This is a genomic window from Cognataquiflexum aquatile (assembly GCF_003316845.1).
GTDB classification, from domain to species: domain Bacteria; phylum Bacteroidota; class Bacteroidia; order Cytophagales; family Cyclobacteriaceae; genus Cognataquiflexum; species Cognataquiflexum aquatile.
Map to the genome: position 1 here is coordinate 1153426 of NZ_QMIK01000001.1, position 57671 is coordinate 1211096.

Sequence of the window (57671 nt, forward strand, 5' to 3'; positions counted from 1 at the left end):
ATAAAATCCGGGATTACCAATTCGAAAAAATCTCTCCCTATTTGGGGAATACCAAGGTGACCGCCACCATCATTCAGGCAGGTTCTCAACACAATGTCATTCCGGATGTCTGTACCTACACCCTCGACGTACGGGTCACGGATAGTTATACTTTGGAGGAGGTATTTGCTGAACTGAAAAATATTCTTCAGGCAGAATTGACCCCGCGATCACTTAGGCTGAATTCCTCAAAAGTACCTGAAGGACATAAAATCCTTGAAGTCGCAAAAACTTTGGGTTTGGAAACCTACGGCAGTCCTACACTTTCTGATCAAGCACTGATTCCCTATCCCTCAGTCAAAATCGGACCCGGCGACTCTGCCCGTTCCCATACTGCTGATGAATTTATTTACCTAAAAGAAATCCAAGAAGGGATCCAAGGATACATTGCTTTACTTGAAAAATACTTTCAATTACCCTAAAATTACTCGAGTACTATTTCTACCTTATTTCAATTCTATTTCTACTGTAATTCAATAACCATAACCCAAATTACCATTCACCGAATAAGACAAGGTTTGAATATCCAATGAAGCAGCAGTGGACTATCGACTATGGACTGTGGACCAATTATCTTCGACCGGACTCATATTTCAATAACCAATAACTCAATAACCATTAACTCAATATCCAACCATGAAACTCTGGCAAAAAAATACAGGATCAAAAATTGAAGTTGAAAAATTTACCATCGGCAGAGATCCTGAATTTGATGCAATCTTGGCCCCATTTGATGTTTTGGGATCGATGGCACATGCCATCATGTTGGAAAAAATCGGTCTTTTGGATGCTGATGACCTGATCTTGCTAAAAACAGGTCTGAAAGAAATTTACTTGGAAATAGAAAAAGGCCAATTCAAAATCGAGAAAGGCGTGGAGGATGTCCACTCACAAGTGGAATTTCTTTTGACTCACCGGTATGGTGATGTGGGGAAAAAACTACACAGCGGCCGTTCCAGAAATGATCAGGTCTTGGTAGACCTGAAGCTGTATTACAGGGCCGCGATCAGAGAAATCGTCGAAGCCACTGAAGAACTTTTTGGCTTATTGATCCATCTATCTGAAAAACACAAGAATGACCTGATGCCGGGGTATACACATACCCAATTAGCGATGCCATCTTCCTTCGGGCTTTGGTTTGGTTCTTTTGCCGAAGGCCTCACAGAAGACTTGGATTTGTTGCAGGCAGCATACAAACTTTCTAATAAAAATCCTCTTGGCTCGGCTGCCGGCTATGGTTCTTCATTTCCCTTGGACAGGACATTGACGACCAAATTACTGGGTTTCGAAGACCTTCACCACAATGTCATCAATGCACAGAACAGCCGTGGAAAAACAGAAAAAACAATTGCTTTTGCCATTGCCGGCATATCCGGAACATTGAACAAACTGGCAGCGGATGTCTGTATTTTTATGAACCAGCACTTTGGGTTCATCTCATTTCCTGATGACCTGACTACCGGAAGCAGCATCATGCCACATAAAAAGAATCCGGATGTATTTGAATTGATCCGGGCCAAAACCAACCAACTTCAGGGAATCCCAAACACCATCACTTTGATGCTGACCAATACGACGACGGGCTATCACCGGGATCTCCAATTGTTGAAGGAAGCAATATTCCCAGGAATTGAAACCTTATTGGATTGTATCAGAATGACCACTTTTATGCTCAATGAAATCAAAGTAAAAGAAAACATCCTCGCGGATCCATTTTTCAAGCATGCCTTCAGCGTGGAAGTAGTCAACGATTTGGTTTTGAATGGAATGCCTTTCCGGGATGCTTACAAAAAAGTCGGATTGGACATTGAAAAAGGAGATTTTCATCCGGACCAAAACAAAGTAGCCCATACCCATGAAGGAAGTATCGGGAACCTATGTACTGCCGAAATCAAAACAAAAATGGAAAAGTCAATCAGTAAATTTGATTTTGAAAAAGTAGACAATGCTCTAATTCAGCTTTTGTCGATATAAATTAGGCAGAAATCTAAAGAACTGAGTAAGCCAAAACTATTTCAAGGTCAAGGTTTTCATCAACTTTGACCATTCCACCCATCTTGCTAGGCGGGGATAATCCCAATTGGGAAAATTGGATATCGACATTTGCTTTGACACCTTCTTTGACCCTTACCAATTCAAGGTCTCTAAATGTAAGCTGCTTGCCTGCCAAAGTCACAAACATGTTGCAATAAAATTTCCCGCTTTTCCTTACCCAATTGGTGACCCTGACTTTGGCGGTCGGGTATTCTTTTGCTTTGATGGTCTTGCGAAAATCCTTGTTAAGTATAAAATTTCCGCAACCGAAATTTTCCACGATTACATTAAGGTCAAGGTCAGGCATTCCATTTTGGGGATGCATTATTAATGATTGGTTCAATCCTTTTTCTACATACCGGCAATTAAATCCGCCCAAAGAAGTTTTTCCTTTAACAGAAATCCTCTTCTCCTTTATCACATAAGTTTCGGAAACCTCAGAAGCAACAAATAGATTAAAAAGCAAAAAGAAAAACGTCACATTCATACTTACCGGTTTTGGGAATCTAAATCTAATCCATTTCTGCCAATCTTTATAAATCTGTTCAGTCCATTCTTCCAATCATCCAATCGATGAATTTTTCATAAGCAAGAATTCCCTTCCCGTAGGTATCGGGAGTTATTTTTTTGGGATTTTTCAACATGGCATATTTTAATAAAATCCATTTGTACTAAGAAATACAAACAACTCTCAAAACAAGGCCCATTGGAAGCGAAAAATGGCTTAAACAATGAAATCAATTGCTTGGCTGAAAACCGGTATTGAAAACAATGCGTGCGTCATCGTGGGTCTTAATCAGCCCCATGAAATTTGTGGGTGTAACAATATTGAAGTCGGAGAATTTAATGGGAATCTCACCCTGAAAATTAATCTGATTACCGCTTTGACTGACTTTGACCGGAAAACTAGTCTTTTTTGTAACCCCGGCAATCGTTAAGTCCCCATTTGCTTCCAAACTGCTGCCACTGCCTGTGACTTCCCGAAGGGTGAATTTTACAATTTGGTACTGACTTGTTTTCAAAGCTTCATAGGCGTGCTTATCCAATCCTTTGGTGCCGCTTTTCAAGCTTTCAGCAGGCATTTCTACTGTGAGACTTTGGATTCCTTGTAATTGGTCTCTTTCCATGGTGAATTTTCCCTGACCTGAAGCCTTCGGGGATGTCATGGTCCAGACCCTGATAGTGGACTTTCCGATGATTTTTAGTTCGCTTGAAGTCAAGGTGTAATCTGTCTGGCCTTGGGCAGGATATATAAATGATGCCATCCAAATAATGACTATTGGAAAAAGCACCAAAGGTTTGATTTTTTTCATAATTGATGTGGAATATTGAAAGCCGAAATCTAAATAACCCAAATGAGGAGATTTTACTTTCAGCTTTCTCTTGAGAAAATTGATGAAGGAAAACCTCTTTTTACTACCAATAATTCAAATCAAAAAGCGAGTAAAGAGGTGGGATAAATCAAAAACCCAAGGTAAAATCCAAGGTAAGCTTCTCTTCTACTTTAATCATTCCACCCATTTTTTTGGGTGCTTCCAAATCCAGGTCATCAAAACTCAGCACCAGATTGGCATGGAGTCCTTCAGGTACCCTTTTCAAAACCAGAGAAGGAAAATCAAGTCTTTTACCTACCAAAGTAACTGAAAGGTCGCAGGTATAATGTCCATAATTGGACTTGAGGTTTTGTACTTTGACCTTGGCAGAAGGATACTTATCTGATTTGACGGTATTTCTGAAATCTCTATTCAGTAAAAAATTACCACATGAAAAATCCTGAACCGGGATGTCAAAAACCATTTCTTTTGTTGGTCCCACAAAGTCAATAAATAACGTATCCTTCAAGCCTTCTTTTGAATAATCGCAACTGAATCCACCGATCGAGGTCTGACCACTTACCGTGATCATTTTTTTGGTGACTATTACCTCTCTCTCTTTTTTTTCAGGATTCAGAAGAATCAAAATTAGGGCTAGAAGGATACGCATCATGCTGTTTTAGAATTAGAATCCAATCACACCTTCGATCATCAGACCATTGAATTTACCGCCGTTTCTGATATCAGTGGCAGCGAAGTCATTGTAATTCTGTTGAACGTATTCCAATTTGGCAAGGACGTTTTTGGTTACAAACCAGCCACCACCGATCTGGATTCTGTCTAGGCTTACATCCAATCCTGAGCCTGCCAATTTACCGTTAACTTCGTTATACCTTCCGGCTACGTAGAATTTTTCACTTCTTCCAAATCTGTAGACTAAGTCAAGACCTGTTTGTTTCCAAGTTCTGTCCACTGTTTCGTTGGCAGCCCTACCTGTTGATTGCTCGAAGTTACCAAAGAGTTCCAATCCGTGGAATTTGATGAAGGGGTTGATCACAAAGGCAGTGATGTTATTTGTTTGACCGGGGTTGATACGTCCTGAGGTGAAGTTAGCAGAAGTAGATGCCAAGGTGTTTTCCATAACCAAGTAGTATCTTGAACCTGCACGGTCACCACCCCACAAAGTGTTTCTTGCTGAACCTGAAGTGGTGTAGATAGAACCTGTCAATCTCACTCTCAAATCGTCAGAAAGTTGTTTGTCGTAACCCAATTTACCGATAAATGAAGGCTTTCTTGCGGCCGGATTGGTTACACCACCCTGGATTTCACCACCTGTGACAGCAGCCATTGCCAGGATACCGTTGGATTGGAAGAACAACTCACCACCAACTTCCGTGGTAAAGGCATCCATGATGTAGTTTCCAACGAAGGCATTGTACATAGCATTACCGTTGTCAGTTCTTCTGAATTGGGCATCACCATAGTTGATTTGCATGTGACCTACACGTAAAGTCAGGTATTTATCAAACCAGTCGGTATTACCCACGTTCAGGAAGGTCAGTTTGTCAACCTGCAAGTAGCCACCTTTTACCCATGTTTCCGGGTGGTGTCTTGAAGACAGGTAAGCAATCAAGTTCAATCTCAAACCATCTGCCAAGGCCACGTCAATGTTAAGGTTGGCGGTGGCGAGGTTGGTTCCTGCACCAATATCAATTAATTGGTTCAAATTCACATTGTTTGCATTCAATACAGGGTTTGCAGTATTTGAATGGCTCAAATTTTGCCACTGTTGAGTGAAATGTCCACCTATACGGACTTTCATTCCTTCATAGTCTACAGTATCAGCTTTTCCGGTTTCGAAAATATTGATACCTCTTTGGTCATAAGGTCTCCAGAATTGTAAGTCTCTCTGTAGTCCTTGGGCAAGTGTGGATAAAGATAATCCCACAAAAGCGATCGCAGCAATAAAATACTTTTTCATGATGTAAAGGTTTTAATTGATAGGTTGAAATGTTGTTTTAAATGAAATTTTTACTTCGTCTCTGGTTTTTACTGTTCCCATCAGAGCAGTTGGCGGGGTGATGGAAAACGTTGTAAGTTTTGTATCAAAGCTTCCTTCAAAAGTGAATTTGTTTCCGCTTTGGGTCACCTTCAGCGGAAAAGATGCCGGCTTGGTCACGCCTGCGATTGTAAAATCGCCTTTTGCCTGAAAGCTGCTTCCGCTGCCTGTGATTTCTCTTAATGTGAACCTGATTTCTTTGTTCTTACCAGTGTCAAGCGCCTTGTAAGCATTGTTGTCCAAACCCTTCGTTCCGCTTTTGAGACTTTCTGCTTGGGCTGATACCGATGCACTTTTCACGCTTTTCAATTGGTTTCCCTCTACTACCAAAAGAGCTTCGCCTTTCGCAGTATTTGTGGTCATGGTCCAATCGTGAAGTGAGGAACCCCCGTCAATCTTTAAAGTGGGAGAAGGAGAAAGTGTGTACTTGGTTTGTGCCTGAAGTGCCGAAATTGCTGATACCAGGATAAAAATCATTATCGCTGATATCTTCTTCATTCTGTTTTTCATAATCAGTTGTGTTTGTTTGATGATGCTAAATTGAGGATATGCATCTCATTAAAACATGATCAAAATCATTTAATAGTATGATTTAAAGCACAACGATATTTTATGGATTAAGTCAAAATAAAAAAACAGAACTTCCTCAAAAAACCAAGAGAAAATTCTGTCTAAGAAGAAAAAAGCGTAATAAAATAAATACTATAATTTACTTAAATAATTTTTCCAAAATTTTGTATGTTATTAAGTAAGTCGGTCGCACCCCTTCCATGCCCAATGCGCCGGATGCCAGCGTGCTTCCGGTCTCCAAAGGATTGTCCGAAGCATAATAGGCATAGAGTACTTTTACATTTTTGGTGATGTTTTGTCTGATCTTACTTTGGGACTGTATGGCCTTTTGATAATGTGCCCCTTCCATTTCCAATCCTATGGCCTGCCAGCTTGACTCCATAAGGTAACTCAGGACATCTTTGTTTTGGAGCGATGTCCCCAAAACCGTAAACATGGTTCCTTCATAGACTCCCAACCCAAATCCTTCAAAGTCCTGCCTCTTCAGCTCGTTTTTGATGGGGTAATTGTCCGCTGTACCTTCAAAAACATGGCTCGTTGGAATCATGATGTCTCCCTTTTTTCCGGTAAGAATCCCTGCTTTGCCCATGATGGAAGCGGAGAGAACATTCAATGGATAGGATTTGCCATTGATATGGTCGTAAGGCTTGAGCAATTCATCAAAGCACTCGTATGCCTGTTCACCAAAAGCATAATCCATAATCAGAATTACCGGCTTTTTCTTGTCGTCCTTGTTGATTTTGACCCCAGGGATGAGGGAATCGTTGGACATTTTGGAGGTATCGATGACCTGCACATTAATATTGGTGCCCGAAGCATCATGGACTTCTATGAGTCCATTATTCAGGGCAAAGCTCCATATTTCCTTTCCTTTGTTGGTTTTGGAACCGGTACTGATATCCATCGCCACATTTTCTATTTCCTCAAATGAATTCAATCCCAATGCCTGATGACCGTAGATGGTATTGGTCACGCTGTGGAGATTGGCCGAGATGATGTGGATAGGTCTTTCTATCAATCCTTGTTCAAACAGCACGGATTTGATGGTATTGGCCCAAAGTTCCCCATATACATGGTGTCCTACCCGCTGTCTCAAGGTGGAGGAAAAGGAGATTTCGCGGTCTTTGCCATTGAAAAACTCATCCATGGCCAGCTTCCCCAAATGATAGACTATTGAAAAAAGACTGCTTGTGTGCGGAGAAGTTTCAAATTTTTGAACTGCCTCATGTGTTTCATCAAAAGTCCTTCCGATGACATGACTGAGATAGGAACAGGCGACTTCCTTATCAAATTCCTCCCCATTGACTTCTTTTTCAACGGTTTTTTCCAACATCTCCCAGTTCAGGTCAAACCTGCCTTTGTGGTCTGTGCTGTTGGTTTTGATTTTTTCTGACTCTATGTACAGAAAAGTAATGTGGGTCAAAATATCGTAGATGTCAGATCTACCCCTGGTCATCTCCACATACATCTGATCCTGATCTACCCGGTAGCAGTTTCTTTTTCGCTTGGCAGGAATAATCGCTGAAAAAGTTGAATTCTCATATCCTTCCCTACTGATCAGCCTGATATAGCGGCATTGTTCGATACCCCTTGGAAGCCGCTCCATGACGTACAACAATCCGTCTAATTCAATTTTTTCCTCATTGCCCAATAGCCCGTAGATCTCCGGACTCAGCACCAAAAGTGAATCTACAAGCGATTCACCTGAAACTCCCATCGGCTTATAAGACCCTCTCATAAAAAGGTGTCTCATTGTAATGTAGAGTTTTTCAATGGCGGCCCGTGATTCTTGTGCGCGTGTTCTTTGCATCATTTTTAAAATATTTTGATTGGATAAATTCGACAAACTTAATCAATTTTACCCAATTGATCAGGTTAAATTTTCATTACCCTTCCTGCCCTATCCTAGTTCAGACGTATTTCTGCTTCAATACATTTATATGATGCTCCGCATGTCCTGCAATGATATGGATCAGTGCCCTGACAGAAACCCGGAAACCATTGGCATTTCCGATATTGGTGTAGGAGGATTCCGGTAGGTTCTTTACAAGCGAAACCAATGCCTTCCTGGAAAATTCAAATTCTTCCAATAAAGCTGAAAGCGGGATATGGTTAAAATCTGCATTTACCACATATTGGTCCTGATCAAATCCAGGAAGGGCAGCTTTTTCTCCCCGTGCAAAGCACAAAGCCCTAAATGTCATGATCCTATCGGTATCGATGATATGTCCCAAAACTTCCTTGCCTGTCCATTTTCCCGTTTCATAGGCGAGCAGGCTTTTTTCTTCTCCCATTTGCTCATAAAATTTCCTGATCTCATTCACTTGTTCAGAGAGCAGGGAGGGAATATCCTTTCCTATGACCCAATTGACATAGCCGGTGTAATAGGATTCGTATTCTCCTTCGCGGGGCACTAATAATTCGTTCATGTAATTCTGGTTTATAATTGAGATTTCTACGGGTAAATTTAGCCCATTCACCTTGAGCATTTCAGATTATGAAAAAAATTTTACTCCTCTTTGCTTGTTTCACTTTCAATTTTGCTTTTGCCCAGACTCAGATTATCCACCGCAATGCTGAGATCGAAAAGATGGTAAAGGAAATTTCGGCCACCAACCTGGAGAAATATGTCCGGGACCTTGCCGGATTCAGAACACGGCATACCCTAAGTCCAAACAATCCAAAAGAAGGAATCTCAGCTTCCCAACAATATGTCTTAAACCATTTCAAATCTTTTGAAGCTGCCTCAGGTGGCAGGCTGACTTCTTTTATCGACACCTATACCATCCCTGCGGACAGCAGAAGGATCCCTACAGACAGTCAATCCGGAAATGTCATGGCCACGCTCAAAGGGACGGATCCAAACGATGACCGGGTTTTTATTATTTCTGCCCATGTCGATAGCAGGGCTTTGGATGTGATGAACACTGAAATCGATGCACCGGGAGCCAATGATGACGGTTCAGGTGTGGCTGCAGTCATCGAATTGGCTAGGATCATGTCCCAAAAATCCTTCCCTTCAACCATTATTTTTGTCGCAGTATCAGGTGAAGAGCAAGGGCTGAAAGGTGCTGCATACCTTGCAGAGAAAGCCAAAAAAGAAAATTGGAACCTCGTCGCCATGCTCAACAATGACATGATCGGCAACAGCAATTCCTCAGAAACCAATATCAATGACAATACCCGGGTCAGGATCTTTTCCGAGGGGGTTCCTGCTGCGGAGACGGAGCAAATGGCTGCCATCAGAAGATACACCAACGGAGAAAATGACAGCAAATCCCGTCAGCTAGCCCGATACATGAAAGAAGTAGGCGAGAGATATGTCGATCAGCTTGAAGTGAAATTGGTATATAGAAACGACCGTTTCCTCAGAGGCGGCGACCACACACCTTTTGCAAGGGAAGGATTTACAGCCATCAGGGTTTGCGAAATGAACGAAAATTACTACCACCAGCATGAAAATGTCAGGGTAGAAAACGGCATCCAATACGGCGATTTACCGGAGTTCGTCGATTTCGAATACATGAGAAAAGTAACAGGAATCAACTTGGCTTCATTGTATTCGATGGCTTCAGCACCTTCCGAACCACAATCCGTCGGCATAGATGTCAGAAAACTGAGCAACACCTCCACACTCAGGTGGGAAGCTCCCGCCAAAGGAAAAGCCAAAGGATATTATGTGCTGATGCGTGAAACGGATTCTTCCAATTGGGAAAAGAAATTTTACACTGAAGCAACTATCCTGACCATTCCTTATTCCAAAGACAATTATTTCTTTGCTGTCCAATCAGTCGGTGAAAATGGCCATGAAAGCATGGCTGTATTTCCTCAGCCGATAACCAGGTGATCTTTATCTTGATTGTTGAAAGTCTTCCAAAAAATGATATTTATGGATACTTGATATTCATTGATATTGCTTCAAAAACAAAGGCCAATCCCTTTATTAAACTTGGGTAACCAAACTACCATTGTTGATAGTTAAGAAAAAAGTCAGTGAAGACACTGACTTAGGCTTAGGCTGAGACAAGCTTTGAAAGTAAAAGGAAATGTTTGAGGGTGGAAAATCTTATATCGCCGAAGGCATTATATCAACATATATCGCACAGCATATATCCATTTATATCGCACAGCATATATCCATATTTTAGAACGGATACCCTATCGCAAAGTTGATGACCATATTTTCTCTTCTCCAAGCCGGATCAAATATGTAAAAAGTATCCAGCCATCTGTCATCTTCCGGAAGCCAAGGTTTACGTACCGGAAAAGCCAAGTCGAAACGCAACACAAAAAGGCTGATGTCAACCCTCAGACCAAACCCTGAACCTACACCAAGCTCTTTGGCCCAATCTTTGGAAAATTTTCCACCGGGAAGCGCTTCGTTTTCATTGAACAACCAGATGTTACCTGCATCGACAAAGAAGGCTCCTTTCAGGTATTTGTTAAAGGGAAATCTCATTTCCACATTACCCTCCAACCTGATATCACCTGCTTGGTCAAAGAATCCGCTTGTACTTCCCCCTTCGGGTAAAAAAGTACCTGGACCCAAGGACCTGATTCTAAATGCCCTCACACTCCTTGGACCTCCAGCGAAAAATTGCTTTACGAATGGCAGTGAAACCGAATTGCCTAGAGGAACACCGACACCGCCATAAAGCCGGGTGACAAGCATAGTTTCTTTGGTGAATTTGTGGTAAAACCTCAGATCCATATCATTTTTGATGTATTGGGCATATTCCAATCCAAATGCAAAACCGGGATTTTCTGTATCAAATAAGGTATTTATTCCTTTCAAAAGATTACCGGCAAGATCAATTGTGGTCGAAAAGAAAATGGCATTCTTCCTATGCGCATCTACCAGCTGGTTATAATTAAAAGTGTAATTCATTCCTAAAATAAACTGTTGTTCAAAACTCCTTCTCAAAAAAGGATTAGATTCCAAAATCTCATCAAATTCCGGAGTAGTACTTCTCAAATTGACTATACTGACACTGATGGGATTGAATTCGTGGTAGACGTATTTGTTGATGTTCCAAAAATAACCAAACGAAGAATTATAGGAGTTGATAAGGTACAAATCTGTCCTGTTTTGATATTCTATACCCGCCGTAATCCTGGTTTTTGGAATGGACAATTTGAAACGGTTCATCACCGGAACAGGAAAAAGTACCCTTGGAAAAACCAAAGATCCTTGAAGTCCAAGCTCGATGGATTGCTGGGCCTCTCTATCGCCTGATTGCAACTGTACTTCATATCCCACTTTCGCTGTCAGGTTGAATGTCTCTCCACCGTTAAAAATGTTCCTGTTTTGGAAATTCAGAATCAGAGCCGGACCCACAAAACTGTTGGACTTGGTGACACCCTGGATTTCCGCCCGCACTGCCCTTGTATTGAGCGGTGACAAGAGAATCCTGGCATTAAGGGGATAGGTTCCGTCCTCATTCCTGACGCTATCTGTTTCTTCAAAAGAAATATTGACAAACCTAAAACTACCTATTGAAGAAAGCCTGTTTGAAGTTTGTCTCGAAATTTGCGGGTCGAATTTAGCTCCTTCTCTAAAAAGGATATAATTTTCAAGTAAATGTGGTTTGAAAACCTCCTCTGCCTGGATGATATCGATGCCGTTGATCGTGACTGTATCTTCATGGGCTACATCTTCACTGATGGAATAATTTGGAAAAACCTTGATGTCCCGGATCGTATAGGGATATTTTGATTTAACAGGTGTATTGGTTTTGAGTCTCAGATAAAGATCAAATCTCCGGTCTTCATATTGATTTGTATCAGCTTCGAACACCAACAAATCCGCATTGAAATTATAATAGCCTTTTGATTTAAGGTCCAGATCCACCCTTTCCCTTTCCTTCTTCATAGCCTCCAAGTCAAGCTTGCTTCCTTTGACCAATTCTGTTTTGTCCAGGGTTTTTTTGATCTCCTGAATGATTTCCAAAGAATCACCGAGCAGCTGGTAAGTCTCGAGTCGATAGGGTTCACCAAATTCCAAGGTATATTCAACATGGGCGAATTTCCCCTTTTCAAAGATTTCGTATTTTTCATTTCCAAAAAAGTACCCCAAATTTTCCAGTCTATTAAACAGAATATTGGTGGTTCGCTCAAGCTGGACATCACTGAGGTAGACGGGTTTTTCTCCAAATCTTTTGCCCAAAAACTTATTTATAAATCCCGGTTTCTCTTTGCTGCTTTTGTAATGTGCCCAGAGTCCAAATCTAACTCCCAATATTTTGCCGTTGGGATCAGGTTTGATAAGAGAATTGAGGTCACTTTGGAGCGAAGATCTTTCGGATTTGGAGAGAGGGGCCTCAAGAATAAGCTCATGTCCAGTGTACAGTTTCTGACCTTCTGGAATAAACTTTTTGACGCCACATGAAAAATTCAGGAGGAGAAAAAACACCAATATGTTTCCCAATTGTCTAATCATTCCCTGTCTTTTTTTCACTTTCCAACTTTTCTTCAGATTCCTCCACCTCATTACTCTCCTCTTTCTTTACAGCTTCCTTGATACTTTTTCTCCAAAGTTCCTTAAAAGCATTAAATTCCCTATTAAAAATAAAAGATACTCCGGTCACCACCAACTGACCATCTATGACGGATTCAAACTGGTTTTTGCGGTATGCTTTTGCCCGCCACTGTCCTCTCTGATCGAGCAGGTATTCCACACCCACATCTCCAAACAGCGCATCACCCTGGTTTATTTCCTGATTTCCACCTTCTACATCTACCTGTCCTCCGACAGAAATTACCAATCGGTCATTCATAAGGGATTGTTTGGCAGCGACATTGAGTTGCGTCCTGTCCTGGGCCGCCCCAGTCTGGAAATCCGTGTAAGAATCCAGGTCAAAATCCAAAGAGAATCCGGAATCACCAAAGAGTTTTCCCGAAAGTGCATTGAGCTGACTGGAAAGGACCTGGCTGACAGACGAGCGGGCAAGATTGACAGAACCTCCGGAAGAACCATCATTACCCACTACCGGGAAAAACTGGTTGAGAACCAACAAAGAAAAGACTTGCTTGGTCAGCTCATCCTCCTGCTCGTTGATCTGCTGGATCATGCCATACACACTTCCCCCAAAAGCTCCCCTTTCCTGCTCTGCGAGATCCAGTTCGAATGAAATTTCAGGCTTCATCAATTCCCCATCAATGTTCAAATAAACCATAAACGGTAGCACCTGCCTGAATTGGCTTGCAGTGCTTTTGTCCGTACCACTGAGCTGCGCCTGCATCAGTTCCGCTGCAGAAGTCCTGATATTGTAGATGGCGGTGAGGTCGAGAGTTGCATCCATGGGATCACCTTTCCAAATCACCGTACTGCCTGGTGCAAGTTCAAATCTCCTGTTGACCAAATTAAACAGGTTCATTTCATAATGTCCGCTTTTCACCTCATACCTTCCCGAAAGGGATATGTCTCCATTTGGGTCCATCAACATATTGAGGTCAGCCTCACCCTGGATTCGCAGGTTGTCATTGGTCCTTTCATCTACAATTAGATTGAAAATTGTCTTTGGGTCAATCTTGAGATTTGCTTTGACATCATAGCCTTTGATCCCCTGTGTCAACGATTCTCCTTCCCTTCTATAAATAATATCGTAAGGATCCTGATGGTTTACAAAAATCACAACTCCCGTCCGCTCCACGAGGTCAATGCGGTCTTCCGGTACGATAAAACTCACTTCCGTGCCCTCATTGACTTTGAGCTGCATGTTCACTACCGGCAAAGAGGCACTTCCTCCAATCTGCAGATCAAGATCCACCGATGCTTTGCCAAAGAAAAGGTCACTGTCTGCCCGGGTGGAATTCATGACCTGAAACCCTTTGGTCTGAAGTTTCAGGTCCAAGCCGACATCAGCAAGATTTTCAGTAAGGACTTTGCCATTGATCACAAAGGCATCTCCCAATGCATCTTTGATTGTAAAATTTTTGAAATAAACCCCACTATTATCCAATTCAATCAACTCATCAGGAAAAGTGAAACTTGTATTCAACAGACTGACCAAAAATCCCGCCTCTTTGAATGCAACTTCCCCTTTATAGACCGGTTCTGCAACAGACCCTTTTACCTCAAATTCCCCTTTGATAAATCCTTTTGGTTGCTTCAAAGCACTATCCGAAACAATTTCCAAAATTGACATTTGCAGTGCATTTAGATCGACTTTAAGGTCCAAGTCTGTCCGTGCTGAATCTGCCAATATGGTCCCGAAAATATCAAGGTCGACTTTGCCTTCCTTCAAAGCCAGATTAAAATCATATTCCTTGATGCTTAATGCCGAAGCTTTCAGATCCAATTTACCAAGGGGAATGTTAACCAGTTCAAAGTCCCTGATAGACAGATCGGCCAAAAAACCAATGGCACCAAAAGGGTTGACTGCGGTTAGGTTTCCATTCACAATACCTTCGGCAAGGGGATTTTCGGGATTCAGAAAACCGAGAATGGAGTGCAGGATAAAGTTTTTGAATTCAATACTGAGTTGGTCTTCACCTTCCTCAATAAGATTATTTTTCAAGCCCAAAGATTGGTCACCGTTGGAGAATACAAAATTTTGGAATTGTAAAGACTTAGGGGAATAAGTGACCAAATTGTCCTCAGGGATATCCCAGTTTTCTTTGTTGAAAATAAGGTCCTCGGTCAAAAACCGTACTTGGATGGTATCTCCCAGATTCGTAACCTCCGACATAAGGTTGATCACCGTATCTTCCTTATACTGGGAATTAAATCCAAAATTTACTATTTGGTCTTTGAAATCAGCATGCATCCTCGTTTTTCCCACATTAAACGGTTCATAAAAAAGGCTGTTAAATCCCAAATCAAAATTAAGGGTCTTAGCATTTCCGTTAAGGTCAAGCAGGAAGGTATCCAGATTGGCATTTAAGTACAGCAAATGAGGCATCCGTACCCGTGAATGGATGCTTTGTTCTGAGGAGTTGAACCCAAACTCAAACAAAAGGGTATCCATTTCGTCTATATCTGCCAACAAAAGCTGGTCAATAAATGGTGTGGGATGAAATTTGAACAATGACTCAGCCACGAGTTCACCGACAAAAAGAGAGTCCGACCTGCCGACAATGACCTGATTAAAATAATCTTCCAATGCCAAAGTGAGATTTGACAAAGAACTGTTGACAGTAAAAAATCCGTCCAAAAAGTCCGATTGGACCTTTAGATCCGACAATATATCTGAAAGTGTGGCGTCCATTTTTATCAACCCAATCGGGAAATCCCTGTTTTCCAAGTGAAAAGTCCCATCAGAAAGCTCTATTGCAGCAGAAATTCCTTCCGGGTTTCCGCTAAGGTTTCCTGAAATTTGGAATTTAGTATCGATATCTTGTTTAGTAGCCCCGATCGATTTGGTATTGAGTCTTTTGACTTCCATCAGGAAATTTAACTCCGGATAGACTGTGTCAATTTTCACTGTGGAATTCAAAGTGAAATCAAGGTATTCTTTGGCAAATCCCATTTGCAAAGTAGCCACGGTATCCTTGGCAGAAAGTGCCAACTCAGTTGCTGAAAGATCGACGTCGGCCCAGGCTAATTGGCTAAAATCCACTTTCATCAGACCTTCCATGTCATATAATCCTGTTCCTTTGCCATCAAGGCTAGACACCAGGCTGATAGGCTTCAGATCAGGCAATTCAAGTATTTTTCCAAGATCTAACTCCACTATTTCCAAATTCGATTTTACAAAATACCTTCCTTGTTCTAAGATTGTTCCATTTAAGGCAACTGTTCCATCGCTTGTTTCCAGTAACAAATCCGTCATGAAATCTGCCATACTCCCATCCGCCATCGCAGTCAATTGAATATTTTCGGGCAGAGAGTAAGATTCCGAATCAAAAAAAGGTTCAAGGACTTTCCCTTTGGTTTTGAACACCATTTCAGGAATATCGACATTCAGCCTATCCAAGTCAGTGGCATTTCTGATCCGTGCAGACCTGATTCTCATGCTGGTATTCTTGCCATAAGCAAGGTCAAAACTTGGGATTTTCAAATTGGTCATTGTGCCGGAAACATTGCCCGAGGCCCTGATCCCATTTTTTCTTAATTCCTTGAAATAAATGTCACTTGCCAATTCCGGTACAAAGTAAAGGGCTTCTGATACATCAGTTTCCAGTTGCTGCAAGCGGATATCAAAACCTGAGTTTTCAGGATTATTGATAAAAGCATCCATGCTTTTGTAAGAAACCAAAAAATCCCCTCTGAAGACAGATTTGGCTGTTTTGGTATCAAATTTTCCAATCTTAATATTTTTGTCATCTGCCTCCAATTTGGCTTGGAGCCTTTCTATAGCCAATCCGCTGCCTTCTTGGAATGACAATAAATCTATGACAGCTTTTGCCTCTTGGTCTTTCAAGAAAATACTGTGGGTTTCAAAGTTGAGTCCGGTGAGGGTGATGGCATCAGGATTGAAAATCCTCTTTTTAATTTCAGATTCCCCCGAAAAATAACTGAGTTCATTATTTTCAAATTTGATGGAACCCACTTCCACCCACCAATCGGGCCAAGAAAACGGAACCTGTTCTTGGCTGACCGTTACACTTGGCGTATTGCTCGTAGGGGTTAACCTGAGGTCGATTTTAGAATCGGACAAGGACAGGGATTTAACCAAAATCTTGTTTTCTTCTAAGTTGGCTTCGGGAAGGGATAGGTAAAAATCCCCGATGTCCATCTTTGCCGAAAGACCATCCGGAATGGATCCGTATTCAATTTTGCTGTTTTGGATTCTTACTTTGTCCAGCGCCAACAATGGCAACGGAGAACTAGAAAGCGTATCCGGATTTTCAGAAGGAGGAAAAGCGTGGGTCTGAAGGTAGTTGATGTCGGCATTGTCAATGAGGATATTTTGGATGCCAAAGTCCATCTTGTTCAGATCGAATTTATCAGAATCGATCGTGATTTCTTTCCATTGGGCCCTGAGGTTGATCCCCAATGTTTGGTCTAAATATTTCAATTTGAAATTTTTCAATTCTACCAAACCAAAAGTAAGGTTTGGAAAAGCGGCAACACTGTCCGGTTGCTGAACAAGTTCTGTAGAATCAACCGGAGTTACGAAAGCATCGATCAAAAAATCAAAATTAAAATTCTCAGTCAACGAATCCCTAGTGACATTGGCCTCCAATCCATCCCACCAGATTTTTGAAACCTTGATTTCTCCGTCCCTGATCAAAGGCATAATAGCCAGGCCGGTTTCCAGATGATGGGAATAAACCAAGGTATCTCCCTCTAAATCTTCAAGGTAAAGCCCATTCAAATAAATATTACCTCCGAAAGTGATAAAGAGTTTTTCTATACTGACCTGGGTTCCTGTTTTTTTGGAGACAAATGAAGTCGCTTTTTGGATGATGATGTTTTGTCCCCAGGGGCTTCTGATAAAAAAGAAAAGACCAACCAGCAAAAGCAATAAAACCGCTGATGTGATGCCTAAAGTCTTTAAAAATATCCTGATAAACTTTTTGATGAACTTTAAATTTAAATGTAATGGCTAATTCAAATATACGTTTTAAACGGTTTTTTACACGAATTTTTCTACCAATTGTATTAGCCGTTAAATCCCCCATGCCAAGTTGATGCCAGTTACATGTTAAGGGAATGTTAAGTTTTTAAAATGGCGTGTTTTTCCTTTTTTGATTTCTTACATTGAATGTAAAACAACCACTTTATGGAAATTTTTTTTAGCATTCTTTTTTTATTGGTGACCTATTTTATGACTACACTCGGTGTGGTTCAGGGTTACATACCGGGAGGGTATAAAACAGTAAAAGAGAAAAACGGCAAAACCCACCAAATCATCAACTACGCAAAAATTTTGGGGATCAGCTTCATCATAGCTTCGGTATTTTCAGGAATGTTCTTTTACTTTTTCATTTACCCCAGCTACCAGTATTAAAAATGATTTTATCGTTCCTTTTTTAGAGATATCAATTTTTTTACCCATTTTAACGCATCGAAAATTCTTTCATTCTAATCCAAAAAAAATCCATGGACTATATTATCAGACCTTGCGAAGAAAAAGATTTAACCGACTTGGTAAAATTATGTGCTGCACATGCCGAGCATGAAAAATCAGACTATTCACCTGAAGGAAAAATCGAAGGACTCAGGGAAGCCATCTTAGGAAAAAACAAAAAACTGAACTGTTGGATTGTAGAAATCGATGGAAAAGCAGAGGGATTTACCACCTTCACGATTGATTTTTCTACTTGGGATGCCGCTCCATTTTTGTACATGGACTGTCTCTTTCTGAATGAAAAATGCAGAAGCACAGGAATAGGCGCAGAAATCATGCGCAGGATCCGGGAAGTAGCCAAAGAAAACAAATGCGTCAATATCCAATGGCAGACACCTGAATTCAATGTCCGGGCAATCAAGTTTTATGTTGGGCTTGGAAGTACCGGAAAGCAAAAAATGCGGTTCTTTTTGAAGCCTTAAAATGGGTTGTTTGGTTAATGGTTATTGGTTATTTGAGAAAGTCTTTAGGCTTATTTTAAATAGAAATTTTATAAAACAGAAAAACCTCCGGAAATCGGAGGTTTTTCTGTTTTATATCAAGAACAATGTTTAATCGAATAGATCAAACTTCACCCCGAAATTGATACGGGCATTGTAATATTCTTCTTGGGCAGTTCTTTCTCTGATTCCCTGATAGTACCTCAAAGGCTGATTGGTCAGGTTGTTTGCCTCTGCAAATACCCTCCAGTTTTTGGTGATGGCATACGATGCATTGACATCAAGGAATGTCTGACGGTCGTAATACAAATCTTCAAAATTGGAACCACCGACCTCGTCTATATAGCCACTTGCATGGTTGACAGATACCCTTAAAACAATTTTTTCAGTTTCAAATGACAAGGAAGCATTGAACATGTTTCTTGCTGTTCCCGGTAGTTTAAGTTCATCATCTTCTCTTCCTTCTATTCCTGATGTTCTTGAATCAGTAAAGGTATAGTTGGCAAAAATCCCTAGTCCTTTCCAGATACCCGGAAGAAAATCAAACTGTCTTTGGATGCTTGTTTCAAAACCATAGACATTAGCTGTTCCGCCGTTTTCAGGCTGCGTGAGTTCAATTAACTGACCAAACTGAGGATCGTTAACGTTCAATTGGGTGCTTTGGTAGATGAAATTATCAACGTCTTTGTAGAAACCACCTGCCGTAAATACACCAACTGACTTATAATAATTTTCAAACATCAAATCAAAATTCATTGATGTAGTCGGTACTAGGTTTGGGTTTCCTCTTTGTAAAGACTGGTTTTCAGGACTGAATATGGCAAAAGGAACCAAGTCAAAATAATTTGGTCTGGCGATGGTATTGGCCCAAGCAAGTCTCAAAATCCTGTTTTCATTGATATCATATTTGAAGTGGGCTCCCGGCATAAAATTGGAATAATTTTGAGTAACGGAAGCTGACTGGGTGAAAGTCTCCTCATCTTCATCAAACTCATAACCTCTGTATTCCAGGTTGGTGTTTTCCAATCTCAATCCAAAAATACCTGAAAGCTTGGAGTTGAACTGGTAATCTGTCATTACATAACCTGCCGTGATGGTCTCAGAGGCTTGATAGTTGCCTGTAATATATTCTGCAACAGCATCTTCATAATCAAACAAAGATTCATTCTTTAGATCTAATCCGCCCAAAAATTCTTTATCTACGAATCTGCCAGGAACATATTGGGGTCCATTTAGAAACACCCTGTCATTTTGAAAGCTATAAGGCAAAGAACCCAGATTATTTCCACCCGCACCCAAATCCACAATCGGATCATAGACATCGTATGAGTCTGTTCTTTCCTTGTATTTTGATCTTACCCTTCCGCCAAATTTCAAAATTCCTTTGTTAGCTGCATACGGCATGGTAAAATCCACCCTGCCGTTGAGGTCTTCTTCGAAAGTATTGTTATTGGATTCATAGATTTCATTGAGACCAAGTCCCAATGCATCATCTTCGTTGACTAGTGTAGTCAAAACTTTAAAAGGATCCCTGATGTCCAAAATAACATCTGCATTTCCCCTGTGAGTGATGTACCGCTCGTTTGGTCTGTCTTCTGAAGCTTTGGCATAAGTTCCGTTCCAGGTCATTTTCAATTTGTTAAAAACATGGCTACCTGAAAGCGTGGTGTTGATTACCCTTTGGTCTTCCAGACGTGCATTCTTAACCCTGTCATTATCAATCCCACCTTTTGTCTGAATGGCAGTTCTTCCACGCATCTGAAAAAGATTTGGAGCCAACGTGGTAAAATCTCCTGATTCAAAAGGCCTGTCAGTACGGTCAACTCTAAATCTGTATCTGTTTTCCCAATCATCCCTCCAATTGTACATGGTATTCAATACAATAGAATGGTTCTTATTGAAATCATAATCCAAAGCCAATGATGCTGACCTTCTTACCCTTTGTACATTATATTTTCGGATATCGAAATTATTTACAACAACAGGATTATTGGGATCATCAGTCTCCGCCCATTGAGCTTCATAATTGTCAGATCCGAAATTATGGTTATTGTAGGACCCTGAAAAAATCACTCCCAATTTGTCATTTGCAATCCTGTCCCCGATTATCAGACCACCTGTCCAGATAGGTTTATTTGTCAATAAATTGATGCCTGATGCTGCTGTACCCGAAACCCTGAGTCCGTTAGGAGCTTTTCTTGTCACAAGATTTACTGCACCGCCGATAGCATCTGCATCCATATCCGGAAGTACACTTTTATTGACCTCTATCGTCTGAATCATATCAGAAGGAATCAAATCCATCTGAATTCTTCTGTTATCACCTTCAGCTGAAGGAACTCTTTCTCCATTGATCATAACAGAATTCAACTCAGGTGCCATCCCACGGATGATGATGTTCCTGGCTTCCCCCTGGTCATTTTGCATGGTGATACCGGGAATCCTTTTTATAGCATCCCCGATATTGGCATCAGGGAATCTACCGATCTGATCTGCAGCGACGATGTTGGTGATGTTTGAATTTGTCTTTTGTTGGTTCAAAGCCCTGGCTTGGCCCTTAAGCCTATCTCCAAACACGATAACCTCACCACCTTCCAAAGCGCCCGGCATCATCTGGAATCGCATATCAAGCGTTTGCCCGTTTTGAATTGTGATTTCTTTTGTCAATGTGATGTAACCCAAATAGGACACAATTACCGTGTAATTTCCTGCCGGAACGCCCTGAATAATAAAGTCCCCAAGTTGATTTGTCACTGAACCTTTATTGGTTCCTTCCAAGATGATATTGGCACCCGGTAATGAGAGGTTTTGGTCATCGATGACCTTTCCCCTGAATGTTGCCTGGGCTAATAATTCACCTGAAAACAGGAGAAAGCCCAGCATCAAAATATATTGTAAACGTTTTTTCATATGATTTTTAGGTTGTTTTATTATTTTCTGAATTGAAGGATATCACCCGCAAGGTCTTCCCAGCGGTATATCTGAAATGTTTTATCGTCTGACATGGCCACAAAGAGACCTTTTATGAAAGTGCTGTTCAGGGGCAGACTGGTGACTTCGGAGCCATCGCTTGATACTGTAGAAGTTTTGATGATGGTGATCAGGTCATGTTGATGAGGATCGGATGGGGCGCCCTCTCTTGGGAAAACATGGAATTGGTTGACTTCCTGATCTGATACCAAGATGTAACCTGTAGTATCATCCAATTTGTAGATGGAGATTCCTTCATGATCTTGGTTGAATCCCTCTGTCGCAAAAAGTGCCAATTCGTCATTTCCCTTGGCCGGGTCGGCATGGTATTTTCTTACACCTACTCCCTCATCTGAATAGTAGATGAAGCCCAATTCATTGTCTACAGCAATGGCTTCGATTTCTTTTTTGCCACTGTAGTTTCCAAATTTTCGGACCAGCTCCAATGTGATTCCTGTCTCAGATCCTTTGATTTCATATTGCCACAAATAGGTCCCATCGGTTGGCCCTGTTTTCCTTCCTGCGATTACATAGTGCTTACCATTTGTCTTGTCATGATAGACGGCCACACCCATGAGATCCCGATACATTTCAGCCGTCTCTCCCTGATAGACTTCGATTCCTCCGACTTGGATTTCTTTCATATCGGGCAAAGAATAAAACCTCAATTTCGAAGTCATCCTTTCACCAGTCACGGCAAAATCCACAGTTTTGTCTCCCATTTTCAATCCATAAGCGACATCAACATTGTTGGGCCTTTGTAGTCCTCTGACAATCAGAGAATCTATTTTTTTACCAAAGAGATCGAATACATAAAGCGCACCTTCGGCATCTTTGTCTGTTCCGAGGATAAGACTTTTGGAAGGATCTGTAGGATGTATCCAAATGGCCGGGTCATCGGTATCATGGATAACGGAATCTGTCACAAATACCGGTTTTACGATTTCTGTTAACTCCACAGTATGGCCTTCATTTGAGTCAGAAGCTCTTTGGCAAGAGGAAATCAAGAGAGTTATAATAAGAAGTAAAAAAGGGGTAAATCTCTGAATCATATTGCGGTCTTTTTTGATGCCAAAACTAAGGAGCGATCAAGGACTTACCCATAAAATTGTATTATCAAAAAAGTAACATTTGAAGAACAAAATGTTAATTCCAAAATATTAAAGGATAAAAAAAAATTTTATAAATTACTGATTTATAATGTTTTAACTAATATTAAGAGAAAATTGACCGAAAAATAATGGTAAAAAACAAATAACATTTCATTCACATTATGACTATCAAGAACGCTTCGAAATGCTAAAAAATACACCTTTTGGGGTATGGGTTTCGGGAATTATTTTCTGGAGTTTTAAATCATAAAAAACTACAGGTTTTTTAAACCCTTTCCATTATGGCAACCGATTTACAATTTTCATTGGAACATGAAAATAACCTTTTATTCAATCACAAAGTCATCAGACTAAATGCCTTCAAAATCGAGGAGTCTGTTAAAAAACCTACTCTACGCAAATCCGGAGATTACCTCCAAGAACGAATTGCCATCCCGACGTTGGAAGGTCATGAGATTTTCTTTGTTTCCAAAATCATCAGGTGTGAAGCTGACGGAAACTACTCCAAAATCATCTATGCTGAAAATGACTTCCCCATCATAGTCTCCAGACAACTTAAATGTCTTGAATCTGTACTATCCAAAAACGGTTTTCTAAGAATCCATCATTCCCATTTGATCAATCCCTTTTTTATAAAAAAAATCCTGAAAACCGATGGAGGACAGGTAGAAATGGAAGATGGAACCAAGATCCGGATCTCCAAGAATAAGGAAGAAATGATGCAAATCCTTTTCAACTCCATCGAAAAAATCTAATCAAGCAATGAATATGGGAAAAACAACAAAGCCAAATATCACTATTTGGCTTTGTTGTTTTTGGTAATGTCAATGAAGCGCCCTTATAATTTATTGGCTTCTTTTAGGTTTTCGATGGCAAGCTCAAAATCCGGTTGGACTTCCAAAGCCTGATTTAAAGCCGCAATAGCTTCTGCTTTATTTTTTTGGTACATATAGACCATTCCTTTTAGGTTAAGCGCTGCTGCCTTGAGGGTTACTTCCTGAGTGGTGTTGTCGGCTTTTGGAAAGCCAACCTTTTCTTCAGAAGCTTTTGGCGCCTTGACCAACATATTGATGGAATTCAATGCCTCATCCTGTCTGTTCAGTGAATATTGCATGTAAGCGGTTTTGTACAGACTGAAGAGATTATTGGTCAGCAGGTAATGTCTTTCAAAATTTGGAAGTGCCTTATCCAAAGCTCCCAACTGCTCCAATGAATTGGCAGCAACTTCAAGGGCAACAAGGCTTTTGTCGTTCATTTCCAGGATATCCAAAGCAGATACGGCTGCCGATGTATATTGTCCTGCCTCAAAATAAAGCGAAGTCAAAGTTTCCGGATAAGTGATGTTGGTCGGATTTCTTTCAATCAATTCAAAAAGTTTTGTTCTGGCGACCGCCAGGTCATTGTATCGCAAAGCCAATTGGTAAATCTTCTTGTCAATTTCGTTTCTTTTTTGGTTTGTTTCTGTTTCTACAGGTTTGTCTTGGGCTAAGACCGAAGTGACCATTACAAGCATGAAGGCCACCGTCATCATTATTTTATTCATTCTTTCTATTGTTAAATCGTTGTTAATCCTTTAGTGGCGGCTAATTTATATAATAAGTCCATAGCTTCAGCTTTATTGTTTTGAATTTGTCCCTCCAAAATCGCCTCCTTGATTTCCTCTTTCAGTTCACCCACTACTTTTGAAGGCCGCAGGTCAAATAAAGCCATGATTTCTTCTCCTGATACAGGCGGTTGAAAATTCCGGACTTGGTCATTTTCCTCAACTTCCTTCATTTTTTCTTCCACCTTATCAAAATTGGCCAAAAACCGCTGCACTTTGCTGTTGTTTTTGGAAGTTATATCTGCGCGGCAGAGTTTCATCAAGTCTTCAATATCATTACCTGCATCGAAAAGCAGTCTCCTTACCGCAGAGTCAGTGACTTTCTCAGAAACCAAGGAAATAGGTCTGAGATGCAACCTCACTAGCTTTTGGACATACTTCATGCGGTCATCCATCGGAAGTTTCATCCTGCGGAAAATCCCCGGAACCATCCTTGAACCTTTGTCTTCATGGCCATGAAAGGTCCATCCGACTTTCTCATTGAACCGCTTGGTGGCAGGCTTCGCAATGTCGTGCATGATGGCTGCCCATCTCAACCAAAGGTCTTCCGACATTTGGGATACATTATCCAAGACCTGAAGGGTATGGTAAAAGTTGTCCTTGTGTGATTTATCGCCTACCGAGTCTACGCCCTGCAGCTCTACCATTTCTGGGAAAATTTCCTGAAGGAGTTTGCTCACAAACAGCAACTTGAAACCGTAAGAAGGCTTTTCTGTCAAAATAATTTTGTTGAGTTCATCAATGATCCGCTCGGCGGAAACAATCTGAATCCTGTGCGCATCGTGGACTATCCCAAGAAAAGTATCCGGTTCGATGTCAAACTTCAGTTGTGTGGCAAAACGAATCGCCCGCATCATCCTGAGCGGGTCATCCGAAAAAGTGATAATCGGATCTGTTGGCGTTCTGATTGTTTTCCTTTTGATATCCCCCATTCCATCAAATGGATCAATCAATTCTCCATAATTATGGGAATTGACAGATATCGCCATGGCATTGATGGTAAAGTCTCGACGCTCCTGATCTTCCTGAAGGGTTCCATCCTCCACAATAGGTTTTCTGGAATCGTGCCGGTAAGATTCTCGCCTTGCTCCTACAAATTCAACTTCCCAATCTTCCAAACGGATATTTGCAGTGCCAAAATTCTTGAAAACAGAAAGCGGAACATGCTCCTCAAAACTGTCAGCAACAGCTTTTGCCAAGGAAATGCCACTGCCAACGCAGACAAAATCAATGTCCTTGCTAGGTCTTTTCAATATCAGGTCACGGACGTACCCACCGACCACGTAGGTTTCCAAGCCAAGTTCATCGGCTATACGCCCAACACGGCTGAATATTTCTAACTGGTCTAAATGGGCTTTGAAATTCATGCTCTAATAATTTTGACGTCCCCATCAGGGCTCAAAAACATTTCTTTGGTACCTGCACTCAAAAGTGGAAAAAAGTCCTCTGTCACCATATCGCATTCTTTGGATTTACTAAACTGAAGAATCAAAGGCTGGGAAAAAGCAAATATCAGCTTGTTCCAAAATTCCTTCCTGATGACAGAGAATTTGACTTTTCCATCAATAATGGGTCCGTTTTTTAAAATCCTGTTGACAGGAGTATGGTAAATCGTCGGCTTAGTGGCATACTCAATGATATCCAAAGACACCTCCGAAAACTGCTCCGCGACATTTCTGATCTGAAATACATCAAAAAATAGAAAAATGCCTTCCTGATCGTCTTTTGCTGCATCCCATCGCTGAGGGGCAACCAATTCCAAAACGGTACCATGACCGTCTTTGATCTTGATTCTTCCCTTTTCTTTGAGGATATTGACTGCATCTTTGATTTCCATTCCGATTCTTTTGCTTCAAAAATAAGGCAGATTATTGGAAGGAATGCTAAAGAGGATTACAAAGTTTATAATTGGTGGCGAATTCTGACCATATTCTGGTTTTGATCTCACGCAAAAACGCTAAAGCGCAAAAAAAAAGGAGGAAGAATCTTTGATTTTCCTGCTATCCTGCTTTTCCAGAAGCTGGATTTAATTCTCTCGCAAAGACGCCAAAGAGAAAAAGATAAATACTCTCCGCTATCCCTCATCTCCAGAAGCATAGTTATCCTGCTTCTCTAGAAGCTTTATCAAGAAAATTTCTAATTTTCAGAAGCCATTTTATTCAGCTAAAAATAAAATCCACAGCCAACTCAGCATGCAGCTGGGTAGTGGAAATCAAGGGAAAATCCGTTTCCTCCTGATTGATCAACAGCGGCAATTCGGTACATCCCATGATCATTCCTTCTGCTCCTTTTTCTTGGAGAAGTCTCATTTGTTCCCAATAGAAAGCCTTTGCTTCATCGGTAAACTTTCCAAGTGTCAACTCCTTGGAGACGTAATAATGCGATTTGTCCAAGTATACGGCGTCAGGAATGATAGTATCAATGTCAAAATGGGTTTTGAGGTACTTTGGAATGAAATCACCCGTCATCGTCGGTTTGTTCCCCAACAGACCCAGGGTTTTCAAACCTTGTTTTTGGGCGCTTTTGCCGATCGCATCTGCGATGTGGAGAATAGGGATATTGATCTTTGGCTGTACAAAATCATAAACCATGTGTGGGGTATTCGCACAGATGATGATTCCTTCTGCTCCACCTGCCTCAAGCTTCTGAGCAATTTTGAGGTAAGTTTTGTTGATCAAGTCTTTGTCCTGTTCCCGCATCAGTTGGATATTTTGACTGTAAATCAACATAAGCGGGTTTTGGTCGTGACCCATCCTTTCACCGGCAAGTTCATTGATCAATTTGTAGTATTCGATGGTGGAGTGCCAGGAAGTCCCTCCAATCAGTCCGAGTAGTTTCATGATGGGAAAGTAAGTTTTTTGTAAGTGAGGCTCTGTGAGGAAAGGTACATTACTATACTCGGTTGGATTTAATGAATCCTGCAAAGACTTTGAGACGTAATGAAAAACACCAACCAAACCTTTTTCCCATCCTAAAATCCCACCCCCAAAACACTTCTTTATTTTTTTCCTTTAGACACCTCACCTCCAAATCAAATTTTTCTCCTACCTTTGAATCCCATAAGAATCCAAACAATATTCTCCATCCTACCCTTCTTATGGGCTCAACCACCAAATATATCTTTATCACCGGAGGCGTTACCTCCTCCCTCGGGAAAGGCATTATCGCCGCTTCTTTGGCCAAACTCTTGCAGGCTAGGGGCTTTAGCGCTACCATCCAAAAATTCGACCCTTACCTCAATATCGATCCGGGAACACTCAACCCCTATGAACACGGCGAATGTTATGTCACCGAAGACGGGGCAGAAACGGACCTTGATTTGGGTCATTATGAGCGGTTTCTGAACACACCGACCTCACAGGCCAACAACATCACGACGGGAAGAATCTACAACAACGTCATCACCAAAGAGAGAAAAGGAGAATATTTGGGAAAAACTGTTCAGGTTATCCCCCACATCACGGATGAGATCAAAAGGAATTTCTTCAAACTTGGTGAAGAAGGCAAATACGATGTTGTCATCACCGAAATAGGAGGCTGCGTCGGTGACATCGAATCACTTCCCTTCATCGAAGCCGTAAGACAGGCCAAATGGGATATCGGTCCAAACAATATCCTTGTTGTCCATCTCACATTGATCCCCTACTTGGCAGCTGCCAAAGAACTTAAAACCAAACCCACCCAACATTCAGTAAAACAACTTTTGGAAGCAGGTATTCAGCCTGACATTTTGGTTTGCAGGACAGAACACCACCTTCCTTTGGAAGTGAAAAAGAAATTGGCGCTGTTTTGCAACGTGCAATTGAACTGTGTCATTGAGGCCATGGATGCGGAAACCATCTATGATGTTCCTCTGCTCATGAAAAAGGAAAAGCTCGACGAAAGGGTCATGAGCAAACTCAAGCTGACTTCCAAAGTGAATACTGATTTGGAACAGTGGAAAGACTTTTTGGGAAGGTTAAAAAACCCTACGCAGGAAGTGAATATCGGCCTGATCGGAAAATATGTTTCCCTTCCCGATGCTTATAAATCAATCATTGAGGCTTTTGTCCATGCCGGAGCGGCCTGCGAATGCAAGGTCCACCTGACTTTGATTTCTTCTGAAGAATTACTTCCCGAAAACGTAGCCAAAAAACTGGAACACCTTGACGGGATTCTGGTGGCTCCCGGATTTGGCGAAAGAGGACTTGAAGGAAAGATAGAAACTGTTAAATTTGCCCGCGAAAACAAATTACCCTTTTTTGGAATTTGTCTTGGGATGCAGGTTGCAGTGATCGAATTTGCCAGAAATGTGCTCGGCCTCAAAGGCGCCAACAGTACCGAAATGGACCCAAATACCCCACATCCGGTTATTGATCTGATGGCTGACCAAAAGAATATTGAAATGAAGGGAGGCACCATGAGATTGGGTTCTTACCCTTGCGAACTCCGAAAAGGAAGCAAGGCTGCCCAAGCTTACGGCAAAGCTAAAGTCAAGGAAAGACACAGACACAGGTATGAATTCAATAACAAGTACCTGAAACAAATAGAGGAAAAAGGAATGATTCCTTCAGGGATCAATCCTGAAAGCCAATTGGTTGAAATAATAGAACTTAAAAACCATCCCTGGTTTTTGGGAACACAGTTTCATCCTGAATATAAAAGTACTGTTATGAATCCCCATCCGTTGTTTGTGAAATTCGTAACAGCTACTATTGACAACAAAAAATCAAATATTTGAATACCAGCCTAAATTAAGAAACAGGTAACACGAGGTAAAAAGGGAATCTCCTTGATACTTTCTGTTACCTTTACTTTTCAAAAGGCATATAAAGTAACAATATGGACAGAAACCAAGCGGCAGGCTTAATCTTATTTGCGGCAGTATTGCTGATTTATTCGATTTTCTTTGCTACCACCCCCGAACCACTCCCGGAAGAATCAAACACAGTCACTCAGACAATCCCTCAGGAATCCTCTGATGTCGATACCCTTGCCCAAGAAATTATCCAACCTGATAGCATACAGGACCTGATTGCACAGCGCCAGTTTGGGGTTTTTGCCCCGATGACAAAAGGTACAGCAGAAGAAATTGTCCTTGAAAACGATAAAATTTCAGTCACTTTCTCCACCAAAGGTGCCGAAATCACCAAAGTGGAACTGAAGGAATTCAAAACCTGGGATCAGAGACCATTGGTATTATTGGACAATGAAAGCTCCGACTTGAGCTTCTCCATACAGACTGAAAAAGGTCCTTTGAGCTTAAATGATTTTTACTTCAACCCTACAGCATCCACTGTGGATGTGGAAGGAAATCCGGTTTCTATAATCACCTTTATCGCAAAAGCAGGAACCGGTTCGATCACACGCACCTATTCTTTGGCAGAAGGTGGCTATGTTTTGGACAAATCCCTGGAGTTTGCCGGACTTTCCAACAGTCTGAAAGACACGACCATTTTGGTCAATTGGGATGCCAAGCTGATCCGTCAGGAACAGGACATAGAGGAGTCAAGGAGAAAGACCAATATCAATTTCTTTACTGCGGAAGAAAGCTATGATTATTTGAGTACAACCTCAGAGACAGATGATGCGGATGTTCAGGAACCGTTGAAATGGGTAAGTTTCAGCCAAAGGTTTTTCACCACAGGTATCATTGCATCCAATAACTTCAGTTCAGCCAAGTTCAACCAACAGACCCCGCAAGACACCCTTTCGATCAAAAATGTGCAGGCTGCCATGGTCTTGCCTTTGGACAACAACAAGGTGGATTTGAGCTATTATTTTGGTCCAAACAGGTACAATACCCTGAAAAAAATCACTCCGGGTTTTGAGAAAAACGTGGACATGGGTTATTTCTTTGTCAGTTGGGTCAATAAATACATCATAGTAAACCTTTTCCAGTTCCTTGAAAAGTATTTTACCAACTACGGTATCATCATTATCATTATTGTATTGATCATCAAGGTTGCCTTGACACCGCTGACCTACAAGTCTTATATCGGGATGGCAAAAATGAGGGTGATCAAACCTGAAATCGACGAGCTCAAGGCAAAGTATCCTGACGACCCTACCAAGATGCAGCAGGAACAGATGAAGCTCTTCGGGCAATTGGGCGTAAGCCCCATATCGGGATGTCTTCCTTTGCTATTCCAGATGCCGTTCCTGTTTGCGATGTTCTTTTTCTTCCCAAATGCTATTGAACTCCGTCAGCAATCGTTCCTTTGGGCACATGACCTATCTACTTATGATTCCATTTTGAGGTTACCGTTTACGATTCCTTTCTATGGGTCACACGTGAGTTTGTTCACAATATTGATGACGGTATCGCAGATAGCCTATACGCACTTCAATAACCAACTTACAGCTCAGACAGGACCGATGAAGAACCTCGGCTATATCATGCCGGTGGTGTTCATGTTTGTCTTGAACTCCTTCCCTGCGGCGTTAAGTTTCTATTATTTTGTTTCCAACATGGTAACTTTCGGACAACAGGCACTGATCAAATTGTTTGTGGATGATGCCAAAATCAGAGAGAAAATTGAGCAGAACAAAGTGAAAAACGTGGACAAGAAAAAGTCAAAATTTCAGCAAAAGCTTGAAGATGCCATGAAAGCGGCAGACGCTAATAAGAAAACCAAATAACAAAAGGGACCCAAACGGGTCTCTTTTGTTTTTATGTCTTTTCCTTTAAACCTCAGACTATTAACATTTTCAGATAGGTACTGTGGATAACAATTCATTTCAAGGAAATATTTAAATGATATATTTGTAAATAGAGCAAAAAAATCATTCTCGCAACCATGATCAAACTGACCTATTTTGGACATTCGTCCTATCTTGTGGAAATCAACGATACCAAAATCCTTTTTGACCCATTTATCAGCCCCAATTCCAAAGCATCAAAAATAGATGTCTCTTCTATCAAAGCAGATTATGTATTGCTCAGTCATGGTCACGAAGACCATGTGGCAGATGCTGAATCCATCACCAAAGCCAATAATGCTATGTTGGTCTCCAATTATGAGATAGCGGTTTGGTTTGCCCAAAAAGGTGTCGAAAAATACCACCCTATGAATATTGGGGGAAGCAAGGTTTTTGATTTTGGAAGGGTAAAATATGTGAACGCTGTTCACAGCAGCACGTTACCTGATGGCGCATCAGGAGGCTATCCCGGCGGATTTGTCATCAAACATGATTCAGGATGCTTTTATTATGCAGGAGATACGGCTCTAACCTACGATATGAAGTTGATCGCGGAGGAATTTAAAATAGACTTTGCCATCCTTCCCATCGGGGATAATTTCACAATGGATATCCAAGACGCCATCAAGGCAGCCGATTTTGTAGGAACAAAAAAAATTGTGGGGATGCATTACAACACCTTCCCTTACATTGAAATAGATTTGGAAGCTGCAAAAAAAGCAGTTTCAGAAGCAGGAAAAGAATTGATTTTGATTAATATTGGTGACAGTATTACGCTCTAAACTATTTATGGGAAAAGTTATCGCAATTGCTAACCAAAAAGGAGGCGTAGGAAAAACTACTACTGCCATGAATCTGGCGGCAAGTCTCGCAGTTTTGGAATTCAAAACCTTGGTAATAGATGCAGATCCGCAGGCAAATACCACCTCCGGTCTTGGCCACGACCCAAAAGAAATAGATACCAGTATATATGAGTGTATGGTGGACGGCATTGACATCCACACCATCATCCTCAAAACAGAAATAGAAAATCTTGAGCTGGTCCCCTCCCACATCGACTTGGTAGGTGCGGAAGTAGAGATGATCAATCTCGAAAACAGGGAAGAGAAAATGAAATCAGTCATCCATCTCGTCAAAGACAAGTATGACTTCGTGATCATTGACTGTTCGCCTTCTTTGGGTTTAATTACCATCAATGCATTGACAGCCGCCAATTCTGTAATTATCCCTGTTCAGTGCGAATACTTCGCCTTGGAAGGTTTGGGTAAATTGCTCAATACCATAAAAATCATTCAGACCAGGCTTAATCCTGATCTAGAAATCGAAGGAATCCTCCTCACCATGTACGATGTGAGGCTGAGACTTTCCAATCAGGTCGTCGATGAGGTAAGAATGCATTTCAAAAACCTGGTATTTGAAACCATCATCCCCAGAAACGTACGCTTGAGTGAATCCCCAAGCTTCGGTCTTCCTGTGATTGCCTTTGATGCAGAAGGAAAAGGAGCCGTTGCTTACCTCAACCTTGCCCATGAAATAGCTGTTAAAAACGGCAAGGAGAAAGTTAACTGACCGAATACATACTATGACTGATAAAAAACCTACACCAAAGAAAAGCGCGCTTGGAAAAGGATTGGGAGCTTTGCTGCAGGATTCCCCTCAAAAAAACAAAAGTGAATCCCTCATGCCTTCTTATCCGACGGCAGGGATTTTTGAGATTTCCCTTAGTGAAATCCAGGTAAATCCTTACCAACCTAGGACGCACTTTGATAAGGATGCCCTGAAGGAACTTGCAGATTCCATTTTGACTCAAGGTATCATCCAACCGATTACGGTCAGGAAGCTGGATGACAATGAATACCAACTTATCTCGGGGGAAAGAAGATTTCAGGCTTCAAAGATGGCAGGACTGAATAAAATCCCTGCATACATCAGAACAGCAAATGACCAGCAAATGCTGGAAATGGCTTTAATTGAAAATATCCAGAGGGAAAATCTCAATTCCCTGGAAATTGCCCATTCCTATCAAAGACTTTTGGCCGAATGTAACCTCAAGCAGGAAGAACTCGGCGAGCGTGTGGGAAAAAACAGAACCACAGTAAACAATTACCTGAGGCTGCTTAAACTTCCTCCTGATATTCAAGCCGGATTAAGAGACAACAAAATCTCCATGGGACATGCGAGGGCTTTGATCAACGTAGAGAGCATCGACAAGCAACTAGCCATCTTCAAAAAAGCCATTCAGGACGAACTTAGCGTCCGTCAGGTCGAGGCCTTGGTGAAATCCATCAACGGAGAGCGGGAAGAAAAGGAAAACAAAAAAAATTCCCCATTTGATCCTGTCAGGAAATACGAAATCACCAAGATCCAACAGAGGCTTGCCAGTCATTTTGGGACAAAAGTGAACCTTAAATCGGATGCCAAAAACAAGGGAGAAATCAAAATCCCCTTTCATTCTTCCGAAGACCTGAACAGAATCCTGGAAATTTTGGAGATCATCTAAGTCTTGGAAAAGAAAACAAAAAACTGGCTTTTGAGTGTAACACCCAAAGCAATGATAAGCCCATTTATCATTGCTGTTTTTGTTTTATTGCCCTATTGTGACTTGACCGCCCAAACAATGATCACCGGTACGGATACTGTCAAGGTGGACTACACGGATCCTGCCATCAAAAATCCTAAAAAAGCGACCATTTTATCAGCAATCTTACCCGGTGCGGGTCAGGTTTATAATGGAAAACCATGGAAAGTGCCGATCATTTATGCCGGATTTGCTGCTAACATCTATTTCATAGAATACAATAACAGGCGGTATGAACTCTTCAAAGAAGCACTTGCCATCTTTGACGAAGACCCTAAAGACCCCGAACAGCCATTTCCAAGTCTGAACCGTGACGGATTGGTCAGGAATGTCAATTATTGGAAAAGAAACCGGGATTTGAATTACTTCCTGTTTATTGGTATTTATGCACTCAATATCATCGATGCCAACGTGGATGCACATTTATCGGCATTTGACGTGAGTGATGACCTGACTTTCCGGTTTGAACCGAGTTATGAATCCCTGAGTGCCGGAGGAGGCAATATCATGGGACTTTCTTTAAAAATAAACTTCTGATTAAAATGAATATTCTTCTACTTGGTTACGGGAAAATGGGAAAGATCATCGGCGATATTGCCGAATCCCGAGGCCACCATATTGCCGGAAAAATAAATATTGACAACCGACAGGACTTGGATTTATTGGACATATCCCAAATCGACGTGGCTATTGAATTTAGCACTCCAGAATCTGCAGTAGAAAATATCAGTTGGGCAATCGAGCGTGGGATTCCTGTTGTCTCAGGCACTACGGGATGGCTAGCCAATAAACCCATGGTCGAGCAATTGACCCTACAGTACAATTCGGCTTTTTTTTATGCCTCCAATTTCAGTATTGGCGTCAATGTTTTCTTCAAAGTCAACCGATTTTTGGCCTCTCTGATGAAAGACCAGCCAGAATATAAGGTCAGTTTGGAAGAAATCCACCATACTGAAAAAAAAGATGCGCCGAGTGGTACCGCGATCACTCTTGCCGAAGGGATAATCAAGGAAATTCCCCGGATTGAAAACTGGACACCTGCAGGTGAATTGAACGAAAACGAACAATCTTTATCCATTACCTCAAAGCGCATAGACCCCGCGCCGGGGACCCATGTTGTAAGATATCAGTCTGATATTGACGATATTGAAATCGTCCATACAGCCCATAGCCGCAAAGGTTTTGCTCTTGGTGCGGTTTTGGTGGCGGAATGGATAAAAAATAAAAAAGGCGTATTATCAATGGACGAATTCCTATCTTTCTGAAATTTTAAACTATAATGACTGAAGTAAAAAAGAAAAAATCTGCAGCACGTGAATGGGCAGATGCACTGGTATTTGCAGTAATTGCTGCAAGCTTGATCCGTTGGCTCCTCCTTGAGCCATTTACTATTCCCACCGCATCAATGGAGAAATCCCTGCTCGTAGGCGATTTTCTTTTTGTGAGCAAAATGCATTATGGAACAAGGATTCCGAGGACACCCCTTCAGGTACCTTTGACCCACCAAAAAATATGGGGAACAGATGCCAAATCGTACGTAGATTGGATCCAATTGCCTTATTACAGGCTTCCGGGATTTTCTGATGTGGAAAGAAACGATGTGGTCGTTTTCAATTACCCTTCTGAATTTGAATTTCCGGTAGATCTCAAAACGAATTACATCAAAAGGGCTGTAGCCGTTCCCGGCGATGTCCTTGAAATCAGGAAAACCCAGATTTTCGTCAATGGTGAGGCTTCATCCAATCCTGAAGAAATGCAGTTTTCTTATGACGTGATGTCGGACAGAAATCTTACCCCTGATTTTTTTGATGAATATGGCATCAACCAAGACAGTTTTATGCCTTTTTCCAACGGCTCCGGCTACATGGTCATGGCTACAGCTGAATCTATCGAAAGATTGAAAAGTTCACCTGCTGTAGGATCTATCACCATGAGACAGGACCGTGAGGATTTTGGAGACCCTAGAATCTTCCCTGATGGCGCTTATTTTGGTTGGAACAAGGACAATTGGGGACCATTGGAAATCCCGGGAGAAGGTTGGACAATAGAAATGACAAAAGACAATATCGCCAAATATGCCTTCACCATTGAAAAGTTTGAAGGCCATGAAGATGTAAAAGTCCAGGATAATGAATTGTATATAGATGGCCAAAAGGTCACTTCATATACTTTCAAGCAAAATTATTACTTTATGATGGGCGACAACAGGCACGATTCTCTCGATTCAAGGTATTGGGGATTTGTACCCGAAGACCATATTGTAGGAAAGGCTTGGTTCTTATGGCTATCCCTTGACAAGCATAAGTCGATGTTCAATAAGATACGTTGGAGCAGGTTCCTAAACGGAATCGATTAAAAAAAGCCGGGATTCATATCCCGGCTTTTTTTATGAGTACTTCTTTCAATTCCCCGAAGTCCTTATGACATTTTTTTCCTAAGTGAAGAAATATCCGATTTCTTGACTACCTCATTATTGACCACAACAATCGGAGCTGATTTACAAAAATCCATACACTTCGTTTTGACGATTTTGTACTTTCCTTTGTGGTCGTCAGACTTCACAAGCTCTTTAATCTCCTGCTGCAGCTTTTTGCAACCTTCTTTTTTACAGTCAGGTCCATTGCATATAAAAATAAATTTACGGTAGGTTGCCATGTAGTTTGGTTTAATTTGACAGTAAAGTTACACGCTTTTGGGTTTGATGATTTTATTTTGGCACAATTAACCGTGAACCCATTGCATCAGAAGTCCACTCAAATAACCCCCATATGTTCCTAGGGCATAACCCAAAACAGCCAATAAAACCCCTACCGGTGCCAGAGAAGGATTGAATGCAGAAGCAACTATAGGTGCAGAAGCTGCGCCTCCGATATTGGCCTGGGAACCCACTGCTACATAAAAGAAAGGAGCTTTGATCAGGTATGCCACTGAAAGCAGCAAAAAGATGTGGAACAAAATCCAGATAATACCAATCAGAAACAATAGTGGATTGTCAAATATAGCCATCAGGTCCATTTGCATCCCTATAGTCGCCACAAGAATATAAAGTAATATCGAGCCCATTCTGGAAGCTCCCGCACCTTCGAGCTCTCTTGCCTTGGTAAATGACATCAGTAAACCTCCTGTTGTGGCCAAAACCACAATCCAAAAAAATGTGGAATCCAAAGAGTATTGACTTAGCGTAGGATAATTTGTGCCGATATACGGTGCTACAATATCTGCAACATAATGGGAAAAACCTGTAATTGCGAATCCGATTCCCAATATCACCATGGTATCAGATAAGCTTGGGATCCTTAGGATGCCCTCTCGATAAGTCTCCACTTTTTTCTGGAGTTCCTGAATGGCAGAGGTGTCTGATTTTAAAAACTTATCAATTTTTTCAGGCTTTGCCCCCCAATACAATAACACTGCCAACCATAAATTTGCAACCAATACATCTACCGCAATCATCTGGCTAAACAATGAAGGACTTGCTCCAAATACCTCCAACATCGCAGTCTGATTGGCACCTCCCCCGATCCAACTTCCTGCAATGGTAGAAAGTCCCCGCCAAACCTCGTCAGGACCCACACCATTTAATATCTCGGGGAAAAATGAGGAAACCACAAACAATGCAAATGGGCCTCCCAATATGACGCCAACCGTTCCTGCCAAAAAAACCACCAATGCCTTGGGTCCTAATTTCATTATACCCTTGAAATCCACACTCAGAGTCATCAACACCAAAGATGCAGGCAGCAGATACCTTGATGCCACTTTATACAATCCTGAGGATTCACCGGAGATGATATTGAATGAATTGAGAAGTGCCGGGATAAAATAGCATAACAGAACTGAAGGCACTATACTGTAAAACTTTACCCAAAATGGTGATTTGCTTGAGGAGGTAGAAAAAACCAAAGCCAATATGGTCATCAATAACCCAAAAACGACGGCATCATTACTGATCAAAGGACTGCTTTCTTGCATGCTTGATAAAGGTTAGTCCTGCAACAATACTACAATTAGGAGAAACTTCAAAACCTGGAATTCTCCCACAAATAAGTGAATTCGCCAAGCATCATGGCCGTAGCTCCCCAAACTACCTCATTTTCAATGTCAAAATAGGGTGCTTCAAAACTCAAACCTGAACTTCCTTTAATCTGAGTCAGTTTTCTGTTTTCTTTATCTAAAAGTACAGGAAGAGGGCAGCTGATAATCCTCTCCACTTCGGTGGCTTGGGGATTAAAATCCGGCTTTTCTGCGATAAATCCGATATAAGGAGACACCAAAAAATTACTCGGCGGAATATAGACATCACTCAACTTGCCCAACAACGTGACTTTTTCGGCATAGACACCGATCTCTTCTTCGGCTTCCCTGAGCGCGGTCACACTTAGGTCTGCATCCTCCGGTTCCCACTTCCCTCCCGGAAAGGCTATCTGACCACTATGCACCCCGGGATATTCGGGTCTTTTGATAAAGGGAACAAAACTGCCGTTGCCTTCAGGGTAAAATAGCATCAATACGGCTCCCTTTCTATGGTCGTCCCTGACAGAAAATCTTTTTTCGTCAATCGGCTGGGGCAACATCGAAATATGACCAAGCCTCCCCGGCAGCGGGTCCTGCAATAGTCTTTCTAATCTTCTGACTACCTTATTCAGCTCCATTTGAAAAATCGATGTTTTGGAGCTTCTTGATAAGGTACCCTGCTTTGGGATAATTACTGATATGGAGAGGATGCTTGAAGGTGATGTATTTGTGCTCATCAGGCATGATAATCCATATCTTCGGAGTAATTCCACCTTCCTCCTCAAAAAATCCCGTCACCATCAGGTGCTCCGGGCTGACCCAAATGGCTTCCTCAAAACCCCCTGAAGGTCCAATAAACATCAACCTTTCACGCATGCCATTGGATTTGAAATAAATCACTTCCGAATCGGGGTTAAAAGAAACCTGGGCTTCCTCCGGCATTACGACTTTGTAACTGTAAATGTCCACTACACCATGACCGTCAGGATTTGGGACAAGGTACTTATGAAGTGGGTGGTCTTGCTGTATAAAATTCTCCTCCGGCCATTCCAATGCTTCAAAGGGGATTTCCTTACTCATCTCGAATCCCGCCACGTCAAATGTGGATTCCTGCGATTTCCAATATCCGGTCCAATTACTTAATTGCTGAAGCCCTGAAGCAAGAAGCTGATTAAGTTCCTCCTCTTCGGAAATTGATGTTTTCTCTACTGTTTCTTCTGTTTTTTCTTTTTGAAATGTACAGGAACCCAAGAATACCAAGCATGCAAATAAAAACCTGGAAGAAAATATTTTGGCTGATAGGGACATTTTTGGAGACATAAAGAATACGAATGAAATATAAAAACCCCAAAAATCAAAAAAGGTCAGAACATTGTCCCAACCTTTTTTATCTCTCAAACCTATTAAACCTATTGTAGATATTCAATGTATGAATAGCACGCTCGAAAGGTAAATAATGTTTTTTTATTGTCCAAACAATCGATTGCGAAAATTATATTTTGTGTGTTCCAAAATCTTAACTACGGGTTTTTGAAGCCATTTCTATCCCCAAAAATCCGCTGTTATAACCTGTTGAAATACTTAAAAATAAGCTCATCCTACAGAATTTTTTATGTTATTTTAATTGTCGGCTTTTTGAAAAAAAAATTTCATAAATGAAAATATTTTTCCCGTCAATTAAAAAAACTGTATTTTATTCTTTCTAAGTATAATTTATTGACCTTAACCGGTCCAAACAACATTTTCATGAGAGAGAAATTGACCGACGAGACAGCCCTTGTTCTTATTTCGGGATTTGATACTTATGTAAGAGAATTCAATGAGTTGACGGACCTGACTCCGGCTTTTTTTAAAGCAAGAGACTGGAAAGCCATGCAGCAAAATCACCGTAAAAGACTTCGCTTATACAAAGATCAGGTGCGTACTACCTGTCAACTTCTGAGTGAAATGCTTTTGGAAAATGCCAACAGTTTTGATTTTTGGAAAACTGCTAAATCGCATTATTCACTGCTGATATCCAACAAGAAAGACAAAGAACTGGCTGAGACATTTTTCAACTCTGTTATCCGCAAATCTTATTCTGGTCTTGCCATCAATGAAGACCTGATGTTTGTCCATGAAGGTTATAATTCCTGCGTCATTTATCCAAATGACAATCTTTACCACAGCTATCCCTCTGATTGGGGATTAAAGAAGATTATCCAAAAAATCCTGGAAGATTTTGATTTTGGGGTTCCTTATATGAACAAGGAAGAGGACATAGAATTTTTGATCAAATCTGTCAAAGACGTGATATTGACCAGGTATATCCCTTCTGCTGAAAGTACCACGCAGGTATTGAAGTCCGTTTTTTATAGAAACAAAGGCGCCTATGTCATCGGCCGAATCAAAATAGGCAACAAATGGATGCCATTCATTATTCCTTTTCTCAATGGCCCTAAAGGGGTATTTGCAGATACCATGATCTTTGACCCCAACCTGATGTCCGGATTGTTTAGCTTTTCCAGGTCTTATTTTATGGTCAAAGCCGACATTCCTTCGCAGATGATATCATTCCTCAATGCGGTGATTCCCAACAAAAAAATCCATGAACTTTACAATGCGATCGGGTTTAACAAACATGGGAAAACAGAATTTTATCGCGATTTTTTAAGTCATCTCAGTCAGAGCCACGATAATTTTGTCTTGGCCGAAGGGGTCAAAGGGATGGTCATGACAGTGTTTACACTCCCCTCGTACAATGTAGTATTCAAGATGATCAAGGATTACTTTGATCCACCCAAAACCATGACCCGACAGGAAGTACGTGAAAAATACAAGATGGTCGGACTTCATGACCGGGTAGGCAGGATGGCAGATACGCATGAGTTTGAAGAATTTCACTTGCCACTCGACCGGATTGACCCAACGTTGTTGGAAGAACTCCTCAGCACGGTAAATTCCCTCTTATACACAACCTCTGATGAACTAATCCTAAAACATGTGTACATCGAAAGAAAGATGGTTCCTCTCAATATTTACCTCGAAAATTGTACTACCGAAGAAGCCCGGCAAGCTGTGGAAGAATACGGGGATTCAATTTTGGAAATGGCAAAAGCCAATATTTTTCCCGGTGACATGATGACCAAAAACTTTGGCGTAACGAGACAAAAACGGGTGATTTTCTATGACTATGATGAAATTGAGTTTTTGACAGATATGAATTTCCGGGAGAAACCAATACCGGAAACTTATGAGCAGATCTATGCGTCATCTCCTTGGTATGACATTGCCCAAAACGACGTTTTTCCGCAGGATTTCAAACGGTTTATGATTGGCAGGAATGATGTCAAAAACCATTTTTTCGATTTCCATACCGAGCTTTTCAATCCCGACAATTGGAAAGAAATCCAGTCAAAAATCCTTTCAGGTCAGGGAATCCATGCATTTTCTTATCCACAAAAGATCCGATTCCGACCAGGGGAGGAAATATAAATCAAGGTTTATATAGTTTCAATTCATGCAAGACCATTCAATTCTCCTAAGCAAAATCAATTTATAAACTGATTGCTGTCAGGGATTTGAATAGGGTTTATGGGTAATTTGGAGTGTCAATAAACAAGGAAGCCATGAAAGTTATATTCATGATCATTCTACTGATTCACGGCCTTATCCACTTGTTGGGATTCTTAAAAGCCTTCCTTCTGGCCGAATTAAACGAAATAACCAACCCCGTTTCCAAGCCTATGGGCTTGCTTTGGTTATTGGCAGCCCTGATTTTGGTGTTGGCCGCGGCATTGATGTTTTTTAAAAACCCTCTTTGGTGGTTGTTTGCAATAATCGGTGTCCTGATTTCCCAAGTCCTGATTATCGTTTTTTGGAAGGATTCTCTTTATGGAACAATACCCAATATCCTGATCCTGACTGTTGCCCTAGCTGCCTTTGCCCATTACGGTTTTGAGAAAAAAATCAGAAAAGAGGTCACTTATATTTTGGAAAATTCAAAAGAAGAACTGTCTTCTCCCATTACCAAGCAGGAAATCTCCCAACTTCCAGAATCGGTACAGACTTGGCTGAATGCAGCAGGAGTGATAGGTAAACCTCGAATCCAAAGTGTATTTATGAAACAAAATTACCAGATCAAATTAAAACCTGAACAGAAAGATTGGTATACAACAGTTGCGGAACAATATTCGACAATATCCCCTCCGGCTTTTGTTTGGAAAGCTGAAATTGAAATGATGCCGGCAATCAGTGCTTTTGGTAGAGACAAATTTATAGGGGGAGAGGGAGAAATGGTTTTTAAGTTATTTTCGGTTTTTTCGGTGGCAAATGACGGACCCAATCCACAGATCAACGAAGCTGCCTTGCAGCGTTTTTTGGGTGAGATTGTTTGGTATCCTACCGCCGCACTGCATGATGATATTACTTGGAAAGAACTTGGCGACCATTCTGCAAAGGCCACTTTGACATTAGGAGGACTTTCAGGATCAGGTATATTTTCTTTTGGCAAAGATGGACATGTCCGGATTTTTTCGGCCTTGCGTTATCAGGGAAGCGGTCCCGAGGCCAAAAGATCAGAGTGGACCGTAAATGTGACCTCCACAAAAGAATTTGACGGTATCAAGGTCCCTGCATCCGGTGAGGTTACCTGGAAGCTGGATTCGGGTGATTGGACATGGGCAAAGTTCGAAATAGTGGCATGTAATTTCAATCCAAAGAAATCGGGTTACTGATTTTCTATTGTGTGAAATTTTAACCCTTCTCATTTAAATCTGTAATTTGCGAAGTTTTAATCCCTACCCGATGAACAAAATTCTGCTTCTGCTATTTGTTTCTTTTTTGATTCCTGTGGCCGTCATGGCTCAGTTCACTTATGTCGGCATCCAAAATAGCCAAAGAAAGGGAATCATAAGTGCGATGATGAATCCTGCTGAAATGAACAACTTATCCAGAACGGTCGAGGTACAGTTTTTTGCTGCAAATGCGGCTATCGGTAACAATACTTTGACTTTTTCAGAAACCATAAAATATCGAAATGATCTTTGGGATAAAATGATGGAGAAGGCAGACCAGCCTGTCGATGGAAATACTGACGGGTCGGCAATCCTTCCTTCTTTTGGGATGAAAAAAGGAAAATGGGCTTTTGGGCTTATTTCCCAAATCCAAAGCAGGGCAACTATCCTAAATGTCAACCCTGAAATAGGAAGATACCTAACCGGAAATGATAACTACAGTAATTTTTTACTCTTCAGTATAAACAACCCAAACAACCAAAGAGCAAATTTTGCTACGTGGTTTGAATCAGGTATTGTCATCGGAAGAGAAATCTGGAATAGCCCAAAAAGCAAGTTTTCGGTAGGTACCAATTTCAAATTGCTTTTCCCTACCGGATATACCAATTTTGGAATAGGCAATCTCAGCGGAACTTTGGTGGTGGACCAAACTGCCGTCACCTTGACAAATGCCCAGGGTATAGTTAATTTTTCCTATAATGAATCGGTGGTCGACACCAGAAATTTTAATATAGATTATAACAATATAAGTCTTGGAGGACTGTCAGGGGTTGGATTTGACTTTGGTTTCAATTACCAATTGAAAAATAAGGATGGTGTATGGCTGAATACAGGCATGGCTTTTAGAAATATCGGAAAATTGAGCTTTGGTGGCGGCCAAAACAACCAAACCTTCGAGATGAACATTCCCGAGGGAGAATCCTACAGGATAGACCTCCTAGAGCCTGATTTCAGGTCCATTGAAATGGATTTTTTGGAAAGCGGCTTTTTCTCCAGGGAATCCAACACAGATGGCTTTGAAGTTGGACTTCCGACTGTATGGGCTGCAAATGCGGATCTGAAATTGACGGAAAAGTTTTTTGTAAGCGTCTACGGACAGAAATTCATTCAAAGCGAAAAGAACAACCTCCAGATTCCTGCCATCAGTCTCATCGCTGTGACTCCAAGTGCGATATTTGGAAATTTTGAAGTTTATTCCTCATGGGGATACTATGATATAACCGGTTTTAACGGCGGCATTGGATTCCGTTATGGCGGATTTTTCATTGGTTCTCAATCGATTATAACAGCCTTGGTGGCAGATGCAAAAAAAGCCGACCTACAGGTCGGCTTGAGTTGGGGATTTGGTAAGAAAATAACGGAAAACTTCTAATATCCTGATTTCCCCAATCGGATCAGGATTTATTAATTGATCTTTTGTCTAAAGGATACAGCAGGTAGGCTGAGACTGTTGTATAAATTCACTTCAGGATTGTCAGCCCATGCATACCTGACTTCCACCGGATTTTTTACTTTGGAGCTAATTACCTCTATCTGATTGGTTCCAGTTATTTTCCCTTTGGCTGCTTCAAACTGTCCATCTTCCCCGGCAAGAATAAAACCCTTAACCTCAGTTCCGGAGGACAATTGCAATCCTTCCCCCACAAAATCAAACGTGACTATAATTTTTTCACCTTGCTTTTCTGCAGAAGAAAATATGGGACCTGTATGGATGACATCTTCCCCGTAGGCGACTTTTTTTGCTGCCTGCCAAAGCCTGAGACCTACATCTTTTTTGTTTCTTGGATGGATATCCCCCGCATTTCCTACGTCTATGGTAACTGCCATTCCGGTATTGGGAAGTTCCAAAGTCTGTGTCTGCGCTTCTCTCAAAAATGCCCAATCAGAGCCAGGCTGTACATCTTTCCTTTCCATATAATTGGCCAATTGAACAAAAAGGAAAGGAAAATCGCCGATACCCCATGCTTCCCTCCAGTTTTGGATCATGGTGCTAAATAGCCGCTTGTAATGTTGATGTTCACCGGTATTACTCTCTCCCTGATACCATATTACACCTTTGATGGGGTATTTCACGATGGGTGCAATCATGGCATTGTACATCATTCCGGGAAGCCAATTGTACCATTCCACTTTTGGAATTTCCTCCTCTATCCTATTATTGTATTTCCATTCTCCTTCGAGGGAAATTTTCTTTCCGCCAGATTTGACAAAAAACTCACCGCTTTTTCCCAATACCGGAGAGTTGTTCCATGTATTGACTATCCTTACGGCCAACAAATTTTCTCCTTTGACAATCATTCCTGCAGGAAGCGTAAACTCCTTCACCGCATCACCATAATCTTTAAGTAAAAGCCTTCCTCCATTGAGGTAGATATAGGCCATCTGTTGGATATCGCCAAGGTTCAAAGAGACATTGTCAATATTGGTTACAGTAAATTTTTTGCGGAACCAAGCAATATCCGAGAAAGGATTATCTCCCGGAAGATTCACGGTCTGCCAGTCACTGTCATCAAAGTTAGTATTGACCACACCCTTAATTTCGCCGTTTTGTGGTGCCGCTACCAAATCATTTCTTTTGAGTTCTCTGACTTTGTTGTCAATGATTTCTTGGATCCAATAGTCATTTCTATCTAGGACATCTTTTGCTTTCTCCTGATAAGGCGGAAAGTCAATCAATTTTTCTGATGCAGTCCAACCTTCGGCAGGTGTCCCACCCCAATTGCTTTCAATGATGCCTATGGGAACACCCTTTTCTAAGTGGTTTCTTTTGGCAAAAAACCATGCTACGGCAGAGAAATTCATGAGGTTGTCCGCATTGGCCGATTTCCACTCTCCTCCCCTGACGTCACTTTTTTCTTTTGCATCATAATCGTGGGGGATTTTGAAAAATCGGATCAGGGGATAATCACTGTCTGCGATTTCTTCCTGAAGACCTTCCACCTGGGCACTCATGACCCATTCCATATTGGATTGACCTCCGGCAACCCACACATCACCGATCTGGATATCCCGGATTATTTTTCCGTTGACATCCAACACAAATGGACCTGAAGCAGGCATTGGCTCAAATTCTACCATCCAATTACCATTGTCATCGATCTCTGTTTCCTTTTCCTGATTGTTGAATTTGGCAACAACTCTTTGGCCAGGTGTTCCATCACCCCAAACCCTGATAGGCTGGTTTCTTTGGAAAACCATATGGTCCCCAAAAAACTTGGGCATAAAAACTTCACTGAGAGGTTGATTGGATTGGCAGGAAAATGCAGTCACGGCCAACATGATGAGCGAGGCTTTGAAAATTGATTTTAACATAGAAATAGGTTTTTTGGGAACGGACGAAATTATTTAATCAGAGAAACTGTGTCAAGAAAATTTGGGAAAAACCTTGGTTCAAATCACCAATTTTCATCACAGTTTTAACAAAAGCATCGCCACACCAAAGTAAACCGATAAACCCAACAGGTCATTGGCAGTGGTGATAAAAGGCCCGGAGGCAATGGCGGGATTGATGCCAAACCTGTCCAAAACCAAAGGGGTGATTGTACCCATAAAAGAAGACAAAAGCACCACGCAAAACATCGCCAATCCAATCGTAAGGCCAAAAATGGAATCGAAACGGTAGATAAATACCACTACCAAAAAAACAAAAGCTGCCAAGACCACCCCATTGACCAATGCAATCAGCAGACCTTTGACAAACCGCTGCCAAGGGGTGTCATCGAAGACAGATTTGGAAGCCAAAGACTGTACCACCAATGAAGAAGACTGAATCCCGACATTACCGCCTGTGGCCGCTACCAAAGGGATAAAGGAAGCCAAAGCAATGTATTTGCTCAATCCAACCTCAAAGAAACCGATGATTTTGGCTCCCATCAATCCTCCGATAACCCCGATCAGCAACCATGGCAAACGGGCTTTGGAAATCCTGAAAATAGAATCTGATTCTTCCACATCAGCCGAGATACCTGTCATCGCCTGGATGTCCTCATCCGATTGTTCTCTGATCAAATCCAAAATATCATCGACTGTGATCCTTCCTACAAGACGGTTTTTGGCATTGACCACGGGAACGGATTCGAGGTCATACTTTCTCATGATTTCAGCGACTTCTTCACCGTCCATATGTGTGGAAATGGAAATGAGCTCAGGTTCATAGATGTCTGAAATTTTAGTATCTGCCGAAGCAAGGATGATTTTTTTGAGAGAGACCCTACCAAGCAGGTGCTGTCTGTTGTCCACCACATAGATGGAATAGATTTTCTCCACTTTTTCTGCCTGCCGCCTGATTTCCTCAATAGTCTGGACGACATTCCAGTTTTTATTTGCCCTGATAAATTCTTTGGCCATCAAACCGCCTGCTGAATCTTCGTCGTAGCGTAATAGATCAAGGATATTGGCCGATTTTTCTCTTTCCTGAAGGTGGCTGATGACGTCTTCTCTATCTTTGGTAGGCATCAGGATGAGGATATCCGCAGCATCATCAGATTCCATCTGATCGATAAGTCCCGCCAATTCAGTTGGTTCCAATTCGCGGATCACCTGAATCAAAGAATCTTCATCCAATTCAATCAAAATATCAGCTGCTGTAGTGGAGGGTAGCAACCTCAAAACATAGATCGCCTCGTCCATATTGAGTTCGTCCAATAGGGAGGCAATATCTGCCACGTTGGCACCTTCAAATGACTCTATGATGAAATCATTGTTCTGGATTTCAATGCTGTCCTGAAGGCTCTCCAGATATTCTTTGGAAAGTTCAAATGATTTTATTGGTTCCAAGATTCCTGTATTTTTTGAGTTAATCCGATAAATTCCTGCACATCCAACTGCTCAGCTCTTTTGTCCATGATAGGATCTTTGGCCAGTTCTTCAGAAAGCCCAAATGATTTTAGACAATTTCTCAAAGTCTTCCTTCTTGTTCCAAAACCCTGCTTCACCACACGAAAAAACAGTTTTTCGTCGCATGCTAACTTTTCTACTGTATTTCTTTTGAGTCTGATCACTCCTGAATTGACCCTTGGAGGGGGATTGAATACGCCCGGAGGTACAGAAAAAAGGTATTCAATGTCATAAAAGGCCTGCAACAAAACCGACAGTATCCCATAATCTTTGTTTCCTTTGGGCGAAGCAATCCGCTGTGCCACTTCCTTTTGCAACATACATACCACTTCTGTCACTTGACTTCTTTGCTCCAATACATTAAAGAGAATTTGCGAAGAAATGTTGTAAGGAAAATTCCCGATGATGGCATATTGTTCCTGCATGAGAGTAGCGAAATCCTTTCTCAAAAAATCCGCCTCAATGATTTTTTCTCCAAGATCAGGATATTTCTCCCTGAGATATTTGATCGATTCTCTGTCGATATCGACAAGGTAAAGGTCCCATTTTTCCTTTAAAAGAAAATCGGTCAACACCCCCATTCCGGGTCCTATTTCGAGGACTTTGGTAATGCCTCCATGGCCCGTGATGGCCTTGGCAATATTCTCGGCAATCCCCAAATCTATCAGGAAATGCTGTCCAAGGTGTTTTTTGGGTTTGACCTTTTCCATGCGGTATACTCTAATTATTTTATCTAAATTGCGTGTCAAAAATAAGAGAATTATCACAAAGCCCTACTATTATTTAAAATGGCAGAGTGACGTTTTTTATGACTTTGGCAATATTTCTTTTCCCCAAAAAAAGAAGGATTTCAAAGTTTTGAAGACAATAAATCTAAATCAATAACCAACAGTATTCGATAAATTTTAATGAACCAAAGAAAAAACAAACCGGTCATTGGCATCAGTATTGGAGACATCAATGGCATTGGTGCTGAAGTTACCATCAAAGCACTTTTGGACAATAGACTGATCAAACTGGTAACTCCTGTGATCTATGCACATGGCAAAGCCCTCACTTTTTATAGAAAACACCTCGGCATTGAGGACTTTAACTTTATGCAGATAAAAAGCATCGAAGAAGTCCACCACAAAAAGATAAATGTCATCAACGTATTGGAGGAAAGCCCGGAGGTAATCCCCGGAATGGAAACCCATGAAGCCGGCAAATTGGCTCTTGCCGCTCTTGACCATGCGATCAAAGACCTCAAAGACAACAAAATTGAGGCTCTGGTCACGGCACCATTGAACAAAAACAACATCAACAGCCCTGAAAAGAAATTTGTGGGACACACCGAATACCTGACCGAGGCATTTGGAAGCAAAGACAGTCTGATGTTTTTGGTAGCCGATGGCATCAGGGTTGGATTGGTTACGGGACATGTACCCCTGAAGGACGTATCCAAAAACGTCACTACTGAAAAAATCAAATCCAAGCTCAATATCATGCTGAAGTCTCTTAAAGACGACTTCGGTATTTCCAAGCCAAAAATAGCAGTCTTGGGCCTGAATCCCCATGCAGGTGAGGAAGGTCTTTTGGGAGATGAAGAAGAGAATATCATCAAACCTTTGATCAAAGAATACAAAGACAAAGGCCATTTGGTTTTTGGTCCCTATTCGGCAGATGGTTTTTTTGGGATGATGCATCAAAAGAAATTTGACGGAATCTTGGCCATGTACCATGACCAAGGCCTAATACCATTCAAGTCGCAGGCATTTGAATCAGGTGTCAACTATACTGCAGGACTACCTGTCATCCGTACCTCTCCCGACCACGGCACTGCCTACAATATCGCAGGCAAAAACGTGGCAGATGACGGTTCGATGAGGGCTGCTATCATGCAAGCCTATGACATCATTCGTCACAAAGGAAATTGGGAAGAAGAAGGCGAAGGCTAATGAATTGAGAATGAATAATTTGGTGATTAATTATTGTTGGGAAAATGAGAAAATTCGTGCTTTAGCCTTCATCATTCATCCTTTCGAAAATAATTTTCCGCCAAATTTTATTTTTCTAAAGCATTTCCCTAAATTTGCGGTCTTGAAATAGCAGGAGGTACGTGAAATTCTTAAGAAACTACGATATTGACGTTATCAAATTAAAGGATGGAAGGCATTCTATCACGTTTGAAGTCGGTAATGAGTTCTTCAAATATTACGAAGCTGAGGATTGGGTCAACGGAGCCGATATCACAGTTACTGTCAATGTAAACAAAACCGTTTCTGTTTTGGAAGTGGATTTTGATATCAGAGGGACAGTGGGATTGACCTGTGACAGGAGTTTGGAGGAATTTGACCATCCATTGGAACTGACTGAGAAGGTCATTTACAAATATGGTCCAATGGTACAGGAAATCAGTGAAGACGTCTTCATGATAACCAAAGATACCCCAAGTGTCAATGTTGCCCAGCTGATTTATGAATTTATCCTTTTGGCTATACCGGCCAAAAAAATACATCCGGATTATTTGGATGAGACAGATGAGGATGATTTTGAAGAGGAAGGAAGCTTCATTTATCTTTCTGATGAAGAAGAAGAAATAGAATCGGATGATTCAGATGAGGAAAGTCATCAGGAAAAACCGGCAGATCCCAGATGGGATATATTAAATAAATTAAAGAAAAAAGAATAATCTAAAATAGTATAGAGATGGCACATCCTAAACGAAAAATTTCGAAAACCAGAAGAGACAAAAGAAGAACTCACTATAAGTTGACAGCTCCTGGTCTTGCACAATGCCCTACCACAGGCGAATTTCATTTACCTCACAGAGCATTTTGGCTTGATGGCAAACTGTACTACAAAGGACAGGTGATCATGGAGAAAGAAGTTCTTGCATAAGCAATACGAGAAATCCATTTCATAAAATCCATCCTGATTCGTTTCGGGATGGATTTTTATTTGCAGTAAAATCTGTCCGGAAATGCCCAGAATGGTCTATTTGTCATTACCGCTATTCTAAAACCAAAAACCTTTGGTGGAAAAGCACATTTTAGATAATTTTGTCGCCTTGAAAGGAAATTCGAAAGTCTCCTCAAGGACAAATTCCAATACCACAACAAAGCCTGATGAATTAGGATAATTCAACCTACCTTAGGGCTTCAAACAAAATTTGAATGAAAAAAACCAGAGCAGTCATTACGGGAGTCCAAGGTTGGGTACCTGATTATATTTTGACCAACCGTGAGCTGGAAACCATGGTGGATACCAATGACGAGTGGATTGTCACAAGGACAGGGATTAAGGAAAGAAGGATTCTTAAAGGTGAGGACAAAGGGACTTCTGTGATCGGTATCAACGCTGTCAAAGGACTTTTGAAAAAAACCAATACCAATCCTGAGGACATCGACCTGATCATCTGTGCCACTGTAACCCCTGACATGCCCTTCCCTGCTACTGCCAACATTATTGCTGACGGTGTCGGAGCAATCAACAGTTATAGTTTTGACATCTCTGCAGCCTGTTCAGGATTTTTGTACGCCCTGACTATCGGTAGTCAGTTTATCGAAACCGGCATGCACAAAAAAGTGATCATCATCGGGGCGGATAAAATGTCATCAATCATAGATTACCAAGACCGGGCTACCTGTATCATCTTTGGTGATGGTGGCGGCGCTGTCTTATTGGAACCTACAACTGAGGACGTGGGAGTCATTGACTCTCTCCTTCATTCTGATGGTTCGGGAGCACCATATCTTCATATGAAAGCCGGTGGTAGCCGAAAGCCTGCAACCATGGAAACCATAGCAGCCCGGGAGCATTATGCATTTCAAGAAGGGGCTTCTGTTTTCAAGTTTGCAGTCACAAACATGGCAGAAGTCAGTGCTGAAATCATGGAGCGAAATAACCTCACCGCAGAGGATGTTTCTTGGTTGGTTCCCCATCAGGCAAATAAACGCATCATCGATGCCACAGCCAACAGGATGGGAATCGGTCCTGACAAAGTCATGCTAAATATTGAAAAATACGGAAATACTACCGCAGGAACTCTCCCTTTGTGTCTGTGGGATTATGAATCAAGACTTAAAAAAGGAGACAATATCATCTTGGCTGCTTTTGGAGGGGGATTTACATGGGGTTCGATTTACCTGAAGTGGGGCTACGACCCCAAATAACCAATAACAAAAAACCAAAATATAATAATGGCAAGTACTGCAGATTTCAAAACCGGACTGTGTCTGGAAATGAATAACGACATCTTTACGATTGTGGATTTTCAACACGTCAAACCGGGAAAAGGTGGCGCTTTTGTAAGAACCAAATTGAAAAGCCTTACCTCAGGAAAAGTTTTGGACAAAACTTATACAGCAGGAGAAAAAGTAACCACTGCTAGAGTGGAAAAGAGACCTCATCAGTTCATTTATCAGGATGATTTGGGTTACAATTTCATGGATACGGAAAACTTCGAACAAATCTCTATCCAAGAAAAACTTATCGAAAGACCAAAGCTACTGAAAGAAGGCCAAACAGTGGATATTTTGGTGCATGCCGAAACGGAAACACCTATCTCTGTGGAGCTTCCTCCTTTTGTGGAGTTGATGATAACTTACACCGAACCAGGCATCAAAGGTGATACCGCAACCAATGCTTCCAAGCCAGCTACTCTGGAAACAGGTGCTGTCGTAATGGTGCCCTTGTTTGTGGAGCAGGACATTATGATCAAGGTGGATACAAGAGACGGTTCTTATTCAGAAAGAGTAAAATAATTTTAATAAGCTATGTGATTTGCATAAATTACATAGCTTATTTGTTTTAATACAATATCAAACCTGAACCCAAATATCTAGAAGGGTTTTCATAAAACAGACACATCATGAAAGCAAAAGAAATCCAGGAATTAATAGATTTCATCTCAAATTCCGGCTTGGCCGAGGTAAAAATAGAAACAGAAGAGTTCAAACTTTCTATCAAAAAATATTCTGAAGCTCCTGCTGTCAAATTTGAAGCTGCACCTGCTCCTACTTTTGCAAGTGCGCCTGCACCCCAAGCTGCGCCTGCTGCCGTAGCTGCACCGCCTGCACCTGCCAAGGAAGATACTTCCCGTCTTGTTGAAATAAAGTCCCCGATGATCGGAACATTCTACAGAACTTCCAATCCCGATTCAGATCCTTTTGTGTCTGTCGGAGATTCAGTATCTGCTGGTCAAACTGTTTGTATCATCGAAGCCATGAAGCTATTTAACGAAATCGAATCCGAAATTTCGGGTAAGATCGTCAAAGTTTTGGTGGAGAATGCCACGCCAGTGGAATATGACCAGCCACTTTTCCTAGTTGATCCTGCAGGATGATTTTGTTTCACTAACCCTGAATGACTGTGTTTAAAAAAATATTAATCGCCAACAGAGGAGAGATCGCCCTTAGGGTAATCAGAACCTGTAAGGAGATGGGCATCAAAACCGTCGCTGTATATTCCACAGCAGACAAGGACAGCCTTCATGTACGCTTTGCTGATGAAGCAGTATGCATCGGACCTGCCCCAAGCAGGGAGTCATACCTGAATATCCCGAGGATCATCGCAGCTGCAGAAATCACCAATGCAGATGCCATCCATCCCGGATATGGATTCCTTTCAGAAAATGCTGAATTCTCAAGAATCTGTGAGGAGTATGGAATCAAGTTTATCGGTGCCAGCCCTGAAATGATCAATAAAATGGGAGACAAGGCCACTGCCAAAGCTACCATGAGAGAAGCCGGCGTACCGACTATTCCTGGATCTGACGGTTTGCTGGATTCGATAGAACAAGGAATCAAAGTCGCCAATGAAATGGGCTATCCTGTAATCCTGAAGGCTACTGCCGGTGGCGGCGGTCGGGGAATGAGGATAGTGCGGAATGAAGGTGAGTTCAAAAAATCATGGGATGATGCCCGCCAAGAATCAGGTGCAGCATTTGGAAATGATGCGCTTTACCTTGAAAAATACGTAGAGGAACCGAGGCACATTGAAATCCAGATTGTCGGAGACAGTACGGGAAGGGCATGTCACTTATCCGAAAGAGACTGTTCCATCCAAAGAAGACATCAGAAACTGCTGGAAGAAACACCTTCTCCTTTCATGACTGATGAGCTTAGAGAGGCCATGGGAAAAGCAGCCGTCAAAGGTGCTGAAGCCATTTCCTATGAAGGTGCCGGAACAGTGGAGTTTTTGGTGGACAAGCACCGCAACTTCTACTTTATGGAAATGAATACCCGAATCCAGGTAGAGCATCCGATTACGGAGGAAGTGACAGATTTTGACCTGATCAAAGAACAGATCAAAGTCGCTGCGGGTGAAAAAATCTCAGGCAGAAACTACTTCCCAAAACTTTATGCCATGGAATGCAGGATCAATGCCGAAGATCCGGCAAATGGTTTCAGACCGAGCCCAGGCAAAATTTTGAATCTACACATGCCGGGTGGAAGAGGTGTCAGGGTAGACAGCCATGTCTATGCAGGATATGTCATCCCACCAAACTACGACTCCATGATCGCCAAACTAATCGTCAGCGGTCAGTCCCGAGATGAAGTTATCGTAAGGATGAAAAGGGCTTTAGAGGAATTTGTAATCGATGGCATCAAGACCACCATCCCATTCCATATTGCCTTGTTGGATGATTTTGAGTTCAGAAATGGTAATTATACCACCAAGTTTCTCGAGACATTCGATTTTTCAGTGATCAAAAAATAATAATTCATAGCTTTCATATTTGTATTAAAACCGGAGGTAATCCTTCGGTTTTTTTATTTTCTACAAGTTGCATTCATTTTCAACGATTCACTGAGTCATTTATCCGGCAAATTGGGAATCAATCCCTCATGGCTAAAGTTTTTCTGTTAATTTTGCGCCTTGAAGTTTTACAAAGCTCAAAATCAATTATGTCATTAGCTACCAAATACAGTCCTGAAGCAACCGAATCAAAATGGTATACCTATTGGATGGAAAACAAATTTTTCTCCTCCAAAGTAGACCACAGCAAAGAGCCATATACCATTGTCATCCCTCCGCCAAACGTAACCGGAGTGCTGCACATGGGACACATGCTCAACAATACGATTCAGGATGTATTGATCCGAAAGGCCCGAATGGAAGGCAAAAACGCATGTTGGGTTCCCGGCACTGACCATGCTTCCATCGCAACGGAAGCCAAAGTCGTAGCCATGCTAAAGGAAAGAGGCATTGACAAAAAAAACATTTCCCGGGAGGAATTCCTCAGGTATGCCATGGAGTGGAAAGAAAAATATGGCGGTATCATCCTAGAACAACTGAAGAAATTGGGAGCTTCCTGCGATTGGGACCGAACAAAATTCACCATGGATGCCGACCTGAGTGATGCGGTGATTTCGGTTTTTGTGGATTTGCACAAAAAAGGAAAAATCTACCGTGGCATCCGCATGGTCAATTGGGATCCGCAGGGCAAAACTGCCCTTTCGGACGATGAGGTGATCATGAAAGAAATTGCCTCAAAGCTGTATTACATCAAATACAAAATAGAAGGAACCGAAGATCAATTCCTGACCATCGCCACTACCCGACCCGAAACCATCATGGCCGATGTGGCTATCTGCATCAATCCCAATGATGCACGGTTCTCACACTTAAAAGGAAAAAAAGCCATCATCCCACTTATCAACCGAACTATCCCAATCATCGAGGATGACTATGTTGATATGGAATTTGGTACAGGCTGCCTGAAAGTCACTCCGGCCCATGACATCAATGATTATGAATTGGGGATCAAACACAAACTACCTGTCATAGATATCCTGAATGACGACGGGACACTGAATGAAAAAGCCCAGATTCTGATCGGTGAAGACCGATTTATAGCAAGAAAGAAAATTGCCAAGCTTTTGGATGAAGCCGGCCAACTTGAAAAAATTGAGGATTACAAATCCAACGTCGGTCACTCTGAGAGGACTGACGCGGTGATTGAGCCGAAGCTTTCTTTGCAGTGGTTTTTGAGAATGGAAGAAATTACCAAACCTGCCCTTAGCTCGGTGATGGATGACATTATCCAACTCCATCCTCCCAAATTCAAAAATATGTACCGCTCCTGGATGGAAAATGTCCGTGATTGGTGTATCTCACGCCAACTCTGGTGGGGACATCAAATACCTGCATTTTACCTTCCAAATGGCGAATATGTGGTTGCCAAAACAAAAGAGGAAGCCCTGAAATTGGCAAATGAAAAATTCAATACTTCCTATTCTTTGGATGAATTGACGCAGGATGAGGATGTCCTGGATACGTGGTTTTCTTCCTGGCTTTGGCCGATATCGGTTTTCGATACCGACATATTTACCACAGGTGAGAAAAATGAAGACCTGAAATACTACTACCCTACCAATGACCTGGTTACAGCGCCCGAAATTCTTTTCTTTTGGGTAGCACGAATGATTATTGCAGGATATGAATACACGGGAGAAAAACCTTTTAGTAATGTCTACCTGACAGGAATCGTTCGGGACAAACTCGGTAGGAAAATGTCAAAGTCTCTTGGTAATTCGCCGGATCCACTTGAACTGATCAAAACCTTTGGCGCTGATGGAGTACGGACAGGAATGCTGTTTAGCTCTCCTGCAGGAAATGACCTTCCTTTTGATGAAAAACTGGTGGAACAGGGAAGGAATTTTTCAAACAAAATATGGAATGCTTACCGATTGGTACAGGGATGGGAAATAGATCCCAAACTTGATGGAAAAGAAAATGAGGCAGCTATAATTTGGTTTGAAAACAGGTTCAATGAAGCTTTGACCGAAATCGAGGAACACTTCAAGAAGTTCAGGATCTCAGATGCACTGATGGCAACTTATAAGCTTGTTTGGGACGACTTCTGCTCTTGGTACCTCGAGATGATCAAACCTGCCTTTCAGCAGCCGATTGACCAAAAAACCTTCGACAAGACTATCGCTTTCTTTGAAGATATTCTAAAAATCCTTCATCCATTCATGCCATTCCTGACCGAGGAACTTTGGCATCAGATTAAAGATCGGAAAACAGAAGAAGCACTGATCATCGCGGCCTGGCCCAAGCCAAAAAGCTTTGATTCAAAACTGATAGCGGATGCCTCACAGATTTTTGAAGTGGTATCGCAGGTAAGAAATACAAGGGCTTCCAAAGGAATATCTCCCAAAGAATCATTTTCCCTAACTGTAAATACGAAACAGGAAGAACTTTACAGGAATTTCGAAGCCGTTTTGAAAAAATTGGCAAACTTATCTGAGCTTTCTTTTGGCGAAAAAGTTGACAATGCAATGAGTTTTGTGGTGAAGTCGGATGAATGTTTTATCCCGATGGGTGACAAACTGGATGTTGAAAAAGAAAAAGAAACGCTTCAAAAAGAGCTGGAATATACCAAAGGGTTTTTGAATACTGTCCTCAAAAAACTCAGCAATGAGCGATTTGTGACCGGCGCTCCTCCCCAAGTGATCGAGGTGGAAAGGAAAAAACTCGCAGATGCTGAATCTAAAATCAAAGCTTTAGAAGAATCGCTGGCGAAGTTGTAGTGGGAGAATTTGAAAATTGAAAGGTTGGAGGATTGTAAATTGCAAGATTGAAAAATTGAAAAATTAGTAAGTTGGGGAAGTTAAAAAGTTTAAAGGTTAAGGGCAGATTGGAATATTGGAAGATCTCAAAATTGAAAGATTGGTACCGAATTGGCTACTAACACTGATCACTTCCCCTAAAACTACCTTCTGCCAACTTGCTTACAGAGACTGATTTCAATGATTACTGACCACCGCGACTGCTTACTGAATACTGCGACTGCCTACTGAAAACTGTCTACTGAAAACTGCCTACCTGCTCCTAGCTCCTTTAAAAACAATATTCTTAAGGATTTTGAGAAAATACCTAAAATCAGTGGCAATGGGTGAATGGGTATAAGCATCCAAATACCGCATTTCGGATTCCATGATTTCTTCCAAAGTACTTGGCATGTCCGCATAATAAGGCGGAATCAATCCCGGCTTGAATTGGATTCTTTTTTCTTTGAGTTCGGCATGATAAAGGTTAAAATATTGCTTGCTTAGGGGTCTGACTCCCACCAACTTGATATCTCCACGAAGGAGATTCCAAATCATAGGAACCTCATCCAACCAGACTTTCCGGAGCAATTTTCCGAAACGGGACACCCTAAAATCATCCTTGAATTTACCTCCTTCTGTCAGGTTGTTTTTTTGATACACAATATCCTGAAGAAACTCAGAATAGGGATACATCGTGCGTAACTTGTAGACATTGAACATAATGCCACCCTTACCGACTCTGGGTAATTTGACTATCGGCCAGTAAGTGGCATTTGTATTTTTGACGGGCTTACCTACTTTCCGCGCAGCGAAATACATAAATCCCCCAATTTCCTTCTCCTCAATCAACTCAAAACCAGCTGCGTACAGCCTACCGATTGCCTCCACACCCGACATCAGTTTTCCCTTTCCGTTTGTGATTTTATGGTAGATTTTTTCGGTAAAGGGTATCTTGGGGATGACTCTATAGATCAAAGAATCCCAAGCATAGCGGATTTTGCCAACAAGGCCGGAATGTTTTTGAAAAATCCTATTCTTCCTGTTTTCATACGTCTCCACAAAACCAATCAACAAACCCCCAAAGGAAA

General features: G+C 41.5%; 48 protein-coding genes (2 of these 48 only partly in view). 25 read left to right on the top strand and 23 right to left on the bottom strand.

What is annotated here, in order from left to right; translation table 11 throughout:
• Positions 1–461, top strand: the 3' portion of a protein-coding gene (locus DQW11_RS04755; protein ID WP_113922824.1) for a M20 family metallo-hydrolase. Its footprint begins 622 nt before the window's first position; 461 of the gene's 1083 nt are visible here — the last part of the coding sequence; its start codon lies beyond the left edge, outside the window; the stop codon is at positions 459–461.
• A 214-nt stretch (positions 462–675) separates the two neighbouring features.
• Positions 676–2013: an argininosuccinate lyase gene (gene argH, locus DQW11_RS04760; RefSeq protein ID WP_113922825.1), complete on the top strand. Its 1338-nt coding sequence runs from the start codon at positions 676–678 to the stop codon at positions 2011–2013.
• A 13-nt stretch (positions 2014–2026) separates the two neighbouring features.
• On the opposite strand, the gene DQW11_RS04765 is transcribed toward argH, so the two are convergent.
• The 7 genes from DQW11_RS04765 to DQW11_RS04795 all read right to left on the bottom strand — a co-directional run bounded on the left by DQW11_RS04765 (position 2027) and on the right by DQW11_RS04795 (position 8444).
• Complete coding sequence (locus tag DQW11_RS04765; protein WP_113922826.1) at positions 2027–2560, bottom strand: hypothetical protein; 534 nt, start codon at positions 2558–2560, stop codon at positions 2027–2029.
• Positions 2561–2810: 250 nt separating this feature from the next.
• The gene (locus DQW11_RS04770; protein ID WP_113922827.1) at positions 2811–3386 is read right to left on the bottom strand and encodes a YceI family protein; all 576 of its coding nucleotides are present in this window, start codon (positions 3384–3386) and stop codon (positions 2811–2813) included.
• A gap of 148 nt (positions 3387–3534) precedes the next feature.
• A complete protein-coding gene (locus DQW11_RS04775; protein WP_232826678.1) occupies positions 3535–4059 on the bottom strand; it encodes a hypothetical protein in 525 nt (174 codons plus the stop codon).
• A 12-nt stretch (positions 4060–4071) separates the two neighbouring features.
• On the bottom strand, positions 4072–5367 hold the full coding sequence (locus DQW11_RS04780) for a hypothetical protein (protein ID WP_113922828.1): 1296 nt from the start codon (positions 5365–5367) through the stop codon (positions 4072–4074).
• A 12-nt stretch (positions 5368–5379) separates the two neighbouring features.
• A complete protein-coding gene (locus tag DQW11_RS04785; RefSeq protein WP_232826679.1) occupies positions 5380–5955 on the bottom strand; it encodes a YceI family protein in 576 nt (191 codons plus the stop codon).
• 199 nt (positions 5956–6154) lie between these two features.
• On the bottom strand, positions 6155–7825 hold the full coding sequence (locus DQW11_RS04790; protein ID WP_113923218.1) for a DUF6909 family protein: 1671 nt from the start codon (positions 7823–7825) through the stop codon (positions 6155–6157).
• Between the two features lie 100 nt (positions 7826–7925).
• On the bottom strand, positions 7926–8444 hold the full coding sequence (locus DQW11_RS04795; RefSeq protein ID WP_113922829.1) for a DinB family protein: 519 nt from the start codon (positions 8442–8444) through the stop codon (positions 7926–7928).
• 68 nt (positions 8445–8512) lie between these two features.
• On the opposite strand from DQW11_RS04795, the gene DQW11_RS04800 reads away from it, so the two are divergent.
• Complete coding sequence (locus DQW11_RS04800) at positions 8513–9862, top strand: M28 family metallopeptidase (RefSeq protein ID WP_113922830.1); 1350 nt, start codon at positions 8513–8515, stop codon at positions 9860–9862.
• Positions 9863–10159: 297 nt separating this feature from the next.
• On the opposite strand, the gene tamL is transcribed toward DQW11_RS04800, so the two are convergent.
• Positions 10160–12454 (bottom strand): translocation and assembly module lipoprotein TamL, encoded by a 2295-nt coding sequence (gene tamL, locus DQW11_RS04805; protein ID WP_113922831.1) that lies wholly within the window; start codon positions 12452–12454, stop codon positions 10160–10162.
• On the bottom strand, positions 12447–17426 hold the full coding sequence (locus tag DQW11_RS04810; RefSeq protein WP_113922832.1) for a translocation/assembly module TamB domain-containing protein: 4980 nt from the start codon (positions 17424–17426) through the stop codon (positions 12447–12449). Before DQW11_RS04810 ends, tamL begins: the two co-directional genes overlap by 8 nt.
• A 258-nt stretch (positions 17427–17684) precedes the next feature.
• Here DQW11_RS04810 and DQW11_RS04815 point away from each other — a divergent pair, with 258 nt between their 5' ends.
• Both DQW11_RS04815 and DQW11_RS04820 read left to right on the top strand, forming a co-directional pair.
• Entirely contained in the window at positions 17685–17912 is a 228-nt protein-coding gene (locus tag DQW11_RS04815) for a hypothetical protein (protein WP_113922833.1), read from the top strand.
• A 92-nt stretch (positions 17913–18004) separates the two neighbouring features.
• Entirely contained in the window at positions 18005–18454 is a 450-nt protein-coding gene (locus DQW11_RS04820; protein WP_113922834.1) for a GNAT family N-acetyltransferase, read from the top strand.
• Between the two features lie 129 nt (positions 18455–18583).
• On the opposite strand, the gene DQW11_RS04825 is transcribed toward DQW11_RS04820, so the two are convergent.
• Positions 18584–21382, bottom strand: a complete 2799-nt coding sequence (locus DQW11_RS04825) for a TonB-dependent receptor (RefSeq protein WP_113922835.1) — start codon at positions 21380–21382, stop codon at positions 18584–18586.
• A gap of 20 nt (positions 21383–21402) precedes the next feature.
• The gene (locus DQW11_RS04830) at positions 21403–22494 is read right to left on the bottom strand and encodes a phytase (RefSeq protein ID WP_113922836.1); all 1092 of its coding nucleotides are present in this window, start codon (positions 22492–22494) and stop codon (positions 21403–21405) included.
• A 341-nt stretch (positions 22495–22835) separates the two neighbouring features.
• On the opposite strand from DQW11_RS04830, the gene DQW11_RS04835 reads away from it, so the two are divergent.
• Positions 22836–23309, top strand: coding sequence for a LytR/AlgR family response regulator transcription factor (locus tag DQW11_RS04835; protein WP_113922837.1), 474 nt, complete (start codon positions 22836–22838; stop codon positions 23307–23309).
• A gap of 83 nt (positions 23310–23392) precedes the next feature.
• Here the strand turns inward: DQW11_RS04835 and DQW11_RS04840 are convergent, their stop codons facing one another.
• The 4 genes from DQW11_RS04840 to DQW11_RS04855 all read right to left on the bottom strand — a co-directional run bounded on the left by DQW11_RS04840 (position 23393) and on the right by DQW11_RS04855 (position 26997).
• Entirely contained in the window at positions 23393–24097 is a 705-nt protein-coding gene (locus tag DQW11_RS04840; protein WP_113922838.1) for a tetratricopeptide repeat protein, read from the bottom strand.
• Between the two features lie 11 nt (positions 24098–24108).
• Positions 24109–25524 (bottom strand): CCA tRNA nucleotidyltransferase, encoded by a 1416-nt coding sequence (locus DQW11_RS04845; protein ID WP_113922839.1) that lies wholly within the window; start codon positions 25522–25524, stop codon positions 24109–24111.
• Complete coding sequence (locus DQW11_RS04850; protein ID WP_113922840.1) at positions 25521–25994, bottom strand: hypothetical protein; 474 nt, start codon at positions 25992–25994, stop codon at positions 25521–25523. Before DQW11_RS04850 ends, DQW11_RS04845 begins: the two co-directional genes overlap by 4 nt.
• A 322-nt stretch (positions 25995–26316) precedes the next feature.
• Positions 26317–26997 carry an aspartate/glutamate racemase family protein gene (locus DQW11_RS04855; RefSeq protein ID WP_113922841.1) on the bottom strand — a complete coding sequence of 227 codons (681 nt, stop codon included), beginning with the start codon at positions 26995–26997 and terminating at the stop codon, positions 26317–26319.
• Between the two features lie 257 nt (positions 26998–27254).
• On the opposite strand from DQW11_RS04855, the gene DQW11_RS04860 reads away from it, so the two are divergent.
• The 8 genes from DQW11_RS04860 to lepB all read left to right on the top strand — a co-directional run bounded on the left by DQW11_RS04860 (position 27255) and on the right by lepB (position 35772).
• Positions 27255–28877 carry a CTP synthase gene (locus tag DQW11_RS04860; protein WP_113923219.1) on the top strand — a complete coding sequence of 541 codons (1623 nt, stop codon included), beginning with the start codon at positions 27255–27257 and terminating at the stop codon, positions 28875–28877.
• Between the two features lie 101 nt (positions 28878–28978).
• Positions 28979–30778, top strand: a complete 1800-nt coding sequence (gene yidC, locus DQW11_RS04865; protein WP_113922842.1) for a membrane protein insertase YidC — start codon at positions 28979–28981, stop codon at positions 30776–30778.
• A gap of 158 nt (positions 30779–30936) precedes the next feature.
• The gene (locus tag DQW11_RS04870) at positions 30937–31620 is read left to right on the top strand and encodes a metal-dependent hydrolase (RefSeq protein WP_198669843.1); all 684 of its coding nucleotides are present in this window, start codon (positions 30937–30939) and stop codon (positions 31618–31620) included.
• A gap of 7 nt (positions 31621–31627) precedes the next feature.
• Positions 31628–32407, top strand: coding sequence for a ParA family protein (locus DQW11_RS04875; RefSeq protein ID WP_113922843.1), 780 nt, complete (start codon positions 31628–31630; stop codon positions 32405–32407).
• Positions 32408–32420: 13 nt separating this feature from the next.
• Positions 32421–33338: a ParB/RepB/Spo0J family partition protein gene (locus DQW11_RS04880; RefSeq protein WP_113922844.1), complete on the top strand. Its 918-nt coding sequence runs from the start codon at positions 32421–32423 to the stop codon at positions 33336–33338.
• A 30-nt stretch (positions 33339–33368) separates the two neighbouring features.
• Positions 33369–33953 carry a DUF5683 domain-containing protein gene (locus DQW11_RS04885; RefSeq protein ID WP_317047867.1) on the top strand — a complete coding sequence of 195 codons (585 nt, stop codon included), beginning with the start codon at positions 33369–33371 and terminating at the stop codon, positions 33951–33953.
• A 5-nt stretch (positions 33954–33958) separates the two neighbouring features.
• Positions 33959–34681, top strand: coding sequence for a 4-hydroxy-tetrahydrodipicolinate reductase (gene dapB / locus DQW11_RS04890; RefSeq protein ID WP_113922845.1), 723 nt, complete (start codon positions 33959–33961; stop codon positions 34679–34681).
• Positions 34682–34695: 14 nt separating this feature from the next.
• The gene (lepB, locus tag DQW11_RS04895; protein WP_113922846.1) at positions 34696–35772 is read left to right on the top strand and encodes a signal peptidase I; all 1077 of its coding nucleotides are present in this window, start codon (positions 34696–34698) and stop codon (positions 35770–35772) included.
• Between the two features lie 62 nt (positions 35773–35834).
• Here lepB and DQW11_RS04900 read toward each other — a convergent pair whose 3' ends face one another.
• From DQW11_RS04900 to DQW11_RS04915, 4 genes are all read right to left on the bottom strand, one after another.
• Positions 35835–36071 carry a (2Fe-2S) ferredoxin domain-containing protein gene (locus DQW11_RS04900; protein ID WP_113922847.1) on the bottom strand — a complete coding sequence of 79 codons (237 nt, stop codon included), beginning with the start codon at positions 36069–36071 and terminating at the stop codon, positions 35835–35837.
• A gap of 66 nt (positions 36072–36137) precedes the next feature.
• A complete protein-coding gene (locus DQW11_RS04905) occupies positions 36138–37388 on the bottom strand; it encodes a DUF819 family protein (RefSeq protein WP_113922848.1) in 1251 nt (416 codons plus the stop codon).
• Positions 37389–37435: 47 nt separating this feature from the next.
• A complete protein-coding gene (locus DQW11_RS04910) occupies positions 37436–38068 on the bottom strand; it encodes an NUDIX hydrolase (protein ID WP_113922849.1) in 633 nt (210 codons plus the stop codon).
• Positions 38055–38738 carry a bifunctional isocitrate dehydrogenase kinase/phosphatase gene (locus DQW11_RS04915; protein ID WP_113923222.1) on the bottom strand — a complete coding sequence of 228 codons (684 nt, stop codon included), beginning with the start codon at positions 38736–38738 and terminating at the stop codon, positions 38055–38057. The genes DQW11_RS04910 and DQW11_RS04915 overlap by 14 nt, the downstream gene beginning before the upstream one ends.
• Positions 38739–39176: 438 nt before the next feature.
• Between DQW11_RS04915 and aceK the strand changes: the two genes are divergently transcribed.
• From aceK to DQW11_RS04930, 3 genes are all read left to right on the top strand, one after another.
• A complete protein-coding gene (gene aceK / locus DQW11_RS04920) occupies positions 39177–40904 on the top strand; it encodes a bifunctional isocitrate dehydrogenase kinase/phosphatase (RefSeq protein WP_113922850.1) in 1728 nt (575 codons plus the stop codon).
• A 134-nt stretch (positions 40905–41038) separates the two neighbouring features.
• A complete protein-coding gene (locus DQW11_RS04925; RefSeq protein WP_113922851.1) occupies positions 41039–42145 on the top strand; it encodes a DUF6544 family protein in 1107 nt (368 codons plus the stop codon).
• Between the two features lie 70 nt (positions 42146–42215).
• A complete protein-coding gene (locus tag DQW11_RS04930) occupies positions 42216–43577 on the top strand; it encodes a DUF5723 family protein (RefSeq protein ID WP_113922852.1) in 1362 nt (453 codons plus the stop codon).
• A gap of 32 nt (positions 43578–43609) precedes the next feature.
• Here the strand turns inward: DQW11_RS04930 and DQW11_RS04935 are convergent, their stop codons facing one another.
• The 3 genes from DQW11_RS04935 to rsmA form a co-directional block, all read right to left on the bottom strand.
• Entirely contained in the window at positions 43610–45517 is a 1908-nt protein-coding gene (locus DQW11_RS04935) for a sialate O-acetylesterase (protein ID WP_113922853.1), read from the bottom strand.
• 96 nt (positions 45518–45613) lie between these two features.
• Positions 45614–46981 (bottom strand): magnesium transporter, encoded by a 1368-nt coding sequence (gene mgtE / locus DQW11_RS04940; RefSeq protein WP_113922854.1) that lies wholly within the window; start codon positions 46979–46981, stop codon positions 45614–45616.
• Entirely contained in the window at positions 46969–47751 is a 783-nt protein-coding gene (gene rsmA, locus DQW11_RS04945) for a 16S rRNA (adenine(1518)-N(6)/adenine(1519)-N(6))-dimethyltransferase RsmA (protein WP_113922855.1), read from the bottom strand. Before rsmA ends, mgtE begins: the two co-directional genes overlap by 13 nt.
• A gap of 198 nt (positions 47752–47949) precedes the next feature.
• On the opposite strand from rsmA, the gene pdxA reads away from it, so the two are divergent.
• The 8 genes from pdxA (at position 47950) to DQW11_RS04985 (ending at position 56562) form a co-directional block, all read left to right on the top strand.
• On the top strand, positions 47950–48978 hold the full coding sequence (gene pdxA / locus DQW11_RS04950) for a 4-hydroxythreonine-4-phosphate dehydrogenase PdxA (RefSeq protein WP_113922856.1): 1029 nt from the start codon (positions 47950–47952) through the stop codon (positions 48976–48978).
• A 161-nt stretch (positions 48979–49139) separates the two neighbouring features.
• A complete protein-coding gene (locus tag DQW11_RS04955; protein WP_113922857.1) occupies positions 49140–49712 on the top strand; it encodes a YceD family protein in 573 nt (190 codons plus the stop codon).
• A 17-nt stretch (positions 49713–49729) separates the two neighbouring features.
• Entirely contained in the window at positions 49730–49921 is a 192-nt protein-coding gene (gene rpmF / locus DQW11_RS04960) for a 50S ribosomal protein L32 (RefSeq protein ID WP_113922858.1), read from the top strand.
• 275 nt (positions 49922–50196) lie between these two features.
• Positions 50197–51195, top strand: coding sequence for a beta-ketoacyl-ACP synthase III (locus tag DQW11_RS04965; RefSeq protein WP_113922859.1), 999 nt, complete (start codon positions 50197–50199; stop codon positions 51193–51195).
• 27 nt (positions 51196–51222) lie between these two features.
• On the top strand, positions 51223–51786 hold the full coding sequence (efp, locus tag DQW11_RS04970; RefSeq protein WP_113922860.1) for an elongation factor P: 564 nt from the start codon (positions 51223–51225) through the stop codon (positions 51784–51786).
• A 107-nt stretch (positions 51787–51893) separates the two neighbouring features.
• Positions 51894–52367, top strand: a complete 474-nt coding sequence (gene accB, locus DQW11_RS04975) for an acetyl-CoA carboxylase biotin carboxyl carrier protein (protein WP_113922861.1) — start codon at positions 51894–51896, stop codon at positions 52365–52367.
• 26 nt (positions 52368–52393) lie between these two features.
• Positions 52394–53743, top strand: a complete 1350-nt coding sequence (accC, locus tag DQW11_RS04980) for an acetyl-CoA carboxylase biotin carboxylase subunit (protein WP_113923223.1) — start codon at positions 52394–52396, stop codon at positions 53741–53743.
• A 188-nt stretch (positions 53744–53931) separates the two neighbouring features.
• Entirely contained in the window at positions 53932–56562 is a 2631-nt protein-coding gene (locus DQW11_RS04985; RefSeq protein WP_113922862.1) for a valine--tRNA ligase, read from the top strand.
• A gap of 291 nt (positions 56563–56853) precedes the next feature.
• On the opposite strand, the gene DQW11_RS04990 is transcribed toward DQW11_RS04985, so the two are convergent.
• Positions 56854–57671, bottom strand: the 3' portion of a protein-coding gene (locus DQW11_RS04990; RefSeq protein ID WP_113922863.1) for a sugar transferase. Its footprint extends 229 nt past the window's final position; only the last 818 of its 1047 coding nucleotides appear in the window; its start codon lies off the right edge, out of view; the stop codon is at positions 56854–56856.

Coding starts and splice junctions, on each gene's coding strand:
- DQW11_RS04795 (WP_113922829.1), bottom strand. CDS start 8,444: ATGAACGAATTATTAGTGCCCCGCGAAGGAGAATACGAATCCTATTAC.
- DQW11_RS04770 (WP_113922827.1), bottom strand. CDS start 3,386: ATGAAAAAAATCAAACCTTTGGTGCTTTTTCCAATAGTCATTATTTGG.
- DQW11_RS04870 (WP_198669843.1), top strand. CDS start 30,937: ATGATCAAACTGACCTATTTTGGACATTCGTCCTATCTTGTGGAAATC.
- DQW11_RS04900 (WP_113922847.1), bottom strand. CDS start 36,071: ATGGCAACCTACCGTAAATTTATTTTTATATGCAATGGACCTGACTGT.
- DQW11_RS04930 (WP_113922852.1), top strand. CDS start 42,216: ATGAACAAAATTCTGCTTCTGCTATTTGTTTCTTTTTTGATTCCTGTG.
- DQW11_RS04825 (WP_113922835.1), bottom strand. CDS start 21,382: ATGAAAAAACGTTTACAATATATTTTGATGCTGGGCTTTCTCCTGTTT.
- DQW11_RS04880 (WP_113922844.1), top strand. CDS start 32,421: ATGACTGATAAAAAACCTACACCAAAGAAAAGCGCGCTTGGAAAAGGA.
- DQW11_RS04775 (WP_232826678.1), bottom strand. CDS start 4,059: ATGATGCGTATCCTTCTAGCCCTAATTTTGATTCTTCTGAATCCTGAA.
- DQW11_RS04850 (WP_113922840.1), bottom strand. CDS start 25,994: ATGGAAATCAAAGATGCAGTCAATATCCTCAAAGAAAAGGGAAGAATC.
- DQW11_RS04790 (WP_113923218.1), bottom strand. CDS start 7,825: ATGCAAAGAACACGCGCACAAGAATCACGGGCCGCCATTGAAAAACTC.
- efp (WP_113922860.1), top strand. CDS start 51,223: ATGGCAAGTACTGCAGATTTCAAAACCGGACTGTGTCTGGAAATGAAT.
- DQW11_RS04875 (WP_113922843.1), top strand. CDS start 31,628: ATGGGAAAAGTTATCGCAATTGCTAACCAAAAAGGAGGCGTAGGAAAA.
- DQW11_RS04860 (WP_113923219.1), top strand. CDS start 27,255: ATGGGCTCAACCACCAAATATATCTTTATCACCGGAGGCGTTACCTCC.
- DQW11_RS04835 (WP_113922837.1), top strand. CDS start 22,836: ATGGCAACCGATTTACAATTTTCATTGGAACATGAAAATAACCTTTTA.
- DQW11_RS04915 (WP_113923222.1), bottom strand. CDS start 38,738: ATGTCCCTATCAGCCAAAATATTTTCTTCCAGGTTTTTATTTGCATGC.
- DQW11_RS04910 (WP_113922849.1), bottom strand. CDS start 38,068: ATGGAGCTGAATAAGGTAGTCAGAAGATTAGAAAGACTATTGCAGGAC.
- aceK (WP_113922850.1), top strand. CDS start 39,177: ATGAGAGAGAAATTGACCGACGAGACAGCCCTTGTTCTTATTTCGGGA.
- DQW11_RS04830 (WP_113922836.1), bottom strand. CDS start 22,494: ATGATTCAGAGATTTACCCCTTTTTTACTTCTTATTATAACTCTCTTG.
- DQW11_RS04815 (WP_113922833.1), top strand. CDS start 17,685: ATGGAAATTTTTTTTAGCATTCTTTTTTTATTGGTGACCTATTTTATG.
- DQW11_RS04905 (WP_113922848.1), bottom strand. CDS start 37,388: ATGCAAGAAAGCAGTCCTTTGATCAGTAATGATGCCGTCGTTTTTGGG.
- DQW11_RS04925 (WP_113922851.1), top strand. CDS start 41,039: ATGAAAGTTATATTCATGATCATTCTACTGATTCACGGCCTTATCCAC.
- DQW11_RS04985 (WP_113922862.1), top strand. CDS start 53,932: ATGTCATTAGCTACCAAATACAGTCCTGAAGCAACCGAATCAAAATGG.
- lepB (WP_113922846.1), top strand. CDS start 34,696: ATGACTGAAGTAAAAAAGAAAAAATCTGCAGCACGTGAATGGGCAGAT.
- pdxA (WP_113922856.1), top strand. CDS start 47,950: ATGAACCAAAGAAAAAACAAACCGGTCATTGGCATCAGTATTGGAGAC.
- DQW11_RS04965 (WP_113922859.1), top strand. CDS start 50,197: ATGAAAAAAACCAGAGCAGTCATTACGGGAGTCCAAGGTTGGGTACCT.
- DQW11_RS04935 (WP_113922853.1), bottom strand. CDS start 45,517: ATGTTAAAATCAATTTTCAAAGCCTCGCTCATCATGTTGGCCGTGACT.
- yidC (WP_113922842.1), top strand. CDS start 28,979: ATGGACAGAAACCAAGCGGCAGGCTTAATCTTATTTGCGGCAGTATTG.
- DQW11_RS04855 (WP_113922841.1), bottom strand. CDS start 26,997: ATGAAACTACTCGGACTGATTGGAGGGACTTCCTGGCACTCCACCATC.
- DQW11_RS04765 (WP_113922826.1), bottom strand. CDS start 2,560: ATGAATGTGACGTTTTTCTTTTTGCTTTTTAATCTATTTGTTGCTTCT.
- rsmA (WP_113922855.1), bottom strand. CDS start 47,751: ATGGAAAAGGTCAAACCCAAAAAACACCTTGGACAGCATTTCCTGATA.
- DQW11_RS04845 (WP_113922839.1), bottom strand. CDS start 25,524: ATGAATTTCAAAGCCCATTTAGACCAGTTAGAAATATTCAGCCGTGTT.
- dapB (WP_113922845.1), top strand. CDS start 33,959: ATGAATATTCTTCTACTTGGTTACGGGAAAATGGGAAAGATCATCGGC.
- rpmF (WP_113922858.1), top strand. CDS start 49,730: ATGGCACATCCTAAACGAAAAATTTCGAAAACCAGAAGAGACAAAAGA.
- DQW11_RS04780 (WP_113922828.1), bottom strand. CDS start 5,367: ATGAAAAAGTATTTTATTGCTGCGATCGCTTTTGTGGGATTATCTTTA.
- DQW11_RS04820 (WP_113922834.1), top strand. CDS start 18,005: ATGGACTATATTATCAGACCTTGCGAAGAAAAAGATTTAACCGACTTG.
- DQW11_RS04800 (WP_113922830.1), top strand. CDS start 8,513: ATGAAAAAAATTTTACTCCTCTTTGCTTGTTTCACTTTCAATTTTGCT.
- argH (WP_113922825.1), top strand. CDS start 676: ATGAAACTCTGGCAAAAAAATACAGGATCAAAAATTGAAGTTGAAAAA.
- accB (WP_113922861.1), top strand. CDS start 51,894: ATGAAAGCAAAAGAAATCCAGGAATTAATAGATTTCATCTCAAATTCC.
- DQW11_RS04840 (WP_113922838.1), bottom strand. CDS start 24,097: ATGAATAAAATAATGATGACGGTGGCCTTCATGCTTGTAATGGTCACT.
- DQW11_RS04785 (WP_232826679.1), bottom strand. CDS start 5,955: ATGAAAAACAGAATGAAGAAGATATCAGCGATAATGATTTTTATCCTG.
- tamL (WP_113922831.1), bottom strand. CDS start 12,454: ATGATTAGACAATTGGGAAACATATTGGTGTTTTTTCTCCTCCTGAAT.